The following is a 57,671-nucleotide window of genomic DNA, read 5'->3' on the forward strand; positions in this document are numbered from 1 at the left end:
ACTTTAATTAAATGAACTTTGTTCATTATACATGACTGGGTAAACCAGTAATTATACAAAACCGTTGGTACAATAAAGTATATAGTTGCGAAGATTAATTATGAACTCCTCGTCCATCTATCAATCTCTGGATTGTCTTTTCTATTTCATTCTTCAATTCCTTGTCGTCGGTCTTAATCTGTTTTAATCCCGAAACAATATCATTGCGACGATAATTTTCATTGAACCAGCCTAAAGTTTCAATCGCAGCTAAACGAAGTTTTTTATCCCGAGTTTCGTCAGATGCAAATTTCAATAACGGATCGATGCCAGCAGTATTGGGATGGTTACGATATACTACGATATCCAAGCGTACCCGACTGGGTTTTACAGTTGTATCAAACATTTCCTTTAAATCGGCCTGCATGCGTTTTTCACTCTGTTTAATCTGTTTTCTGAAACGGTCTACATACGAAGAATCATAAAAATATTTATTTGCAGCCTGCTTGTCGAGTTCTTGTAACAAAGCATTCGTGTCGAAAGCTCCTAATCCAGATATCAGTTTAAAGTTTAAACGCGATTCATGCTGACGCTCTAGATATGCCTTGATAACTGCGGGAATAAGGTCTGGATGTCCATTTTTCTCTACATACTCACAGGCAAAACGTCGTACCAGTTCATATCCATCATTGAGTGCAGCTTGTAATACTTTTATGGCTTTTTCCGGATAATTTAACGCCAATAAGCGCATCGCCTCCAAGCGTACAACAAAATAGTCAGAAGTAAAGTAAGACTTTTCCAGAAGTTCTGGAAGTTGGTCATATCCTCCTTTACACAATTCTCTCAATGCCAAAGCACGCATATCGGGCAATGGACTATCGAGTTGTTTTTTCCAATAGTTCAAATTTCCTTCTTCCAAGACCAATGCGCGATTGATATCTACATTAATGCCACTATTATTGGCAAAATGGAATGTAGGGTCACCTATCAGATGATTTTCTAAATAGCAAACCAGACGATTAAATTGTCCAATACGCATGCCTGCTCCCAACAGTCCCAAAAATTCATCAGGCCATTTATCTTGAATCGTATTTACAGTTCCGCCCTGAGCTACCACTGTTTTTCCGTCTGAGAAGACATAAGCTCCAGCAATATTATCTTTCTCATAAAATGAACCGTTAAAACAAGCATCGAACATTATAAAACGAGCCTGTGGTTTAAGAGGATGGATATCGGTTGTATGAATGTCTAGTGATAAATTATAAAGAGAATCTTCTTTTATCTTTTCCGGATCAAAAGCTTCTTCACACCATTCACGTGGAACATTATATCTTTTCATATATTCTGCAATTGCAGCTTCTTTTCCTTTCGTCTCGGCAAAAGCAGGTATCTTGCTACGCAAAAAACGCTTTATATTCTCGATACTGGGATCTATCGTATTTACCTCTTCATAGCCATTCAGATATTGCGTATCGGGCGCACCATGATGATGAAATAGCATAATATCAAGTCCCTTGCTCTGTACTTCGTTTAAATAGGTGTTTTTAATGGGGAAGTTTACATCAAAATCAAAGAATTTTACTGTAGATCCCGGACGAAACAATTGAGGTAGTTGTTCACGAATAGCTAACTGTTCTCCTGACCATGCTGTCGGGTCTTCGGAATTATATCCATGTCCTCGTCCCATGCTCAAATAATCTACTACATTGTTGGCATTTTCACGCTTTTCTGCCACTACCTTTTCTAGATACTTATTCAATAATTGATATTTATCAACCCCTTCCAGCTCCAGCGGTTTTATACGAGCTGAATAAATGTCCGGAGAAAGATATTGCTTAGAGTCTGCACGCAATGAATAATAGAAATACAAAGGTATATCTGCATCCTGCTTCAAGAAATCAAACTTCAGACCAAAATCATCATAATAACGGTCGGAAGGTACACTAGACTCCTTCCAGTCATGTTTTTGATCCATTTTAAACGCTGAAGTCAAATGTTGGGCATCCCGCAGCATCGGAATGGGAATATCACCCACAAATACGCAACCTTCAAGAGGTGATTTACGGTCTGAATGTAGCTGAATCAACAATTTACGAATCTGTTCGGGAGATTTCCATTCATCTACTAAAAGATATGTGCCCAAGCCATCAGCTTCTATACTTTGCTTATAAGCTTCTAAAGCATTTTTCGTTTTTTCGTAACTGGTATTATCTACCACAATAGCAAATGTTGTAGCAGTCTTTACTCCTGGCTTGATAATTTGTTGAGCATAGGAGTAAAGACAAATGCTCAACAAACCCATTAAGGTCAATAATTTTTGTGTCATATTTTTTTTCAAATAAGTTAGGTTAATCTATGTATTGTTTGTTGTATTTCAAGCGAAAGTTCATCGGGCAAGTCAGTCGTTTGCAAAAGCTCCTGACATTTTTCCAAAATATGAATGCGTTCACGGGAATGAACAAACCATCCTAACGCTTCGGCCATTGCTACTCGAACTTTTACAGGGGTTTCCTTGCGTGCCAACAAATCTAAATAATTTGTTACGTAACAATGATAGGGATTGTTGCGTACCATGCGAATGGCAGATATACGGTCTGTTATAGGCAGTCGTTCGTTCATTATTTTATCATTTATCTGCTTGACCATGGCAAATTTTTTATTCAAGACTCTTTCAATCATTTTCTGCTCTTCGTTGGCATTCATACGTTCTGCATGCTTGTAGAACTCGTCTGTGGCAGATTTTACGTCCTCTTGTGGAAAAAGAGGAAGAATGGTGCTGATGATATAGCCAACCCTCTGACGTTCACCTCCGTCAATCCATTCGCGTATCAAAGCCGGAAGCAGAACCGGATCGCCAATCTCACCTGCATAATTTGCGCTCTGACGTGCTATAAGCTCGTAGGAATCTCCGATTCCCATACGTACAGCTTCCGTAAAATTGTCATCGTTATAGCATCCCAACAACTTCAATGCTTCCATTCGAACAGTGTTATAAGGAGTATTTTTAAAAGTGTTCAATATTTCATTCTCATTGGAATGTAAGCTGTCAGCATCTGCTATCATACGTAAAGCCAAACTCTGAATATCAGCATATGGAACAGACATCAGTTCTTCCCAATAATCTGATTGTCCTTGCTTCAACTCTATGTCTGTTGTCAAATTCATATCTGTTTTTATCGGTGCAAAATGAACGGTCGGATCTCCCATCAGATGCCCTTCTAGTGTTGCTATCAAACGGTTATATTGTCCAACTCTTACTCCGTGTGACAGCAATCCTATGAACTCAATAGTCCATCGGTCTTGCAGAACGTTACGGGTATTGCCTTGAGCAACGATTGTATTGCCCCGATTAAAAAGATAATATGCAGCCAGATAATCGTCATCTTGGAAAGAACCATTATAACAAGCATCAAACAAAACTACTTTAGGGTTAGTAGCCACACCAGACAAATCCTCTGGTGTCAGATAAATATCGGCAGATATAATTGAATCATTCCGCCAAAAGGCATCATTATGCAAATCTTTGAAGAAAGCATTCGTCAAATGATATTTTTTTATCATTACCTGCTTTAATGAATCTTCATTCTTTCCCGCAGCTACCTTTTGCAGCAGACTGTGATACAGATCAGTCTTCATTAAACGCAAACGTTCTGTAAAACTATCTCCGGTTCTATCATTATTAATAACTTGTTTTGTTGGCAGTCCATGTTCATGAAACATGAACAAATCAATATCCTGACGTTGTAATTCATCCAGCAAGCTATACTTCATTGCCTTATCCATCCTGAAATTGAGATGTTTAAAATTTTGTCCTTGACGGAAAGCCAATGGAAAATCCTCCCTGTAAGCCTTTTCTTCATCCATCCAAGCTATCAAACAGTTAGAATTATAATCTCCTCCATTGAACGAGACGATGTTATCTAATGGATTATTTGCAGTCTGTCTTTTAGCATAGGCTGCTTTTAGAAGAAAATCTGATAATGCTTCATATTTATCACCTTTCCATCCGTCAGGATACTTAATGCGAGCTGAGTAAAAATTAGGATTCAGCTGTTGTGGACTATCTTCCGATAATTTGTAATAGAAATGATCGGTCTGTACAGAATCTTGTCTGATGAACTCAAATTTCAAATGCAAATCATCATAAAATCTATCGCTTGGAACAGACGATTGTGAAAAAGGAAATGCTTCTTCATTCATTTTGAAGGCTGTAGTCATATGTTGGGCATTACGTATCATGACTATAGGTATGTCTCCGACTAATACGATGCCTTCCAAATGTTCAGCTTGGCGATATACTTTTATAATTTCCTGTTTCACTTCGTCCGGAGTATTCCAATCACCACGTATAATATACGTTGGCAATCCGTCAGCTTCTACTGCATCTCGGTATTTTAGCAAAGCCGTGTGTGTAGCTTCATACGTGGAATTATCAACCACTATTGCAAACGAAGTTGGACCTTGGCTGACTGGCTGCTCTATAATGGTATGTGCCGAAGCAGACACAACACTCCATAATAGTGCAAGATATAATAAAACAAATCTCATATATCAATCATTTTTTAATCTATAATAGGTTCTTTCTGCCTCTTGACGAATAGCAGTCGAAATGTGCTTATCACGTCGCAGCTCATTACATACTCTCAGTATCTCCGGTCGTTTATAAGAGTATTTATACCAAGCTAAAGAACGTAACAAACTTAACTTAAATTCTTCACTTTCTGATTGTTCCTGCAATAAATTCAAATAAGCATCAACGGAACCGTGAATAGGGTAGTTGCGCAAAGAGCTGACGTACAACAAGCGCATTTTTTCTTTCTCCTTTCGCTGTAATATAGCCTTGTCTGAGGAATAACGTGAAGCATAAGCTTTCATTAACTGGCTACGTACTTCATCTTTATTTTGAATGTAACTATCTTTGAGGACGTTATCAATAGCTTCTTTGAGTGGCTGCTCGTCAAATACGTATAGTCCGAGGGTTATATTAAAGGCCACTCGTGATGTATGCCGGTCTTCAATATATGCTCTGACCAGATGGGGTAAATACTCATTTTTCCCCATTGCTATCATCTCACGTACCGCAGAACGGCGGATGAATTCATATGAATCATTTAAAGCAGGTACCAAGATTTCACTAAAATTGGAATCATTTACTTTTTTCAGTAGAGAGAAACAAGTATAACGTACCATAGCTAAAGTAGAGGTTTCAAAAGTATGTCGTAACAATGCCGAAATATCTTTATAACCATTTGCATGCAAACGATGCAATGCTAAATTTTGTACATCAGCATAAGGAGATTGAAGCAAAGACAATATTTCAGCTTCATCGTAGGGCTTTCTACAAAGTACCGATGCATCTATCTTCGGATCGAATGAGGTAAATCGATAAGTGGGATCACCTGTAATATGAGATTCCAGAATATTAGTCAACTGAGCCCATTGCCCGACTCGTGCTCCCAAACCAAGTAGTCCTAGTAACTCGTTTGCCTGTTTGTCTTGTAATACATTGACAGAGTTGGCAAAAGTTGTCACGCATTTGCCGGCTGCAAAGATATACCGTGCGGCAATATAGTCATCTTCGCGGAAATCGCCATTATAACATGCATCAAAAATAACCATCCGAACATTAGGGGAGACCTCAGTTACATCCGACAATGACAATCCCATACGAGCATCTTCCAACGAATCTTGTGATATGATAACAGGATCATCATACCCTTTATACCATGTAGAGTCTAATCCATATATTGTATCAGCTTTTTGATATTCTTTTCCTAAAAGACTTCGATTGCGTACCCAGTTATGGACATATTGTCGCAAGTCTGTTTTTAATTGTTTGATATGTTCTTCCAGACTGCTTGTTTCGGGAATATCTGAAAAATACTGGCGATCGGGTAGACCGTGTTCATGAAAGATAGCCAGATCCAGATCAGAACGCTTAATCATATTAATAATATCATTCTTGGGATATGGTGTAAAGCAATAACGCATGAAACGAGCCCTTCCTTCTTTATCGAATACTCCCGGCATCTGTTCACGCAGGTTGTACGCTTCCGGTACCCATGCAAGCAACGAATTTGAATATGATCCATGTCCCGTATACGAAAAGAACTGATCCAAACGATTGCTTGACTGATGAGCTTCCACCACTTTATGTAGGTACTTGCGAATCTGTTCATATTTATTCACTCCATTTGCTATGGGCTTAACTCGGCCCGAATAAATATTACAACGTATGAGTTGGGGAGAATGTACCCCCAACTCATAATAGAAACACTGGGGATGCAGAGAATCTTGTTTTATAAAATCAAACTTCAAGTGAAAATCATCATAAAACCGGTCGCTTGGTACCGAAGATTCATGCCAATCAGTCTCTTCATCCATTTTAAAGGCTGAAGTTAGATGCTGAGCTTTACGAATCATTGGGATAGGAATATCTCCTACAAATACTACTCCCTCAAGCTTATGTTTCTTGTACAGAGACAAGATAACTTTTTTTACGGCCTCTGGGTTTTTCCATGTATCATAAACAACAAAGGTGGGAAGTGATTCCTTCCCTAACACTTGTTGATAAGCCTCCAACTCGGCAGAGCACTCTTGCCAGGTCTGCTTGTCAGCAATAATGGCAAAGGATGAATGCTCTACTTTCATTTTGGGTTTCAAGATTGTTTGTGCATTTAGTTGTACACACAAACCTAAAACTGTTATTATAAAATATATGAATAATCTTCTCATAATCAGAAATTGCACCCGATACTAACAGATAAATAACTTCTATGGCTGAAATCAAAATCTTCCGCCTTTACATAATCAAAGCCAACTTGAGCAAAAACTTGTGTTTTACTTTCCTGTTTTAATTGTTGGGAATATACTGCAGCAGCTCCCAATTTCCAATAATCTGACATGAGATAATTAGCATCCAGAGTTTCCATCTGAGTGACAGTTAAATAGTCTGCATGTGAACCTCCATACTGATAACAGCCTGAGAGATTTTTGTTATATCCTCCCCGTACTGTCACCAACAAACGCTTCATGAGCTTGTCACTTAATACAAAATTCTTCTTGCCACATAATTCCATATAGATATTTTCATGACTTTTTACGGAATAAGGCAATATATATTTGTCCTTCTGGTTTTCATAATATGCCAAGGCTTCTACACGCCAGTTATACTCATTACCACGATTGCGAATCAAGCTGTAATGAAGCGTAGCAGCTTTAGTTTCATAAGTTGAACGTACGTTACTATACATTTGCATCCATCCAGTTTGCGATTCAGTGTTGTCACGCTGATTAATATACTGGATTCCATCAATCATACGATAAGATGCATCCAGTTTTATGTGATGTACCAGTTTTTCACCTTTAGTGTAAAGCGTCATTGCAACCTTGCCTAACTGATCTTTTACCGAACCTATTTTCCGTGGAGTTGAATATGACACCTCTGCAGTTTCGGCTTTAATAGAATAGGTACCTTCTAGTAATAAATTTAAATTTGTTGCTGCGTAATTATATTGCATTGATCCTCCAAACTGATTTCCGTAATAGTTCGTTGTACGTCCGGAACCAATTCCTTTAACAGCCACTCCAAGTCCGAAGAGTTCATAATAATCCTGATCTGTATAAGAATCTGAATTAGCCATTTGTGAATCTTCTTTTATTGAAGCATAGGAAAAGTTAACACCTAAGCGATGGTGAGAATTAATTGCGTAACATATTCCTGGTATCAACTTTAATATATAGAAACGGGTATCTACACGAGGGTCTCGTTGTTTTGCAGCCAGTGAAGCCTGATATCCTCCTTCCAAACCGAAAGCTAATTTTCCCCAATAGAGTGGAGTGGCTGCTCTAAATTTTAAATCATAATACTGGTTTCTCCAACTACTTTTATAAGCATCGGCAACATAATAAGGCATACCTCGGAAGGGATCAGTTATAGAAGCATTGTATCCGGCATCTGTTTTATTTTCCTGTGAAAATGAAAAAGCGCCCCATACATATGCATCCTTCAGATTCAAGAATCCTTCACTGCTCACTCCCACAGAGCGTTCTCCTTCTCCCTCTTGAGGTCGGGAAAAGTTACCACTGGTATTTTGAAAATTTAATTTCACATCCGAATAATTCTGAAGATCATCCAAAGCAGTTCCAGCAGCATTCTGTGAATGAAACCAGATTCTTTGTTCTTTCATTTGTTCTAAGCCGGCCATAGAAAATCCTTGCTGAGCTGCTACTTGTATTTTGCCGATACTAAGCAAAGTCAATAAGCAAGCAGTTCTCCATATATAATTTTGTTGTTTCATATATTATTCTTCATTAAGTTCCACCTTTTTTAACGCAACGTATGATTCCATGAAGGCATCTTTACATCATAGCGGCGCAACATTGGCACCACTCCTCTTTCGAAATCATCTGTACTGTTGTTTGTGTCTTGAAAGATCAAAGCACCATTTTCTCTACGAATGGGTTCTCCATTCTCATCTAACGACAATTTACGAGCAACTCCTAAGCCACAGTAAGTAGCTCCTACATAAGTTATTCCTGCATCCAATACTGCTGGCATTCGCTTGGCGTTTACCTTCGATTCGTTGTCAATGCATTCTACCGCATCCAGAACATATTTAACAGGAATCTTGGCATAGTATGTATCACTATTAGGTTTGCTCAGGTCTGTAGTTTTCATAGATGCATCATTGACAGGATCCCAGGTCTCACCTTGGGGAACTTGGAACAATACCATTGCAGGACCAAAAACAGAAGTCAAATATTGAGGAACAGTTCCCATTTCTGCTTTTCCGTCATAAAATACATGTACCATATCGTAGGCAGGCTGATCTGGAAAATTCGCATTATTCATATTAAATTCAAATTCAGAGGTACTGCCATCAATAGGTGACAGAGGATTATATTGCGGCAATTGATGATTCGCTGCAAATTGTGAAATTACGCAAGATTCACCGGGTTCCAACGGATAATCTGTACCATTTCCCGGAAACTTCCAGACTCTCTCTGCATAAGCATAATTATCTCCATCTTCTTCTGGCCAAACAGGTAAAGTAAGCGTAGATTTACTTGGTGTCAGATTGGCAATGTAAAGTCCGTCCAGATACAATATAGAAGATGAATTATTATAAATCTCATAAAACTGATCACGAAAATAAACACCACCTGTTTCAGATCTGGAACCTGCATAATAAATTTCTTTAAAGACCAATGGACTTACTTTCAGCCCTTGAGCCATCACATCGACTTCATTTACGTGTCCAAACAATGCTTTATTGACGAGGTTCCCATTCACATAAAATTCATCTCCGTCTGCATTTAATACGGTTCCAGAAACCGTAATGGTATAAATTCCAGGAATCACTCCATCCATTTCTACCTTACCGACTGCACATTTTTGGGACAAATGTAAATCTTCATCATAATTGTCAAATTTAAGAGTTAAGTCTTTAATTTCTGCCAAATTCTCTACATCAAGCTGTATATTTACAGCAACACTCATAGATGCTACATCCTCGACACCTTTTACATCTCGAAAAGAATCACAGGATGAAACTAAAAGCATCCAAGCTAATGATACTATATATATTATTCTCATATGCATAATTTATTTCCGTTAGAGAGTTAAAGAGAGTTCCAAACCAAAGAAAAAGCGGTTGTTCAGTGTTACATAGTTACCCGGACTACGTTTTGACTCTCTGCGTGGATAACTTCTAAACATATTATTGGCAAAGAAAGAAACTCTGAAGTTATCACTTATTTCCTTAGTTACGTTAATGTTAAAATTAAAATAGGGTGAATAAGACTCCTTAATAGCATCATTATGATTTACTGTTTTCAACAAGTAATCATAACCATCGGCCTTCACTTGTTCTGTTGTGGTATATTTGCCTGTTTCAAACATATGAACTGAAGCATCTTCAACAGATATGTATCCTATTGGAATAGAATCGTTCGCATAGGTTGACCAATTAGCTTCCTGCCATACAGCCTGTGCTGTCAAGGTTACCACGAAACCAATGCTTGGTATATTGTGTGTAGCACGTAAGGTTGTAGTAAATTGCTGGTCATTTCTCACTTTATCTTTGGGGGCATAAATAGCAACATTTCTACGTCCGGAAAGTCCACTACTTGAATTATCATAGAAATTATATCCATTGTTATAACTCTCCGTACGCATCCAAGCTCCACTTAAATTGAATGCAGTACGAATAGCATCTATACGTCCAAAATCCAATTCAAACTCAATTCCTTTATTATTGATAAACAAGTTGTTGCCTGGACGGTAATAATCGGCCAATACAGAATGAGTTGCAACAGTCTCCAACTGATTGTTCTCGTTTCGGGCATACTCATTAATAGTTAAAGGCCTGAATGTAGAGAAGTCTTGTCCCAAGGTATATCCATCTTTTAAACGTTCCAGATACCCAGTTACTCCCATGCGCATTTGTCCCAAATGGAAATCCAGACCAGCTTCTGCTTTATAATTTCGAGCAATCTTCAGATCCTTATTCTGTACATCGAAGACATGAGTTGTAGTCATCAAAATTCTCTCATTTTCTGGGATACTCTCATTGGCCAATTCGTTTATATTAGCATATTCAAAATATGCATTTTCTGGATACAGGTAAAGCAATGTTGGCATCTTACTCGTTATTCCATATCCTCCACGAATAGTTAGCATATCGGGTACTAAATCGAATGAAGCATTGAAACGTGGAGAAATTACTCCTCCCACCACAGACATATGGTCATAACGTACACCTGCTTGAAGATGTAAATTACGTTCACCAATCATCCAGTGGAAATTTTCTTCCGCGAACGCTCCAAACTGATTAATAAACGGAATGCTTCTGTAAGAACGAGGCCGGAACGTAGCGTTTTTCTGTGACAAGTTTCTATATGGAGGAGCTGTCGGATCAAAGGTTTTACCGTCACCCACATTTCCATCCGACTTGAAATCGATACCGAATAAAATACGATTATTTACGTGACCAAATTGCTTAAAAAGATTAGCAGTCAACTTTCCATACACATTCACCTCTCGGCTGTCTATTTTATAGATTCCTTTATAACTGTCAGGAAGATATTGTGCATAATGGTTTATATCCTCGGATCCGAAATGAGTCAGTTCATTTCCCAGAGCATCATAAATATGATTGCCAGGTATATTGGATAGTACAGCTCCATCTGTTGTAGTCATGGAATAATATGAATTGGCTACCGAATAGACCTGTTGATAAGAACTCTGCTTATCCATATAAGTAGCCGAAGCTACATAACGAAGGTTTTGCAACCAACCTTTATGGATATTCCAGATTCCATTTGTATTAAATACTATTCCTTGATCACGACCACTGGAAGCAACCTGTGTACGTGTATCATCAGGATTCTGTTTACGAGTATCTTTACCATAAATAAAATCTACTGAGGTATTACTACGTAATTTATTATTGAAAAATGTATTTGAATACATCACGCTACCTGTAGCACGCTGATAAAAAAGATAAGAAGCTTTAGGGTCTTTTGTATTGTAGGCATAGTCACCGCTTACATTCAGGGCTCCTTTATTGCCACCTAATTCAAAACCTGTACCAGCCGAAACCTGATATACATTAGGATTGGCCTTCGCTTTAATACGCAAGGGCTCACGACCAGCTTTAGTATGTACGATAACAGCTCCCGATGTCAAATCTCCATATTCAACAGACGGAATACCACGAATGACCTCTACTGACTCAATGTTTTCAGTAGAAATACTACGTACATCGACTCCTCCACTGGGTGCAGCACCTCCTGCCAATGATTCCGATCCACCTGCCACTGTTGGGTTAAGGGCTTGTAAGTTAGCATTGTTGGAAATCGGAGCACCATCTTTTATAATAGCTGTACCTAAAGCATTCAGCGAATTATTATCCGATGTGGTATTTACTTGACGAATATTAATCTGCTGAGCTGAATTCAGTGTTGGATTAGAAGATAGTCCTCCAGGAAGTAGAGACATGATATCATATAGACTGGTAGCCTGCATGTGATCCATAGCTGTGCGTGAAATACTAGACGAAGTGGCCTTGCCTGCTTCATTCGCTTTGGCTGTCACCGTTACTTCTTTCAATTTAAAATTCTCATCACGCAGACTGAAATCAAGTTTCATATCACGTGTAATGTTTACTAATGTATCAATCGGAAGTTTCCCTAAATATTGTATACGCATATGCGTTTTTCCTATAGGTACATTATCCAATACATAAGTTCCATCTTTAGTGGTTGTAGTACCCATTGCATAACTTGGGAACGATACCGAAGCAAAATCAAGAGGAGTTTTTTGTTTATGGGATATATCATAAACTGTTCCATATACCTTTACTTTTTGAAGAGATTGGGCTTGTACGGCCAAGCCCATTCCTCCCCAGCCACATAGTAGCAATCCAGCTATTAAACCGGCTCGCAAATTGTTTAAGCTCTTTTTTCTCATTCGCATTAATTATAATTAAGTTAAATACCTACATGTAGGGATATTGTTGTTTATCAAAATGTTGCTTAATTAGCAATGTGTTTGTTTTTATTCCCCCTCTTTTGTCAAATGTATTAAAATAATTATGAATAACATACTTCTGTCTGTTTATTTACTTCGAGTGTGGGGAATTTTTTTTCATTTATTAACGTATACGTTGCTGTTTTGCGTTGAATTGAATGTGCTTTTAACGTATTTTATGCATTTGCTGACATGGAAAATATTGTCATAAACGATTTATATAGCATTCTTTTTTATGTTAATTAACAAAAAAACATATTGGCATGTTTGGAAGTAGAATACCTACTTTTGGGGAGGCGCTTCATTATATTAATTATATAGAGAGGCTGTTAAGACAATGCTTGATTAATGGCTGCTTAAATTTATTTTAGCTGCCTCTTGGGATGAAGTTTGAATATCATTTATTGTTTTTTCGATAATTGATTGCTCCAACGGTTATAGGCGGGAAGTTAGTGGGAAACTTGTTGAATGAATCAGGTACGTGTTTGTAGAATAATTTCCTGTTGTTTATGCTATAGATTAAGAGCATATCCGTTTCGATGTATAATAAGATAGTGTAAATATACAGAAAAGGCTGCTTCGTCACGAGGCAGCCTTCCCGAATATCCAATTGAATTTGTTAGGGTTAGTATAAGCATTTGTAAATGCTCAAATGCAAATATACGATTTTATTTGATTGCTTGGTAAAAATTTTCCCAATTCTTGTTGAAATCCGGCATGGAGTGGAACAGATAATTGGCTCCTTCATCCAGCAGAACTTTGTCGGGCAGCGGACCGGTATTGACTGCTACGGTAAAGATACCTGCTGCCACTCCGGCACGAACTCCCAGGGGAGCGTTTTCTACCACGATGGCTTCGTTGGCTTCGACACCGGCTTTCTGGAGTCCCATGAGATAGGGTTCCGGGTTAGGTTTGCCGTATTTCACGTCGAATGCGGTGACCATCAGTTCGGCCTTGAATATTCCGGGAAAGTTTTTGTTTAAGCGTTCCAACAACGATTTTTGTCCCGAACCGGTTACAATGACGGGAATCAGACCTGCTGCCTTTATTTTGTTCAGCAATTCCAGGGCACCCGGCATCCGTTCAGCCTTGGGGAGTGAATTGAAAATGTTACTCTTTGTCTGATAGATTTCTTTTATTTCCTCTTCGGTTGCTTCGTGGTTCCGCTGGCGGCTGCTGACAATATTGATTGTAGCTGCTCCTGTACGTCCTTCGTGCATGTAGGCTTCTTCGGGGCTCAAGTGCATGCCGTATTGCTTCATTGCTTCATGCCAAGCTGTAGCATGGTTTTTCATGGAGTCGAATAGTACGCCGTCCATGTCGAACAATACAGCCTTCAGGTTCAGTTTGTCAAAGTGATGTGTGGTAAGATAATTGTTTATTGCTTGTTGGAACATTTCTTTTCAGTTAAGAATAATATATATAAATAATGAAGAATGAATAACGACCAGCGAGTAAGACCGTATCTGCAAGAGTTACTGCCTTCTCGATTTGTCATTATCCATTCTTCATTCAGTAGTCTTTATTTCAAGCGAGCTTGGATAGCCTTAGACTCTTCTTCGTATCCTGGTTTGTTCAGCAGGGCAAACATATTCTTCTTGTAAGCTTCTACACCCGGCTGGTTGAACGGATTAACTCCGAGCAGGTAACCGCTGATACCGCAAGCCTTTTCGAAGAAGTAAATCAACTGTCCCAGATAGTATTCGTTCAGTTTCGGAACGCTGACGCGCATGTTAGGTACGCCGCCGTCTACGTGTGCTAACTGAGTACCCAGTTCGGCCATTTTGTTTACTTCGTCTACGCGCTTTCCGGCAAGGAAGTTCAGACCGTCCAGGTTTTCTTCGTCAGAAGGTACACGGAGTTCGTGGTTCGGAGTTTCAATAGAAACAACAGTTTCGTAGATAGTACGTTCACCTTCCTGAATCCATTGTCCCATTGAGTGCAGGTCAGTAGAGAAGTCTACAGAGCTTGGGTAGATACCTTTGTGGTCCTTACCTTCTGATTCTCCGTAAAGTTGTTTCCACCATTCCATGAAGTAATGAAGTTTCGGCTGGAAGTTTACCAGAATTTCAATCTTCTTGCCGCTCTGATACAGTTCGTTGCGTGTCGCAGCATACAGAGCAGCCGGGTTTTCCATCATATTCTGGTTAGCACAAACCTCTTCCATCTTGCGTGCACCTTCTACCAACTGGTCGATGTCGATGCCTGCAACTGCGATAGGAAGCAAGCCAACCGGAGTAAGAACAGAGAAACGTCCGCCTACGTTGTCAGGAATAATGAATGATTTGTAACCTTCTTTGTCGGCTGTTACACGGGCTGCACCCTTCTTTGCATCAGTTACTGCAACGATGACCTTACGTGCCATTTCCTTGCCGCGCTGGTCTTCGCATTGTTTTTTCAGCAGGCGGAAAGCCAAAGCTGTTTCGGTTGTAGTACCCGATTTAGAGATATTGATTACACCAAATTTCTTGTCTTTCAGGAAAGAAGTCAGCTCGTACAAGTAATCTTCACCAATGTTGTGTCCGGCAAAGATGATAGTAGGCTGTCCTGCTTTCTTTTCTTGCAACCACAAGAAGCTGTTGGACATAGCTTCGATAACGGCGCGGGCACCCAGATAGCTTCCGCCGATACCAGCAACAACTACAACTTCACAGTTTTCACGCAGAACCTGTGCGGTAGCTTTCAAGTCGTCCAGATGTTCTTTAGTAATGGAAGAAGGCAAATGTAACCAGCCCAGGAAATCGTTTCCCAGTCCTGTACCTTTTTCCAATGTTTCCATACATGCTCTTACCTTAGGTTCGTAAGCAGCTAGTTTGTCTTTGGAAATAAAACCTAAAGACTTGTTGATGTCAAGTTTAATATTTTCCATAAATATTCTTCTTTATTATCTGAATGAATCAGTCAGTAATTTGATTTCAATCATTGGAGAAATCCGTTCATACAAAATGTTGTAAACGGCGTCTACTATCGGCATGTTTACGTGCAGGTGCTTGTTCAGCTCCTTGATACATTTGGTACCGTAATAGCCTTCGGCTATCATTTCCATTTCTATCTGTGCACTTTTCACCGAATATCCTTTTCCTATCATTGTTCCGAATACGCGGTTGCGGCTGAAATTGGAATACGAAGTTACCAGCAAGTCGCCCAAGTAAGCCGAGTCGTTCGTGCACCGGTTCACCGGATGTACCGTATCGAGAAAGCGGTTCATTTCCTGAAGAGCATTCGAAACCAGTACCGCCTGGAAGTTATCTCCATATTTCAGTCCGCTGCATATACCGGCAGCGATAGCATACACATTCTTCAAGACAGACGCATATTCTATGCCTGCCACATCGGTATTGACCGATGTCTTGATATAATGTCCCGAGAGCTGTCGGGCAAACATCTTTGCTTTTTCAATGTCCTTGCATCCTACCGTGAGGTAAGACAAGCGTTCCAGTGCCACTTCTTCTGCATGGCACGGGCCAGCCAGTACAGCAATGTTCTCTTCGGGAACATCGTACATTTGATGAAAGTAGTCGGACACAATCAGGTTCTCGTCGGGGACGATTCCCTTAATAGCCGTTACAATGAACTTATCCTTGAGTTTCGTTTTTAGCTTTTTAAGGTGGATTTTCAGATACGGCGAAGGAGTGACGAATATCAGTGTGTCCGATTCCTTCACTACCTTATTTATATCTGAAGAGAAGTTGATGCACTTCATATCGAAGCGCACACTGGTCAGGTAAGCCGGATTATGGCCCAGACGACGGAATTCTTCGATCCGGTCGTCACGGCGCATATACCAGTTTATTGAGTCTGCCTGGGTCAATATGATTTTTGCTATTGCCGTTGCCCAGCTTCCTCCACCCATGATTGCTATTTTCCCGGGGAGTTTCATTTTAGCCTATTTTCTGTATCCAGCCAGCTACTTCGTCGACGCTAGGATTCTTCAATTCTAATTTATATTTTTTATTCACTCCGCAAATGTCCTGATGCAGTTTCTGCGGATTTACATCTTTCATATCCGATACCAGATTGTATCCTGCTTTCTGGATAACTGGTACCCATTCTTCAGGAACACCCAGTTCCATAAATTTTGCCGGAGCATCTTTCGGGATAACCTTTTCGGGACGCATCTGCGGGAAGAACAATACTTCCTGAATAGTGCTCTGTCCGGTCATCAACATAACCAGACGGTCCATACCGATACCCAAACCCGATGTAGGAGGCATACCGTATTCCAGTGCGCGGATAAAGTCTTTATCGATAATCATGGCTTCGTCGTCACCCTTTTCACTCAGTCGCATCTGCTCCTGGAATCGTTCCAACTGGTCGATTGGGTCGTTCAGCTCAGAATAAGCGTTGCAGAGTTCCTTTCCGTTTACCATCAGCTCAAAACGTTCTGTCAGGTCCGGATTGTTACGGTGACGCTTGGTCAGCGGTGACATTTCGATAGGATAGTCGATGATGAAAGTCGGCTGGATATAGTTGCCTTCGCAGAATTCGCCGAAGATTTCATCAATCAGCTTACCTTTACCCATGGTGTCGTCGATTTCCATGTTCAGCTTCTTGCATACTTCACGTATTTGATCTTCGTTCATGCCGGTTAGGTCATAACCCGTAAATTCTTTGATAGAGTCGAGCATGGTAACTCGTTTAAACGGAGCCTTGAAGTTGATTGTATTGTCGCCAATCTTGATTTCTGTTGTACCGTTTACATCCATACAGATCTTTTCAATCATGTTTTCAGTAAAGGTCATCATCCAGTTGTAATCCTTGTAGGCAACATAGATTTCCATACAGGTAAATTCCGGATTGTGTGTGCGGTCCATACCTTCGTTACGGAAGTTCTTTCCAATTTCGTATACACCTTCGAATCCGCCTACAATCAGACGTTTCAGGTAAAGTTCGCTGGCGATACGCATATACAATGGAATATCCAGTGCGTTATGGTGTGTAATGAACGGGCGTGCAGTTGCTCCACCTGGAATAGACTGCAGGATAGGAGTTTCTACTTCGATATAACCTTTCGAATTGAAGTACTCACGCATCGAGTTATATACTTTGGTGCGTTTCAGGAAAATATCTTTTACGCCGTCGTTGACAACCAGGTCTACATAACGCTGACGATAGCGAAGTTCGGGATCGTCGAACTTATCGTAAGCCACGCCGTCCTTATATTTTACGATAGGCAGCGGGCGGATAGATTTAGATAGCACGGTCAGTTTCTGTGCATGGATGGAAATTTCTCCCATTTGTGTACGGAATACGAAACCTTCGATGCCGATAAAGTCGCCCAAGTCGAGCAAGCGTTTGAATACTACATTATATAAATCTTTATTTTCATCCGGGCATATATCATCGCGGGTAATGTATACTTGAATACGACCTTTGGAGTCTTGTAATTCAATGAAAGAAGCCTTACCCATCACACGACGTGACATGATACGTCCTGCAACCGATACTTTGCGCGGTTCTGCCTCGTCGTCCTTGAATTCGGCTTTTATGTCAGTCGAAAATGCGTTGGTTACATACTCAGCAGCAGGGTATGGATCAATGCCCATCGCTCTCATTTCATTCAGGCTGTTACGTCTGATAATCTCCTGTTCACTTAATTCTAATACGTTCATTTGTTGATACATTAACTCAATTTTGCTACAAAAATAGCAAAGATTTTGTAAACAACATCTAAATCAGCTTACTTTTATTACCTTTGGGCCAATCGAATTTTGGAAAAGGGATGTAAAAATGAATAGACAGACAACATTTTTGAAGGTTACAATCTTGCAGACGAATATCGTCTGGGAGGATGCGGTTGCAAACCGTAAAAGCATAGAAAAGCTGATGGAAGGGCATGAAGATACGGATTTGTTTGTGCTTCCCGAGATGTTTTCTACCGGTTTCAGTATGGCTCCCATGGAAATTGCCGAAGAGGAAGGAGGGGAAACCTTACAATGGATGCGCCGGATGGCGGAAATGCATCAGTGTGCTCTTGCTGGTAGTCTTTCGGTAAAGGAGTCGGGAATGTTTTACAACCGTTTTTATTTTGTCTGTCCCGACGGGACGATACACCGTTACGATAAGCGGCATCTGTTTACTTTCGGCGGGGAAGATAAGCAGTATACTTCCGGTGGAAGGCGGGTGATTGTTTCGTATGGAGGTTTTCGTATTCTTTTGCAGATTTGTTACGACCTGCGTTTTCCCGTGTGGTCGCGTTGCCGGAACGATTATGATGTGGCGATTTATGTAGCCAACTGGCCTGTCAGCCGCCGGGAGGTATGGGATACACTGCTGCGGGCACGGGCACTCGAGAACCAGTGTTATGTGGTTGGTGTAAACCGGACCGGGCATGATCCGCAGTGTTCTTACAACGGCGGTAGCGTAATCATCAATCCTTATGGCAAGCTGATAGCGTCGTGTGAGGATGATAAGGAAGAAACGGCAACGGCTGTACTTGCACGTGAGCCGCTGGACGCGTTCCGAAAACACTTTCCGGTGCTGGGCGACGGGGATGATTTCAATCTGAGCCTTTAGGCTTTTTCAAAATTCGTGGAAACATTGATTTTTAATTGTCTGCATCTTTCGCAGAAAACCTCCCGACGTTTTTTTATTTTTTGTACAAAAAACAAAAAAGTTTGTACAAATTTTCCAGAAAGATAAGGATGTTTTCATTAAGATAAGCTGAAAAACGAATGTGCGTTTGTGAAGAACTGCATAAAAATTGTATCTTTGTACATCCTTCGTTTCAAAACAAGAAAATCAGTTTTTATGTATACAAATAAAGAAATATGGAATGTCACTTATCCGATATTCTTGGGACTTCTTGCGCAAAATGTTATCAATGTGACTGATACGGCTTTTCTGGGACATGTCGGCGAGGTGGCGCTCGGTGCAGCAGCAATGGGAGGATTATTGTATATCTGCATTTATACCGTTGCCTTCGGCTTTAGTGTCGGTTCACAAATCCTGATAGCCCGCCGCAACGGGGAGGGAAACTTTCATGCCGTGGGGCCGATTATGTGGCAGGGCTCTACGTTCAGTTTCGGTATGGGCGTCGCGCTGCTGATACTGATGTCTTTATGTGCCGAGCCACTGATTCGCTTGCTGATTACTTCCGATACCATTTTCCATGCCACGTATGAGTTCTTTACCTGGCGTATCTGGGGATTTCTGTTTGCATTTGTCAACGTTATGTTCCGGGCTTTCTATATTGGGGTGACTCAGACCAAGGTGCTGACTATGAGTGCTATCGTCATGGCACTGGTCAATGTCTTTCTGGATTATGCCATGATATTCGGAGAGTTTGGCTTTCCTGAGATGGGTGTACGGGGAGCAGCGCTGGCATCGGTCATAGCAGAAGCTTCTTCCTTATTGTTTTTTATAGCTTATACCTATTGTAAAATCGACTTGAAAAAATATGGGCTGAACCGTTTCGGCCGTTTCGACTGGGACATGGTGATGCGTATCTTGCGCATTTCCTGTTTTACCATGGTGCAGTATTTTCTGGCGATGGCTATCTGGTTTGTCTTTTTTATGGCATTGGAGCGGCTCGGGCAGCGACAGCTTGCCATTGCCAACATTGTGCGCAGCGTGTATGTCGTACTTCTGATACCGGTGCAGTCGCTTTCCACTACGGCAAATACCCTGGTCAGCAACCTGATTGGTTCGGGAGGTGTTTCGGGTGTCATGACATTGCTCCACAAAATAGCCCGTATGTCGTTTCTCATCATGGTTGTCTGTGTGGTACTCTGCGTATTGTTTCCGCGAGCTATCTTGGCTGTTTATACCAATGAGGAAGCCTTGTTGCTGGAATCCGTACCGGCTTTGTATGTCGTTTGCGGAGCCATGCTGATATCTGCCGTGGCGAATATTTATTTCAACGGTATTTCGGGAACCGGTAATACGCAGGCTGCACTGGTGCTCGAAGTTGGTGTACAGGTATTTTATGCTTTGTATGTCATAGTCGTGGGGATGGTTCTGCGTGCTCCGGTCGATATTTGCTTTACTACCGAAATCATTTATTACACGTTGATGCTGACTTTCAGCGTCGTTTATCTGAAAAAAGCGAAATGGCAGAATAAAAAGATTTGATGCATCCGATTATTTTTGTAATTTTGCGCCCTAATAAAATAAGGAAATAAAAAGAAAAACTGAAAATATATGTTCGATAATTTAAGTGAAAGACTAGAGCGGTCGTTTAAGATATTGAAAGGTGAAGGAAAAATCACCGAAATCAATGTGGCCGAAACACTGAAAGATGTACGTCGTGCGTTGCTGGATGCCGATGTAAACTATAAGGTAGCCAAGAACTTTACCGATACGGTAAAAGAAAAAGCCCTGGGACAGAACGTGCTGACAGCCGTTAAGCCAAGCCAGTTGATGGTAAAAATCGTTCACGACGAGCTGACGAAACTGATGGGTGGCGATACTGCTGAAATCGAATTGAAGAATCGTCCTGCCGTTATTTTGATGTCTGGTTTGCAGGGTTCTGGTAAAACTACTTTCTCGGGCAAGCTGGCTCGTATGCTGAAAACCAAGAAAAACCGTAAACCGTTGCTGGTAGCCTGCGACGTATACCGTCCTGCCGCTATCGAACAGTTGAAGGTGCTGGGACAGCAGATTGAGGTTCCTGTATATAGCGAACCCGACAGCAAGAACCCGGTTCAGATTGCGTTGAATGCCATTCAGGAAGCAAAGGCAAAAGGTTACGATTTGGTTATCGTCGATACTGCCGGACGTCTTGCCGTAGACGAGCAGATGATGAACGAGATTGAAGCTATCAAGAATGCCATCAATCCGGATGAAACACTGTTCGTAGTCGATGCAATGACCGGTCAGGATGCAGTCAATACAGCCCGTGAGTTCAACGAACGTCTGGATTTCAACGGCGTAGTTCTGACTAAACTCGACGGTGATACACGTGGTGGTGCTGCTCTGTCTATCCGTACCGTAGTAAACAAGCCTATCAAGTTTGTGGGAACAGGTGAAAAACTGGATGCTATCGACCAGTTCCACCCGGCTCGTATGGCAGACCGTATCCTCGGAATGGGTGATATCGTTTCGCTGGTTGAACGTGCGCAGGAGCAGTACGATGAAGAAGAGGCTAAACGTCTTCAGAAGAAAATCCAGAAGAACCAGTTCGACTTCAACGACTTCTTGACTCAGATTCATCAGATTAAGAAGATGGGTAACCTGAAAGAACTTGCTTCCATGATTCCGGGTGTGGGAAAAGCCATCAAGGATATCGATATCGACGATAATGCGTTCAAGAGTATAGAAGCAATTATTTACTCAATGACTCCGGAAGAACGTACCCGTCCTGAAATTCTGAATGGAAGCCGCCGTACACGTATCGCGAAAGGTAGTGGTACAAGTATTCAGGAAGTAAACCGATTGCTGAAACAGTTTGACCAGACTCGTAAGATGATGAAGATGGTTACTGGCAGCAAGATGGCGGGCATGATGCAGAAGATGAAAAAGAAATAAACCATATTTGGTTAATTGATACGGGAACTGCTTCGTTGCAGGCAGGTGCCCGAAGGAAGTGGGGAGAGGGAATCGCGAGAGAAAAAGATTCTTTCTCCCCGCTTGTTTTGTATGCTTTCAGGCGAACCCGATACCCATTAGGGTAATTCTGCGACGAAGTAAGCAAGTGATAATGTGAAACATCATTTGGAAGTCTGAAAAAATCCCGCTACCTTAGGGAGGTTTTGGGTGGATACTATTTTTCGACAAGAATAAGTCTTTTAAAACTATATAGCAATGAAACGTAAGATATGGAGTTATGCCCTTGGCGCGACGATGCTCTTGTCGCTTGCCAGTTGCGGCAACAGTGCCAAGAAACAAGCAGATGAAAAAATAAGTGCAGACAGTATGAGTGTAACAAGTAGCCGGACAGGGGTGCAAGGAGATAGTCTTTTGGCAACATGCGTGCTCGATGGAGTGAAAGCAACATGGATTCGGGATAACGGTCCTGCACGGCTGATGCCCCGTACGCTTTTCCCCGATGCAAGTGACGAGCTGATAAAAAGTCTTTCGCTGGAGAACGGCATACCGGCTTCTATCAGTACCTTCTTGGTAGAAAGTGATGGTGCACGTATTCTTTTCGATACGGGAATGGGAGCTCCCGACAGTCGGTTGATGGACGGATTGCGTTCGCTGGGCGTATCTCCGGCCGATATACAGTATATTTACCTGACACATTTTCACGGTGACCACATCGGTGGAATGATGAGAAACGACAGTGTAGTATTTCCGAACGCTGAAGTATATGCTTCGAAAGCAGAATACGACGGCTGGATGAAGATGCCTGCCGACAAAAAGGAACAGGTGGTGAAGACTATGAACGCATACAAAGACCGTTTGCACCTGTTTGCTTTCGGCGATACACTGCCCGGAAAGGTCGTTGCACGCGAAGCGATAGGACATACACCGGGGCATACGGTCTATCAGGCGGGCAAGTTGCTGGTCATCGGCGACCTGATGCATGGTGCGGCCTTGCAGGCAGGACATCCGGAAATCTGTGCAACCTATGATATGGATAAGGAGAATGCGATAAAGTCCCGTAAGACCTATTTGCAGTATGCCCGTGAAAACGGACTGGTTATGGCGGGAATGCACTTGCCGGTTCCTGCTTTTATGAAATAAAACTTTTCGAGTGAAGTTCTCAGAGCTGTAAAAAAGTATATGAGATATATAAAGAACGCCCCTGTCATTTTCCGGAAGGGAATTTGATAGGGGCGTTCTATGTTTGTCTGTTAGTTGCAGATTAAATTTTGTGTTCCAGCCAGGCGTCAATCAGCTTGCGGGCGATGCTGAGTTTTTTCGGTATTTCCGGCAAATTATCCCGGCTGTAAAAGGCTCCTGCACTCAGTTCTTCATCCTGCAGCTTGATGGTTCCACTTTCGTATTCGGCATAATATCCTACCATGATGCCGCTGGGGTAGGGCCATGGCTGGCTGCCGAAATACTTCAGATTCTTTATCGTCAGTCCCGTCTCTTCCATAACTTCCCGGTAAACGCACTCTTCCAGTGTTTCTCCTGGTTCGAGAAAACCTGCTACCAGTCCTTTGAATGTACCCCGGAAGTTGCGGGCATGCACCAGCAAAATACTGTCACCTTTTTTTATAAGTACAATGACCGCAGGTGAAATGCGCGGGTAGAACTCCTGCCGGCACTCCGGACATCGTTTGGCAATGGGAGAAACTTGTATGGTCGGTACGCCACACATGGGACAATAGCGGCTGTTCTTGTCCCAGTTCAATATTTGTGATGCTTTCCCGGCACGCTTGTATTCTTCCAGCGGAAGCACATCGAACGAAGCACGCAAGTCCTTCATCATGCGTGGCGTGCTTTCATCTCCTGCCACCGGAACATGAATGGCGTATGTTTTGGCGGGATAACCGTTTATCTCGCCGATGGTATGAATTGTACTTCCAACGGGAACTTCAACCGGAGGTTCTGTTCCGTAAGGAATATGATACCCGTCTTCTTTTTTTTCTATCAATACCTGTCCGCTATTAAAGACGAACCATCCACATGTTTGTTTTTCTGTTTCCATTAATTAAGTCCTTTCATTGTAAGCTGAATGCGCTTGCGTTCGTGGTCGATGCTGAGCACGCGCACACGTACATGCTGGTGCATGCTGACGACTGTTGTCGGATCGCTGACAAACTTGTCGGCAAGCTGGGAAATATGCACCAGTCCGTTTTCCTTGATTCCTATATCTACGAAGCACCCGAAATTGGTAATGTTATTGATGATGCCGGGCAGTTCCATGCCTTCCCGCAGGTCGTCGATGGTTTGTACGTTCTTGTCGAATTCGAAAACCTGAATCTTCTGGCGCGGGTCACGTCCCGGTTTATCCAGTTCCTGCATGATATCGGTCAGTGTAGGCAGTCCCACGGTATCGGTCACATAGTTCTTGATATCTATCTGGCTGCGCAAGTCCTTGTTTTTGATCAGGTCGTCAACGGAACATTTCAAGTCCTTTGCCATCTTTTCTACTATGGTATAACTCTCCGGATGCACAGCCGAATTGTCGAGCGGGTTATCAGCGTGTGGAATTCGTAAGAATCCGGCACACTGTTCAAAAGCTTTAGCGCCCATGCGCGGCACCTTCAGCAATTCCTTGCGCGAGTGGAACGCTCCGTTTTCCGTACGGTAATCTACAATGTTTTGAGCCAGTGTAGGTCCCAGTCCCGAAACATACGTCAGCAGATGCTTGCTGGCCGTATTGACGTTCACGCCGACCAGGTTCACGCAACTCTCTACTGTCTGGTCGAGCGATGCTTTCAGCTTGGTCTGATCCACATCGTGCTGGTATTGTCCCACCCCGATAGATTTGGCATCTATCTTGACCAGTTCGGCAAGCGGGTCCATCAGTCGGCGACCGATTGATACGGCTCCACGTACCGTCACATCGTATTCGGGAAACTCGTCGCGCGCAATCTTGGAAGCCGAATAGATGGAAGCACCGTCTTCGCTGACTACAAATACCTGCACTTCGCGGTCGTATCGCTGGGACGTAACGAAACGTTCGGTTTCACGACTTGCCGTACCATTTCCAATGGCGATGGCTTCTATCTTATATTGTTCGACCAGTTTAACAAGCTTGCGCCCGGCCAGTGCCGTTTCCGATTTTGGGGGATGCGGATAAATTGCTTCATTGTGCAGCAGATTGCCCTGAGCATCCAGACAGACCACCTTGCATCCGGTACGATATCCCGGGTCGATACCCATGGTGCGCTTTTGCCCCAAAGGAGGAGCCAGCAGTAACTGCCGGAGATTTTCGGCAAAGACACGGATAGCTTCTTCGTCTGCCTTTTCTTTGCTGAGTGCGGAAAATTCTGTTTCTATTGCTGGTTTCAGCAGACGCTTATATGCATCGTTTACAGCTTCTGCCACTTGTGCGGAACATTCCCCGTTTCCGTGTACATATTGCCTTTCCAGCCGTTCGGTACAGGCTGTTTCATCATCGGGAGTGATGGATACTTTCAGGATACCTTCGGCTTCTCCACGACGGATGGCGAGCAGGCGGTGAGAGGTGCATTTCTTCAGCGGTTCACTGAAGTCGAAGTAATCGCGGTATTTCTGGGCAGCTTCTTCTTTCTCTTTGCCTTTGATTACTTTCGAGATAATCATGGCCTGACGGCTGAACTGGTTTCGTATCAGGTTGCGGGCACGTTCATCTTCGTTCACTTGCTCGGCGATGATGTCGCGTGCTCCTTTTAGTGCGTCTTCTTCGTCCTTGACTTCTCCCTTGATGAACTGACGTACCCGGGCAGACAAATTGTTTTCCCGCTGCATCAACAGCAGCATGGCGAGCGGTTCCAGTCCCTTCTGGCGTGCAGCTTCGGCACGGGTTTTCCGTTTGGGCTTGAAAGGCAGGTAAATATCCTCCAGTTCCGTCGCATCCCAACAGTTGGCGATGCGTTCACGCAAGGCATCGGTTAGTTTTCCCTGCTCTTCGATGGTAGAAAGTACCGTTTCCTTTCGCTTGGCAAGTTCGCAGAGTTTTTCGTAACGCGTATGGATGTCTCCTATCTGTACCTCGTCGAGTCCTCCGGTTGCTTCTTTTCGGTAACGGCTTATAAAGGGTATTGTAGCACCTCCCTGAAGCAGTTTCAATGTATTTTCCACCCGATGGACAGGTAGCTTCAGGGCTGTGGCAATCATTTGGCTGAATTGTTCCATGTATACTTCTTCTAATAATGTGGCACAAATGTAATTAAAAAAAGAATTCGGGGTAAGGGGAGAATCTATTTTGAAGGTGATTTGCCGGCCCGTTTAAGCTTTATTCGGATTTGAGAGAAGTTCTTTGATTGAGAATGTTGAGGAAGAGGACAGGGAAATAGTGACTAACGCTACGTATAGGCAGGCAGTCGAACTTGGAAATTTGGTCAGTTTTAGAGATGAAATATCAAGCAGAATGATGAAGGATAAGAGGAAGGCGGTCGGACTGGAGGGAAAAGGAATTGCAAAGATTTTTGTTGGTTCAATTGGGTTCCGAAACGTAGTAATGGCACATGATACGAAGAAACGGCAAGGATATCTGCTGGTCAAACTTGTTCCCGAGACGTAGTAATGCTACGTGATAAAGAGGAACAGCAAGGATGTCTGTTGGTTAAAGTTTTGAAAATGGAGGTCGATACAATGAACTTTTAGAGGAAATCGTTTGTTGTTTTTTGCATATGAAATAATCTTTCGGTGATATATTATGTAACAACTTAAACTAATGTTATGACTTATGAATATAAAACGAAGTGTTTGTTGCCTCATTCTTTTTTCTTTTTTAGGCATATCAATAGCAATGGCGCAGGAACCGGAAAAAGAGAGGCACTGGGTATGGGAACTTTATGGGGGCGCGAACAATTATATGACATGGGAAGTGGAAACAGGTGTCGTATATAAGCTCTGGCGTTTTATTGGCGTTGGAGCAGGATTGCTTTTTACTCCACAGATAGATGATGACAATGTTTATTCGGGAGATGCAAGAGATAAAAAATTACACTGGCGGATAGAGGAGAATGACTTGGCATATCTCATGGCTTTCCGGTCGGGGATTTATTTGTATTCACCTTCTGTTTATCTGGATCATGACCGTGATGTAGCATTGTCTTTCCGCGTATCTCCCGGTATTACTGTTCCTTTGCCTCCCAATTCAAGTGCTGTTGTAAATTATGTTCCGGTGGATGCAGTTATTGATGTGCCGGTAACTTCAGGAAGAGTCAGTAACTCGCAGGCAAGGGCATGTTATTATCATGTACGGTTTGCTGTGGCTCTGGAAATGGAACGTCTATCGGTATTGCTGGGATATACGACATCCGATTATGATTTGTACGGAGGAAGCCGTAACATGGTGGTGGAAGGACAGAAAATAGGATTGCCTCACAAGAAGCAGACCGGAACGTTCTTTATCGGTCTGACCTGCGACTTTTGAGCATATAAAAAGAAAACCCTGCCACGGGCCTGATGGTACGTGACAAGGTTTTCGTAATTATGGGAATTATCTGCGGTAGAAACGCAGCTCATTTTCCAACGTTTTTACTCTGTTTTGCAAGTTTTCTATTCTTTCCAGCAAGTGACGGATGGCATCGATTCCTTCTATATTGATGGACAAGTCGTAATACAGGTGAGTATATTTTTCCAGTTCATTCAACTGAGAAGCCGGAAAATAACTGGTATCATCTATCACTTCGATATCTATTAGACCGCCTTCGCCCAGCATGAGGACGAAGTCGGGTTCGATGTTGCAATGTGTGCAATAGTCGTTTATGATGATTAAATCGTTCTGCATAGTCGTACGGTTTTAGATTATCCTTGCTGTAACTGTCGGAACAAATCTTTTTGTTTTTCCGTCAGCGTGGTAGGAATGGTTACGTGATAAGTTACAATCAGATCGCCTGTTACGCCTTCCTGCTTGTAAACAGGGAAGCCTTTTCCTTTCAGGCGCACCATCGCATCGTTTTGAGTTCCCGGACGAACTTTCAGTTTTACTTGTCCGTCCAATGTATTGACTGTAACTTCACCTCCCAGTACGGCCGTGTACAAGTCGATTGTTACATCTGTATACAAGTCATTGTCTTTCCGTTTGAAGACAGGGTCATCAGGAATAACGAAAGTAATATACAAATCTCCGTCGGGGCCGCCGTTTGCTCCCTTGCCTCCATGACCTTTCAATTTAATAACTTGCCCGTTTGCTACTCCGGCCGGCACGGTAATACGCAATGTTTCACCGTTGATGCTGAACGTCTGTTTGTGCGTAGTAGCTGCTTCACGCAAAGATAGTTGCAAAGAAGCCTCGATATCTTGTCCGCGGAATCCGCCTCTTGCACTACGTCCTCTGCCAGCTCCATGTCCGAACAACTCTTCGAAGAAGTCGGAGAATCCGCTGGCGTTTCCACCAAATCCGTGCATACCTTCTCCTCCAAAGCCACTTGTAAAATGTTGTCCGTCGGTAGAATACCAATATTCTCCGCCGTTACCTCCTCCGCCTTGAGCCTGATAAGCCTGTTGTTGTGCCTCAAACTCGTCGGCGTGTTTCCAGTTTTCCCCGTAAGCATCATATTTCTTACGCTTTTCGGGGTCGCTTAATACCTCGTTGGCTTCATTTATCTCCTGAAATTTCTCCTTAGCCGTAGGGTCGTTCGGATTCAAATCAGGATGATATTTGCGAGCCAACTTACGGAACGCTTTTTTGATTTCGTCCTGAGTTGCCGTTTTGTCAACTCCAAGAACCTTGTAATAGTCTATATAAGCCATACAGTCTGTTTTTTTATTTGTAAATAAAGCAAAGAATGTGCCACATTGTCCTTTTGTTAACAGATTTTTAACCATATTGAAAGCTATTTATTCTTTTAAGGGTTTTGCAGGTAGTCAACTTCCATTATCTTTGTGGTATTGAATTAATCATGGTATACAGTACCTGACAAATTGTCGCCTGTATGCAGTCTTATCTATTAATTTGTTATGAAATTACTGATTTGTCTGATGACGCTTTTAGGGCTTGGAAGCCTGAGCGCAGTTCATGCTTCACAAGACGGTGAGGTAACTTTGAAATTAATCGAGACCAGCGATGTGCATGGTTGTTATTTCTCTTATGATTTTATACGTAATAAGCAGACGAAGGGGAGCTTGGCCCGTGTGTCTTCGTATGTGAAAGAGCAACGGGAAAAGTATGATAACGTTATACTGATGGACAACGGCGATATCCTTCAAGGGCAGCCGGTAGCCTATTATTATAATTATATGGATACTACATCGGAGCATGTATGTGCTGCCATGCTGAACTATATGAAATACGATGTAGGTACCATGGGAAATCATGATATAGAAACCGGACATGCCGTGTACGACCGTTGGGTACGTCAGTGCAGTTTTCCGGTACTTGGAGCTAACATTGTCGATAACAAGACCGGAAAGCCGTATTTGCCACCTTATTATATTATAGAAAAAGAAGGAGTAAAGATTGCTATATTGGGTATGATAACTCCTGCCATTCCTTCCTGGCTTCCCGAACAGTTGTGGAGCGGTCTGCATTTTGAAGATATGGAAGACTGTGCACGCAAATGGGTAAAGATTATTCGTGAAAAAGAAAATCCGGATATTTTGGTAGGCTTGTTTCATGCCGGTCCTGAGGGCAATAAGCTCGACGATGTGGTAGAAAACGGTTCCGGCAATGTGGCAAAGAATGTTCCGGGCTTCGATGTGGTATTTATGGGACACGATCATGCACGGAGGAATGAGAAAGTGACCAATGTAGAAGGAGATTCCGTTTTGATGGTAGACCCAGCCAATATGTCAAAAGTGGTTTCGGAAGTTACTTTTACAGTAACGAAACAGGATGGAAAAGTGGTTTCCAAACAAGTGGAAGGTAAGCTGGTAAATATGGACGGATATGCGCCGGATTCGGATTTCATGAATGTATTTCAGGGAGCGTATGAGGCCACTATGGATTTCGTTTCACGAAAAATCGGACGTATCGAAGAAACCATTACAACAAAAGATGCTTATTTCGGTCCTTCGGCATTTATCGATTTGCTTCATCAGTTGCAGCTCGACATTACAGGAGCTGATGTTTCTTTTTGTGCTCCCTTGTCGTTTTCGGCCGAAATCAAGAAGGGAGATATTTATATGAGCGACATGTTCAACCTTTATAAATATGAGAACCTGCTGTATACCATGGAGCTGACAGGTAAGGAAATCAAGGGATTTCTGGAAATGTCGTATACTCTTTGGACAAATCAGATGCATTCTCCCGACGACCATCTGATGCTTTTCAATGAGGAAGACAAAGGTTTTGGGCGTTTCAAAAATCCAAGTTTTAATTTCGATTCGGCAGCAGGTATTATTTATACCGTGGACGTGACAAAGCCTCAGGGTGAAAAAATCCGGATAGAGCGCATGGCAAGCGGAGAACCTTTCGATATGAATAAGGTATATCGGGTGGCAGTCAATTCGTATCGCGGGAATGGTGGAGGCGACTTGCTGACGAAAGGTGCAGGCATTCCCAAGACGGAACTGGCAAAGCGTATTGTTTACTCTACCGACAAGGATTTACGTTTTTATCTGATGAAGCGCATTGAGGAAGTAAAGGTGCTCGATCCGAAACCTTTGAACCAGTGGAAATTTATTCCGGAAGAATGGACTATACTTGCCTCGAAAAGGGATTATGACATCCTGTTCGGCGAGAAAAAATAGAAACAGGACGTGTCCTGAAAATTGTGGGCGGAAATTAAAGAAAACGTGCCGACGTTTTACCATAAACGTCGGCACGTTTTCTTTTTATATTCGTTACCTCTTCTGTTATTGATGACATAAGACCGAGCAAAAGAAAAAATAATTCTTTTTAGTGAAAAAATCTTCATTTTCATTTTGCAAGTTGAAAGAAAACCGTAAATTTGCATCGCTTTTGACAAATAAGTCATTGCCGAAATAACTCAGTTGGTAGAGTAACTCATTCGTAATGAGTAAGTCGCGGGTTCGAGTCCCGCTTTCGGCTCATTCCCAAAGAGGTATGTTGCTATCAAGAAACATACCTCTTTTTCTTTCATATTGTTCTTTCTTGTAACTTATTAATGTAATAAATGAAAATAAAATAGCTCTTTTAACTTGCTATTTTAGCTCAACTATCCTACATTTGTGTCAAAGTATTATAAATTATCACATCTTATACAACATGAAATATCCTTTTATATCAGCAGATGAAGCTGCTGCAATCATTCACAATGGAAACACGATAGGAGTGGGAGGCTTTTCGTCTGTAGGAACACCCAAGGCGGTCCCTGCGGCATTGGCACGCTACGCCGAAAAACTACATGCAGAAGGAAAGGAGTTTAAGGTAGGTCTTATTACCGGAGGGGCTACGGGAAGTCAGGTCGATTCGGCACTGGCATTGGCACATGCTGTAGCGTTTCGTACTCCTTTTCAGTCGAACAAGGACATGCGTAATGCCATCAATAGTGGAGAAGTGCAATATTACGATGTACATCTTTCGCAGATAGGTCAGGACGTACGCTATGGTTTCCTTGGAGATGTGGATGTAGCTATTGTCGAAGCTTCCGACATAACGGAAAAAGGAGAGATTGTTCTCAGTACTTCGGTAGGTATTTCGCCTACATTGGTGAAGGTAGCCCACAAAGTCATTATAGAACTGAATGAAGCACATGCCGGCAAGCTGACCGGAATGCACGATATTTATATTCCCGATACTCCGCCATACCGCAGAGAGATTCCGATTTATCGGGTAAACGACCGGGCAGGAAGCATTACGGTACGGGTCGATCCTGAAAAAGTTGTGGGGGTAGTCTGTACCAATGAACGCGACCGGATAGCAGCTTTCACTCCACTGAACGATACTACCAGCCGCATCGGGCAGAATGTAGCCGACTTCCTTTTGAGCGAATATCAGCGAGGAGCCATACCTCGTGACTTCCTTCCTTTACAGTCGGGTGTGGGAAATATAGCCAATGCCGTACTGGGAGCACTGGGAGCCGACAGCAAGTTACCGGCCTTTTCCATGTATACCGAGGTGATTCAGAATTCGGTTATCGACTTGATGATGCAGGGACGTATCCGTTTTGTTGCCGGAAGTTCATTGACATTGTCCGATGACCGGCTGGATATGCTTTATAGTCATATCGACGAATTGCGGGAACGTATATTGTTGCGTCCGCAGGAGATTACAAACCATCCGGAAATGATTCGTCGTCTGGGTATTATTGCTGTAAATACAGCCTTGGAAGCCGATATTTTTGGCAACGTAAATAGTACGCATGTACTGGGAAGCAAGATGATGAACGGTATTGGCGGTTCGGCCGACTTTGCACGAAATGCCTACCTTTCTATATTTACTACTCCTTCCACGGCTAAGGACGGACTGATTTCGTCTATTGTTCCTCATGTGTCGCACGTCGACAGTACGGAGCACGATGTGCGGATTCTGGTAACCGAACAGGGAGTAGCCGACCTGCGTGGCAAGTCGCCTTCACAGCGGGCACGTTGCATTATTGAAAACTGTGCACATCCCGATTACAAGGAACTGCTCTGGGACTATCTGAAACTTTCGGAAGGCAAGAGCTGTCATACGCCTATGTCATTGCGGAATGCCCTGAAGATGCACATAGCCTTTGCCGAAACGGGGGATATGCGTAATACAAAATTTGAACTGTAAGCGTACGCTTGGATAAAAGAAAAACGGCATTTGTTCCTCTGGGGGAGCAAATGCCGTTTGTTTCATATTAGAATTCGAATTTTTCCATCTTCATTTCAGCCAGTTCTTCAATCTGTGGAACCAGAGTCATAAAGTGAGGAGTGTGTTCATGAGCCGACAATGCTTCAGCATCTTTCCATGTTTCGCAAATCATCAGCACATCGTGGCGAGTTGCGCTTTCGAATACATCGTAAGCAATACAGCCCTTATCTTTTTGTGATGCAGCTACAAGTTCCTTGGCAGCAACGAGTACTGCTTCACGTTTTTCTTCTTTTACTCTAATAAAAACATTCAGTCTAATCATACGTCTTATTTTTTAGTTTGGTTAATGATACATTGAAATTACTATTTCCTTTGCGTAGAACAAACAATAAAGGGCGAAAGATTAAGTTTTTTATATATCTTAACTTTTCGCCCTTTCTGTCTTTTTCTTATGATTTTCTGATTACCATTCTACAAATTTGCCTCTGGCCTTGCGTTCTTTCAGAATAGCCGCAAGACGTTTGTTCTTCGACGAGGCAATGTATTTACGTCCGAAGATGTTTGGAATAGCAACACCCAGTGCGATACACATGATGACCAGACCGGAGTTTACACCGCTTTCGATAGCTTTCATTAGTGGAGTAATCTGATCGATAGACTGGACGTTCATGTTAATCAAGCCGAACAACATGCGGTACATCAGTACTCCCGGAATCATCGGAATAACCGAAGGAATGGTAAGTACGTGATTGGGAACATGGAACCAGTGCACGGCTTTGATAGCGATGAGGCTTACCAGTACCGAACCGGCAAACGAACCGATAACAAGACCCATATCCAGACCTATATTGTTGGTGCTCGGCCCCAGATTTACGAAGTTACGTGTACATACAGCCAATATACCTCCGATGGCTACTACCCACAGCAGGTGACGCTGGATGTTGAAAATCATGGAGAATCCCATAGCCGAAATAGCGGCTGCGATGGCATATTCCCAATAGGCATGATGAGGAACCATGCTGATAGTCGGGAAGAAATCGGCGATGCTGCACAGTTTTACGGCAAATGCAATACCGAATGCCATGGCAGCTACCATCAGCAGGGTATTGACGGCACGTACGATACCTACCTGAATATAATTGTCGAGCATATCATCGACGAAGTTGATCAATGGAACACCCGGTACGATAAACAAGGCACATGCCAGCAACGGATGCCACGGTGTGCTGGTCCATTCGGCGGGGAGGAACGTAGAAGCCCATGCAAGCATGGTAGCTATGAAAGCAGAAATGGCGATACCCATATAATGGTTCAAGCCCGATTCGTTACATTTCTGACGGATGCGCATGCCGATGATGGCAGCAATGGAAGCATAAAGGAACGCCATCCAGTCGCAACCGAACTGAATACAGAATCCGCCACAGGCGAAACCTGCTCCGATGGCTACCTGAGTAGGAGTATAATTACGTTTCTTTGTACGAATCTTTTCCAGTTCTTCTTCGTACTGGTCGAGTGTGTAGTCTTGCTCTATTGCTTTCCATGAGAGTTTGCTGACTTCGGAAATGGCAGTCATGTTTACGCCGTGTCCTTCAATGCGCTGAAATTTCGTAAACGAATAATCGCCGTCACTTACATTTACCATCAGCATGGTAAAACTAACATTAATGTGCAACTTTTCTTCGGGGATACCTAAGTAAGCTGCTGTACGCTTCATGTTTCTCACAATTCGATTGGTATCGGCCAGACTTTCTACCAATAGTTTTCCTGTACGAAGCAATAGATCAACGCGTCGGTGCAACTGCTGATCGTGAATCTTTACAGTAGTTTCTAATTGTTCCTCTAATATCATTTTGTTTAAAGATTATTTTCGGCTGCAAAGTTAGCAAATATTTTATTCAGACATGAGGTTTCTGCTTCCGAAAGTGCTAAAAAAGATGGAAGAAAGCCCGTGGAATCTTAGAGAGTTTTTGTACAAAAAAAATCTGAATTTGTACAAATTTCATAAAAGTTTGTACAAAAATCAGGTGTTTCTTCAAGAGGTCTTGGAGAAAACGTGCCCGATTTCTCCGGAAAAGTCAAGGCGATTTATGAAGTTCATCGTCGGGAGTGGGGATGAAAGTGTCGGGAAGTGGGGAATGAAAAAGCCGTCCGGTTGGGGATAATTTCCACAAAATGTCAGAAAAATCCTCAACATCTGTTTAACAAATGGGGGCTTCAGCCTCTGATTTTCAATAAATAAAAATATTTTCGTATCTTTGGCACAACTATTGCCCTCGTCTTTATGGCATCTAATAACAAAAACCCAAAAAAAAGTATGAAACGTTTTTTGACAAGGAAAGAATTAAAGTTAAAGAAGAAGCAGACCATTTATGCTGCAATCGGCATCATCGTTATCATTGCTCTCTATTTGTTTCTCACGCGGGAAAAGCATGTGGAACCCGAAGCCCCGATAGTTAGCGTGGCTCCCGTTCAACAACAGGACGTAGAACTGTATGGTGAATATGTAGGACGTATTCGTGCACAGCAGTTCGTGGAGGTGCGTGCGCGTGTAGAAGGTTTCCTTGAACAAATGTTGTTTGCCGAGGGTACTTATGTGAAAAGAAATCAGGTATTGTTTGTTATCAATCAGGATCAGTATCGTGCCAAGGCTGACAAGGTGCGGGCTCAGTTGAAAAAGGATGAGGCGCAGGCACGTAAGGCAGAACGCGATCTGGAACGTATTCGCCCGCTGTACCAGCAGAATGCAGCCAGCCAGCTCGACCTTGACAATGCTGTTGCTGCTTACGAAACAGCTGTGGCAAGTGTGGGGATGAGTAAGGCGGATCTTGATCAGGCAGAACAGGAACTTGGATATACGGTTGTGCGTTCTCCTATCTCAGGACAGATTAGTGAACGTCATGTCGACCTGGGTACATTGGTAGGAGGAAGCGGAAAGTCGCTTCTGGCTACTATCGTAAAGAGTGACACGGTGCTGGTAGACTTCAGCATGACGGCACTCGATTATCTGAAAAGTAAGGAACGTAACGTAACGCTGGGACAGAAGGATTCTACCCGTTCATGGCAGCCTACGGTAACTATTACCCTGCCCGACAACAGTGTATACGAGCAGAAAGGTCTGGTAGACTTTGCCGAACCTCAGGTAAATCCGAAAACCGGAACTTTTTCCGTTCGTGCGGAAATGGCAAATCCTGAGCATGTCCTTCTTCCGGGACAGTTTACGAAGGTGAAACTGTTGCTGGATGTACGTGAAAATGCTACAGTCGTTCCGCAGAAGTCGCTGATTATAGAAAAAGGTGGAGCTTATGTTTTCGTGATGCGCCGTGATTCGACGGTAGAAAAACGCTTCATCGAACTGGGACCGGAATTCCAGAATAACATGGTAGTAGAGCGCGGACTTGCTCCGGGTGAGATGATTGTAACCGAGGGTTATCATAAACTTGCTCCGGGTATGAAGGTACGAGTAGGTGAGGCTCCGAAGCCTCAGGCAGAAGAGAAAAAAGAGGATTAACCAAGCAACCCATTAAACTTTACGATTCATGAAAGTGAGTTTCTTTATCGACAGGCCGGTGTTTTCGGCTGTCATCTCCATATTAATTGTCATAGTCGGTATCATCGGACTCCAAATGTTGCCGATTGACCAATATCCCCAAATCACTCCTCCGGTAGTGAAAATCAGTGCTTCCTACCCGGGTGCAAGTGCCGTTACGGTGTCGCAGGCAGTTGCTACGCCGATTGAGCAGGAACTTAACGGTACGCCGGGTATGCTTTACATGGAGTCGAACAGTTCCAATTCGGGAGGCTTTTCGGCTACTGTTACATTCGATATCTCGGCCGATCCGGATTTGGCTGCCGTAGAAATACAGAACCGTATCAAGCTGGCGGAATCGAGCCTTCCTGCCGAAGTTATCCAGAACGGTATTTCGGTGGAAAAACAGGCTGCCAGTCAGTTGATGACTATCTGTTTGCGTTCGGACGACCCGAAGTTTGACGAAATCTATTTGAGTAACTTTGCAACAATCAATGTGCTCGACCTGCTTCGCCGTGTACCGGGTGTAGGACGTGTGTCGAACATTGGTAGCCGTTATTATGCCATGCAGATATGGGTGGACCCGGCTAAGCTGGCAAATTTCGGCTTGACGGTACAGGATGTTCAGAATGCGCTGAAGGATCAGAACCGTGAATCGGCAGCGGGTGTGCTGGGACAGCAGCCTGTAAGCGGACTGGATATAACTATTCCTATTACGGCTCAGGGACGTCTTTCTACCGTGGGACAGTTTGAAGAAATCGTGCTTCGTGCCAATGCCGACGGTTCGCTTATCCGTATGCGTGATGTGGCACGTGTATCGCTCGAAGCTTCTTCGTATAATACGGAGAGTGGTATCAACGGAGGCAATGCGGCTGTACTGGGTATCTATATGCTTCCCGGTGCCAATGCCATGGACGTGGCCGAAAAGGTTAAGGAAACCATGGAGGAAATCAGCAAGAATTTTCCCGAAGGATTACAGTATGAAATTCCGTTCGATATTACAACCTATATATCAGAATCTATTCATGAGGTATACAAAACCCTGTTCGAGGCACTGGTGCTGGTGATTATTGTGGTTTTCCTTTCGCTGCAGAGCTGGCGTGCTACACTTATTCCTATTGTGGCCGTACCGATTTCGCTGATCGGAACCTTCGGGTTCATGCTTATATTTGGCTTTTCGCTGAACATGCTTACCTTGCTGGGATTGATTCTTGCTATCGGTATTGTGGTGGACGATGCCATTGTTGTGGTGGAGAACGTGGAGCGTATTATGGAAGAGGAGAAACTTAGTCCGTATGAAGCTACCAAGAAGGCAATGGACGGATTGGCTGGAGCTTTGATTGCCACTTCGCTGGTGCTTGCCGCTGTATTTGTTCCGGTAAGCTTCTTGTCGGGCATTACGGGACAGTTGTACCGTCAGTTTAGTGTGACGATTGCCGTTTCCGTTATCCTTTCTACAGTTGTAGCATTGACGTTGAGCCCGGTTATGTGTTCACTCATTCTGAAGCCAACCGATCCGGACAAGCCCAAGAACCGTGTCTTTACGTTCATCAATAAATGGCTCGCTATCGGAAACAATAAATATGTAGCCGGCATCAAGCGGGTGATAAAGCATCCGCGCCGTGTGATTGTCGGATTCGGTATTGTGATTATTTGTATATTTGTTTTCCACCGACTGGTTCCTACCAGCTTCCTCCCGACTGAGGATCAGGGATTCTTTACCGTGGAGCTTGAGTTGCCGGAAGGTACTACGCTGGAGAGAACTCGCGCGGTAACCGACAGAGCGATTGCTTTCCTGATGAAAGACCCGTCGGTAGAATATGTGCAAAACGTTACAGGTAACAGTCCACGTGTGGGAACCAGTCAGGCACGAAGCCAGTTGACGGTGATTCTGAAGGAGTGGAAAGAACGTGATGATACGACTATCGGACAAATCATGCAGGATGTGCAGGATGAGCTGAAGGAATATCCGGAATGTAAGGTCTACCTTTCTACGCCGCCTGTCATACCGGGACTTGGAACTTCGGGTGGTTTCGAAATGCAGTTGGAGGCTCGTGGTGATGCAACCTACGACGATCTGGTTCGTGCTACCGATACTTTAATGTATTACGCATCGCAGCGAAAGGAGTTTAGTGGACTTTCTTCTTCTTTGCAGGCAGAGATTCCGCAGTTGTATTTCGATGTCGACCGTGATAAGGTAAAGTTGTCTGGAGTACCTATGGCTGATGTGTTCTCTACGATGAAGGCTTATACGGGTTCGGTATACGTGAACGACTTCAATATGTTCAATCGTATTTACCGTGTATATATACAGGCAGAGGCGCCTTACCGTGAGCATCGTGACAATATCGGTCTGTACTTTGTCCGTGGAAGCGACGGTGATATGATTCCGCTGACTTCACTGGGTACGACTGATTATACGACAGGACCGGGTAGTATCAAGCGTTTCAACATGTTTAATACGTCAATTATTCGTGGTACAGCCGCGAACGGAGCCAGCTCCGGTCAGGTAATGGAAATTCTGGAACAGATAGCCCGTGAGAAACTTCCAAGTAATATTGGAGTAGAATGGAGCGGTCTTTCTTATCAGGAAAAGCAGGCAGGCGGTCAGACGGGAGCCATCATCGCATTGGTATTCTTGTTTGTATTCCTCTTTCTTGCTGCGCTCTATGAAAGCTGGACTATACCTATCGCCGTTTTGATCTCACTTCCGGTTGCAGTGCTCGGGGCGTATGCCGGAGTTGCCTTGTGCGGACTGGAGAATGATACTTATTTCCAGATTGGTTTGGTTATGCTGATTGGTCTGGCTGCCAAGAATGCCATTCTGATTGTTGAGTTTGCCAAAGAAGAAGTCGACAAAGGAAAGGATCTGATCGAGTCGGCATTGCACGCAGCACATCTGCGTTTCCGTCCTATTTTGATGACTTCACTGGCGTTCATCTTGGGTATGGTTCCTATGGTTATTGCTACCGGACCGGGTTCGGCAAGCCGTCAGGCTATCGGAACAGGTGTATTCTTTGGTATGATAGTAGCCGTTACGGTAGGAATTTTGCTTGTACCTTTCTTCTTCGTTATGATTTATAAGGCGAAAAACAAGCTGAAAACAAAAAGAGCTCATAAATAAAACCTGAAACGTATGAAACGAACTAAATATACTTATCGCTTTTTATTGATGCTGGCGGCTGTGCTTCTGTTGGGAAGCTGCCAGCTGGGCAAACATTATACCCGTCCGAAACTGGACCTGCCCGATACGCTCGACAGTATGAGCGTGGACACAGTTTCTCTCGGCGACTACCCGTGGGAACAGCTTTATACTGATACAACTCTGCAGGGGCTGATACGGAAAACTTTGGCTTATAATAAGGATATGCTGATAGCTGCGGCACGTGTCAAGGAGTTGGCCGCAATGAAGCGCATTGATTATGCAAACATGTTTCCATCGGTCAACCTGAAAGTTTATGCCGAACGCGAAAGAGAAAATTATGGAGGAAACAACCTTAAACAAGATGATGAGTTCGATATAAAAGGAGGAATCTCTTGGGAACTCGACCTTTGGGGAAATCTTCGGTGGGCACGCGATAAGAGTCTTGCTGAATTTATGGGGTCTATCGAAAACCAGCGGGCGCTTCGCATGAGTCTTGTTGCGCAGGTTGCACAGGCTTATTTTGAACTTGTGGCACTGGACAACGAGTTGGCTATCGTACAAAAGACAGTCGATGCGCGTCGGGAAAGCCTGCATCTTGCACGAGTTCGTTACGAAGGTGGATTAACTTCGGAAACGGCTTTTCGTCAGGCACAGGTAGAGTTGGCCCGAACAGCTACATTGGTTCCCGATTTGGAACGTAAGATTGCCTTGAAAGAAAATGACATTGCTTTTCTGAGCGGGGAATATCCGCATCATATCAAACGTTCGGTACTGCCGGAAGATGTAATGTTTTCTGCGGGCTTACCTGTAGGATTACCCTCTGCCTTGCTGGAACGTCGTCCGGATATTCGTCAGGCAGAGCAGGCACTTATTGCAGCTAATGCAGCGGTAGGGGTGGCGTATACCAATCTGTTTCCCCGCCTTACTTTGACTGCCAGCTATGGAGCGGAAAGTGACCTCTTAAGCGAACTGCTTAAATCTCCCCATCAGCTTTTTGCAGCTAATCTGTTGCAGCCTATTTTTGCTATGGGAAAGAACCGGGCTATGCTGAAAGCTAAGAAAGCAGCGTGCGAGCAGGCAGCCTATGCTTACGAAAAAGCAGTACTGAATGCCTTTAAGGATGCATATAATGCCATTGCTGAATTTAATAAGGTAAAGGAAATCTATGAAACCCGTCTGCGACTGGAACAGGCTTCCAAGAGCACGCTCGACTTGGCACAGTTGCAATACTTGAATGGAGTTATAGGTTATATGGATTTGCTGGATGCGCAACGTGGTTATCTGGATGCTCAGATCGGTTTGAGCAATGCGGTGCGCGACAAGCAGATCAGTATGGTAAATCTTTATAAAGCGCTGGGAGGAGGCTGGAAAGAATAGGTTTTTGTCCGGCTTCTTAAAAAGTTAGAGATTATTTTATTGAAACATGTTCGAAATATGCTAATAAATCTTTATCTTTGCATCCCGAATTGTAATGTGCTCTAATGTGTGATTTGGTAAAACAGATAAAGAAAAAAGGGTATGCTCCGGATTCGAGATGGCAGAGTTTGCCTCATGGAGAGTTGGAAAACAGAGGTCTTTTCGGGATTTTGTTTTCCTCGAAGTTTTTCTTTTTTCTGGATGCTGTGTTTTTGGGCACTGCTCATTCTTGTTGTTTCTTTTATAAGAATTTAGTCGAATGTAAGAATAATAAAAATACCTGGAATTACTTTTTTCAGTAGGTCCAGGTATTTTTGTATATATGGAGTAGCCAACTAAACGATACGAAATAATATGGAACCGCTAAAGCATGAATGTGGAGTAGCGATGATTCGCTTGCTGAAACCACTTGAATATTATCAGGAAAAGTATGGTACGTGGATGTACGGGCTTAACAAGCTGTATTTGCTGATGGAAAAACAGCATAACCGTGGTCAGGAAGCCGCGGGTCTGGCGTGTGTCAAGCTTCAGGCAGATCCCGGAGAAGAATATATGTTTCGAGAGAGAGGACTGGGAGCCGGAGCTATAACCGAGATATTCGGCACAGTACACAGCTATTTTAAAGACCTTACTCCCGAGCAGCTTCATGATGCTGAATATGCGAAAAAATGCTTGCCTTTTGCCGGAGAACTGTATATGGGACATTTGCGTTATTCTACAACGGGCAAGAGTGGTATTTCGTATGTACACCCTTTCTTGCGCCGCAATAACTGGCGTGCTAAAAATCTGGCTTTGTGCGGAAACTTTAACTTGACGAATGTAGACGAAATCTTTGCTGATATTACGGCATTCGGACAGCATCCGCGTAAATATGCTGATACGTATATCATGCTGGAACAGGTAGGACATCGCCTGGACCGTGAAGTGGAACGCCTTTACAATGAATGTAAGGCTGAAGGATTGGAGGGCATGGATATTACACATGCTATCGAAGACCGCATTGATTTGACTAACGTGTTGAAAACATCCAGCCCGAAATGGGACGGAGGTTATGTTATCTGCGGACTGACTGGTAGTGGCGAAAGTTTTGCCGTACGCGATCCTTGGGGTATCCGTCCGGGATTCTGGTATATGGATGACGAAATTATGGTATTGGCATCCGAGCGCCCGGTTATACAAACAGCACTGAATGTTCCTGCCGATAGTATCAATGAGTTGCTTCCGGGACAAGCTATTCTGGTTAACAAAAAAGGCGAAATGCGTCTGGCTCAAATCAATGAACCGAAAGAAAAGAAAGCTTGTTCATTCGAACGTATTTACTTCAGTCGCGGTAGTGATATGGATATTTACCGTGAACGTAAGCTGCTGGGTAAAAAGTTGGTTAATCCTATTTTGAAAGCAATCGATAATGATGTGGTACATACTGTATTCTCATTTATACCAAATACGGCAGAAGTCGCTTTTTACGGTATGTTGGAAGGATTCGACAACTACCTGAACGAGCTGAAAGTTCAGCGTATCGAAGCTTTAGGACATAAGCCCAGTCATACAGAGCTGGAGCAAATCTTGTCGCAGCGTATTCGTAGTGAGAAAGTAGCCATCAAGGATATTAAGTTGCGTACCTTCATTGCAGAAGGTAACACACGTAACGACCTTGCTGCCCATGTATATGATATAACTTATGGAAGCCTGATACCTTACGAAGATAATCTGGTTATTATAGATGATAGTATTGTACGAGGCACTACGTTGAAGCAGAGTATCATCAGCATACTCGACCGTCTGCATCCAAAGAAGATTGTCATTGTATCTTCTTCGCCGCAGGTGCGTTATCCTGATTATTATGGTATCGATATGGCAAGTATGGAACAGTTCATTGCCTTTAAGGCAGCTATTGCCTTGCTTGAGGAAAGAGGTATGCAAAATGTAATAGAAGAAGCATATCGCAAGTCGAAAGCTCAGGTCGGACTGCCCAAAGAAGAAATGGTAAACTACGTGAAAGAAATCTATGCTCCTTTTACTGACGAAGAAATTTCTGCCAAGATGGTAGAGTTGCTTACTCCGACTGGTACTCAGGCAAAGGTGGAAATTGTATATCAGACGCTGGAAGGATTGCATGAAGCTTGTCCGGCACATCAGGGAGACTGGTACTTTAGTGGCAACTATCCTACGCCGGGTGGTGTAAAACTGGTGAATCAGGCATTCATCAATTACGTAGAAGAAATATATCAGTTTTGATGTGTGAGGAACACGTCTGCCTTCTGAAGAATTTTGGAACGAAAGAAAAACAATATTAAAGAAAACGATACAGATAGAAAATGAGAAATGTTACATTAATCCTCGACGACGGGAGCCGCTTTCATGGCAAGTCGTTCGGTTATGAGAAGCCGGTAGCCGGTGAAGTTGTGTTCAACACCGCAATGACCGGTTATCCAGAAAGCTTGACCGATCCTTCGTATGCTGGCCAGTTGATGACGCTGACATATCCGCTGGTGGGCAACTATGGTGTACCTCCTTTTACAATCGAAGCCAACGGGCTGCCTACTTTTATGGAAAGTGAGAAGATTCATGCCGAAGCGATTATTGTGAGCGACTACAGCGAAAAATATTCTCACTGGAATGCTGTGGAGAGCTTGGGCGACTGGCTGAAGCGTGAACACATACCGGGCATTACAGGCATCGATACACGTGAGCTGACCAAAGTACTGCGTGAGCACGGTGTAATGATGGGAAAGATCGTTTTCGATGACGAACCTGACAACATTCCCGAAGCAACTTATGCTGGTGTGAACTATGTAGACAAGGTTTCATGTAAGGAAGTTATCCGTTACAACGAAGGTGCAGGCAAGAAAAAGGTAGTACTTGTGGACTGTGGTGTGAAATCGAATATCATCCGTTGTCTGTTGAAACGTGACGTAGAAATTATCCGTGTACCTTGGAACTATGACTTCAATTCGCTGGAATTCGATGGATTATTCATTTCGAATGGTCCGGGCGACCCTGATACTTGCGATGCTGCTGTGCAGAATATTCGCAAGGCTATGCAGAACGAAAAGTTGCCTATCTTCGGAATCTGTATGGGTAACCAGTTGCTTTCGAAGGCAGGAGGAGCAAAAATTTACAAACTGAAATACGGTCACCGCAGTCATAACCAGCCGGTTCGTATGGTAGGAACAGACAAATGTTTCATTACTTCGCAGAATCATGGTTATGCCGTAGACAATAATACATTGGGAGCCGACTGGGAACCTTTGTTCATCAACATGAATGACGGTTCGAACGAAGGAATCCGCCACAAGAAGAATCCTTGGTTCTCGGCACAGTTCCACCCGGAAGCTGCCAGCGGTCCTACCGATACAGAATTCCTGTTCGACGAGTTTGTAAAGTTGCTGTAATCCATTAAAACAAAGAAAACAATGAAAGAAAATATAAAGAAAGTATTATTGTTAGGTTCCGGAGCTTTGAAAATCGGTGAAGCCGGTGAGTTCGACTACTCAGGTTCGCAGGCACTCAAGGCATTGAAGGAAGAAGGTATTGAAACAATTCTGATTAACCCGAACATTGCTACCGTACAGACTTCGGAAGGCGTGGCAGACAAAATTTATTTCTTGCCTGTAACTCCTTACTTCGTAGAAAAGGTGATAGCTAAGGAACGTCCCGATGGCGTATTACTGTCGTTCGGTGGTCAGACTGCATTGAACTGCGGTGTAGCTCTTTACAAGGCAGGAATATTCGAAAAATACGATGCACGTGTACTCGGTACTCCGGTACAGGCTATCATGGATACCGAAGACCGTGAGCTGTTCGTTCAGAAACTGGATGAGATTAATGTAAAGACGATCAAGAGTGAAGCGGTAGAAAACATCGAAGATGCCCGCCGTGCTGCCAAGGAACTGGGTTATCCGGTCATTATCCGTGCAGCATACGCACTGGGAGGTCTGGGCTCTGGTTTCTGCGACAACGAAGAAGAACTGAACGTTCTGGCTGAAAAAGCATTCTCTTTCTCTCCGCAGGTTTTGGTAGAAAAGAGCTTGAAAGGCTGGAAGGAAGTGGAATACGAGGTTGTGCGCGACCGCTTCGATAACTGTATCACGGTATGTAACATGGAAAACTTCGACCCGCTGGGTATCCATACCGGTGAGTCTATCGTAATAGCTCCTTCGCAGACACTGACAAACAGCGAGTATCACAAGTTGCGTGAACTGGCTATCCGCATCATACGTCATATCGGTATCGTTGGAGAATGTAACGTACAGTATGCATTCGACCCCGAATCGGAAGACTATCGTGTCATCGAAGTAAACGCTCGTTTGAGCCGTTCTTCTGCCTTGGCATCCAAAGCTACCGGTTATCCGCTGGCTTTCGTAGCAGCTAAATTAGGTCTGGGTTACGGTTTGTTCGATTTGAAGAACTCGGTTACCAAAACAACTTCTGCGTTCTTCGAGCCGGCACTGGACTATGTAGTATGTAAGATTCCTCGCTGGGACTTGGGTAAATTCCACGGAGTTGACCGTGAACTGGGTTCAAGCATGAAGTCTGTAGGTGAAGTGATGGCTATCGGCCGTACATTCGAAGAAGCTATTCAGAAAGGTCTTCGTATGATCGGTCAGGGAATGCACGGATTTGTAGAAAACAAAGAACTGCAGATTGCCGACATCGACAAGGCTTTGCGTGAGCCGACCGACAAGCGTATCTTCGTCATCTCGAAGGCAATGCGTGCCGGATATACTGTTGATCAGATTCACGAACTGACAAAGATAGACAAATGGTTCCTCGACAAGCTGATGAACATCATGCAGACTTCGAAGGAACTTCACGAATGGGGCAACAACCACAAACTGTTGGCACAGCTTCCGAACGAATTGCTGTACAAGGCAAAACGTCAGGGATTCTCCGATTTTCAGGTAGCACGTGCCATCGGTTATGAGGGAGAAATGGAAGATGCCATCATCGACATACGTAACCACCGTAAGAGTGTAGGTATCGTGCCGGTCGTTAAGCAGATTGATACGCTGGCTGCCGAATATCCTGCACAGACAAACTATCTGTATCTGACTTACAGTGGTGTGGCAAACGACGTACATTATCTGGGCGACCACAAGAGTATCGTAGTATTGGGTTCGGGTGCTTACCGTATCGGATCGTCAGTAGAATTTGACTGGTGCGGCGTTCAGGCACTGAATACCATCCGCAAGGAAGGATACCGTTCGGTTATGATTAACTATAACCCGGAAACAGTTTCTACCGACTACGATATGTGCGATCGTCTGTACTTCGACGAATTGACTTTCGAACGTGTGATGGATATTCTCGACTTGGAAAATCCGCACGGAGTCATCGTATCAACTGGTGGACAGATTCCAAACAACCTGGCACTCCGTCTGGATGCACAGCATATCAATATCTTGGGAACCTCTGCAAAGAGCATCGACAACGCAGAAGACCGCGACAAGTTCTCGGCTATGCTCGACCGCATCGGCGTAGACCAGCCTGAATGGAGCGCACTGACTTCGATGGAAGATATCAACGCCTTCATCAAGAAAGTAGGATTCCCGGTACTGGTTCGTCCGTCGTACGTACTTTCGGGAGCCGCTATGAACGTATGTTCTAACCAGGAAGAGCTGGAACGCTTCCTGCAACTGGCAGCCAATGTATCGAAGAAACACCCGGTTGTAGTAAGCCAGTTCATCGAACATGCCAAGGAAGTAGAAATGGATGCCGTAGCACAGAACGGTGAAATCGTGGTATACGCCATCAGCGAACACATCGAGTTTGCCGGAGTACACTCAGGAGATGCTACCATTCAGTTCCCGCCGCAGAAGCTGTATGTAGAAACTGTTCGCCGCATCAAGCGCATTTCTCGTCAGATTGCCAAAGAACTGAATATTTCCGGTCCGTTCAACATCCAGTTCCTTGCCCGTGAAAACGACATCAAGGTAATCGAATGTAACCTGCGTGCCAGCCGTTCATTCCCGTTCGTAAGCAAGGTGCTGAAGATAAACTTCATCGAACTTGCAACAAAGGTTATGCTCGGTCTGCCAGTAGAAAAACCGAACAAGAACCTGTTCGAACTCGATTACGTAGGAATCAAGGCAAGTCAGTTCTCGTTCAACCGTTTGCAGAAAGCCGACCCTGTATTGGGAGTCGACATGGCTTCTACCGGAGAGGTAGGATGTATCGGCGAAGATACTTCGTGTGCCGTATTGAAGTCAATGCTTTCGGTAGGTTACCGCATTCCGGAAAAGAATATCCTGATGTCGACCGGAACTCCGAAACAGAAGGTAGAAATGCTGAAAGCTGCTCAGGAACTGAAAGCAAAAGGCTACAACATCTTTGCAACCGGCGGAACATCGAAGTTCCTGACCGAGAACGGCATTGAGAATACCCGTGTATACTGGCCGAGCGAAGAAGGACATCCACAGGCATTGGAAATGCTCCACAAGAAAGAAATCGACATGGTAGTAAACATCCCGCGTGACCTTTCTGCCGGAGAACTGGACAATGGTTACAAGATTCGTCGTGCAGCTATCGACCTGAACATTCCGTTGATTACCAATGCTCGTCTGGCAAGTGCCTTTATCCATGCATTCTGCACTATGACCATCGACGATATAGCTATCAAGAGCTGGGACGAATATAAATAATCCCCTCTCTCGGTAGAATAGATATTACTTAAACGCCGCTTCGGAAAAAGCATATTTCCGGAGTGGCGTTTTTGATTTCAGAAGGCTGTTTCCCCTTGTCCGGAAGCAGCCTTCTGTTGTTTCTTTACTTATTTTTGTGACAGACATGTAAGTATCTTCCCGAAAATGCGACTAACGAGGGTAAAGAAACATGTAGAACAATATGCTGTATGAATAAAACACTGCAACAAGAAAAAGACTTTCTCCTGCTGATAGAATCGCACAAGCGAGTCATTTACAAAGTCTGTTACATGTATGCAACCGACAAGGAGCAATTGGACGATTTGTATCAGGAGATAGTAATGAACCTCTGGCGCGCTTATCCTTCGTTTCGCGGCGAGAGCTCTGCCGCAACATGGGTATACCGCATCAGCCTGAATACGTGTATTTCGTATCATCGGAAGTCGAAACACCAGATTCAGGCAGTCACCCTTCCGGTCGATTTTGAAGCATTCGATGACGATGACGGCGTCAAGACATCACAACTGCGTGAACTGTACCGGCTGATACACGCACTCAGTCCGCTGGAAAGGGCACTCATCCTGCTCTGGCTGGAGGAAAGAAGCTATGATGAGATTGCCCGGATAATGGGTATTTCAAAGAATAATGTCGGTGTCCGTCTGAACCGCATCCGGGAAAAACTGAAAGACATGTCGAACCAATAAATCTTAGCTTATGGAACTTGAAGAACTGAAAAATCAATGGAACCTGCTCGGCGAGCAGTTGAAGAAGAACGAAATAATCAATCATGAAGTCATAAAACGAATGATAGAGAAGCGTACCCTGAGTGCCCGCGACCGTCTGATAGGAGCAAACGTGATAGCCGTTTTCCTTCTTGCAGGCATGCTAATCCTGTTTCCGCTTGCTGCGGCACGGGTAACCATCCGGCAGGAACTTCTCTGGATATTTTACATTGTGTTTCCACTTCTTATTTTATATTCGTTTTGGAACATACACATTTTGTATAAATTCAATCTTGCCACCCGGACACTTCTTGAACTTCATCGCTGGATTCTCGCTTATAAACGCAGGCTCCGGATAGAAATCTGGTGTACTCCTTTCCTTGTAATAGGGCTTTTTAGTTCTGTCTTTCTGATTCATCACCATTACCGCAGTACACTCATGGTGGTGTTCGATATCCTGATGCTCGTCGTGAGTGTCATGGCGGGTTATATATGCTATCGTTACATAGACAAACGTTCGGTAGACGAGATAGAGCAGGGAATGAAAGACTTGCAAGACTTGGAATAGTTTGGCGGGTAGTAAGGCGGAAGCATGGAATGTTGGGTAGAAATATACCGGCATCAGTCCGATGCTTCTGCTGTTTTTTGTGGAAAACAAGGTGAAATCTTGCTGTAAGTTTGTACAAACTTTTTGGAAATTTGTACAAAAAACAAAATGATTTGTACAAAATCTGTTTGATGGGTGCAGAAGAATTTGGAAGGAGATAAAGAGGAATTGATAGAGATTCCTTCGGGTTAGTGAGAAAGATTGTAGATACCATAAAAAAGAAAGCGACCTTCGTAAAAAGACCGCTTTAAATGTTTCCACAACGGAATAATCCTTATTGTGACTTGCTTCAATTTAGTTGTTCCAAATGTAGAGAATATTTTTGATATAAAAAAGATTTTTTAATTCATTTTCTCTATCTTTGAAAAAAAAGAAAAAGAAAATCTATCATGAAAAAGATATTAGGCTTAGATTTGGGAACGAACAGTGTAGGCTGGGCTGTAATAAATTCGGTTGTAAATGACGAAGGCAAGGAACAACTTGTAAACATATCATCTTGCGGCAGCAGAATCATTCCAATGGATGCTGCTACATTAGGAGATTTTGATAAAGGTAATTCTAAATCTCCAGTAGCGGAGCGAACCCGGTTGCGGGGAGTACGTCGTCTGCTGGAGCGTAGTTTACTGCGCCGAGAGCGTTTGCATCGAGTTTTATCTGTTATGGGATTTTTGCCGGAGCATTATGCTGCTCAATTAGACCGATACGGTAAGTTTTTACCAGAAACAGAACCCAAACTGGCTTGGTATAAAGATGAAACGGGTAAATATAGATTTCTGTTTCAGGACTCTTTCAATGAGATGTTGGAAGACTTTCACGAGCATCATCCCGAACTGGTAGCAGAAGGGAAAAAGATACCTTACGACTGGACGATCTATTATCTTCGGAAAAAAGCTCTTTCTCAGAAAATAACCAAAGAAGAACTTGCCTGGATATTGCTCAATTTCAATCAGAAGCGAGGATATTATCAGTTAAGAGGAGAGGAAGAACAGGAAGATAATAAAAAATCAGTAGAATATTATGCACTGAAAGTTGTTGCGGTAGAAGATTCCGGAGATCGGAAAGGGAAAGATATCTGGTATAATGTCAAGTTGGAAAATGGCTGGGTATACCGGAGAGCCAGCAGTGTTCCCTTAGACTGGGTAGGTAAGGTAAAAGAATTTATCGTTACAACAGATTTGGACGAAAAGGGAAATCCTAAAAAAGATAAAGACGGCAATGTAAAGCGTTCTTTCCGGGCACCTAAGGAAGATGACTGGGGATTGTTGAAAACAAGGACGCAGGCACAGATTGACGAAAGTGGTCAGACAGTGGGTACATATATTTACGAGTCACTACTTCGCATGCCTGATCAGAAAATAAGGGGGAAGCTGGTTCGAACGATAGAACGTAAATATTATAAAGATGAACTTCGTAAAATCTTGATCAAGCAATCGGAGTTTCATGCAGCTTTGCAAGATCACAATTTGCTGCTTGCTTGCATCGAGGAACTATATCCTAACAACGAAGCTCACCGCCGGTTACTGTCTACCTCCGATTTTACTTATTTCTTGGTGGAAGATATATTGTTTTACCAGCGTCCGCTTAAAAGTCAGAAGGGACAGATTGACGATTGTCCGTACGAATCGCATGTCTATCGGGATAAAAAAGATGGCAGTTTACAGCATGTTCCGTTGAAGTGCGTATCCAAATCGCATCCGTTGTTTCAGGAATTCCGCTTATGGCACTTCCTTTCTTTCCTGCGTATTTATCAACGTGAAAGAATGATAGACGGTTCTCTTAAACTGGATGTAGATGTGACGAATGAATTTTTGCAGAACGAAGATGACTATGTAAAACTATTCGACTGGCTGAATGAACGGAAAGAGATAGATCAAAAAACAATTTTAGCTTACAAACCTTTTGGCTTGAAGAAAAACGAGCAGTCCAAATATCGCTGGAATTATGTAGAAGACAAGAGTTATCCGTGTAACTCGACCAGAGCTGATATGATATTCAGGTTAAGTAAAGCCGGAGTTCCGGAGGAATTCTTAACCCGGGAAAAAGAAGAAGCCTTGTGGCATATATTGTATTCTATATCCGATAAAAAGGAATTGACGAAAGCTTTGGGAACTTTTGCTGAAAAGAATGGTTTGAATGAAACTTTTGTAGAAATATTTTCCAAGATGCCGCCTTTTGAAAGTGACTATGCCGCCTATTCTTTGAAAGCAATCCGGAAACTGCTTGCGCTGATGCGTATGGGAAAATACTGGGACAAGCAGGCTATCGATGAGCATACCCGTAGCCGGATTGAAAAGATACTGACCGGAGAATACGATGAAACAATCCGTACTCGGGTACGTGAAAAGGCGATGCATCTGACCGATATATCTTCTTTCCGAGGACTTCCTTTATGGTTGGCATGTTATGTTGTTTACAATCGTCATTCTGAAGCAAAAGAACTTGTCAAATGGGAAACCCCCGATGATATCGATCACTTCTTGCGTAAGTTTAAGCAGCATTCGTTGCGTAATCCTATTGTAGAACAGATTATTATGGAAACGCTGCGTACGGTACGCGATATTTGGAAACAAGAAGGAAAAATAGATGAGATTCATGTGGAATTAGGTCGTGAAATGAAAAATCCGGCCAAGGAACGTGCCCGTATAACGGCACAGGTGCTGGAAAACGAAAATACCAACTTACGCATAAAGGCGTTGCTTGCTGAATTTATGAATCCTGAATTTGAGATAGAGAACGTACGTCCTTATTCGCCTGCCCAGCAAGAAATCTTACGAATCTATGAAGAAGGTGTGTTATCAGGTGTTGCAGAAAAGGATTTGCCTGACGATATTGCTTCAATATTGAAGAAGTTCAGAGAAAATGATGTGAAGAAACGTCCTACTACCTCAGAAGTCTTACGGTATAAATTGTGGCTGGAGCAACGCTATCGTTCGCCTTATACTGGCAGAATTATTCCGCTTGGTAAACTGTTTACTCCTGCTTATGAAATAGAGCATGTGATACCTCAATCGCGTTACTTTGACGATTCTTTTACCAATAAAGTAATCTGCGAATCGGCTGTAAACAAGTTGAAAGATAATTGCTTAGGATATGAGTTTATCAAGAAACATTCCGGCGAAAAGGTGGAATTGGGAAATGGTGAGACTGCTACTATTTTTTCAGTCGAAGAATATGAGCGTTTCGTAAAGGACTCTTACTTTAATAATAGTAAGAAGATAAAAAAACTGCTGCTTGAAGATATACCGGATAACTTTATTGAACGTCAGTTGAACGATAGCCGATATATCAGTAAAGTGGTAAAATCTTTGCTTTCGAATATTGTCTGTGAAGAAGGCGAACAGGAAGGCATGTCGAAAAATGTGATAGTTTGTACAGGAGGAGTAACGGATCGGTTGAAGAAAGACTGGGGAGTGCAGGATGTATGGAACCGGATTATTCTTCCACGTTTCCTGCGCTTGAATAAAATGACGGATCGTACAGACTTTATTGCTGTAAGTACGAATGGTCATTTGTTGCCTGCCGTGCCTTTACATTTACAGAAAGGCTTTAACAAGAAAAGAATAGACCATCGTCATCATGCGATGGATGCCATTGTGATAGCGTGTGCCGGTAGGAATATTGTTAATTACCTGAATAATGCTTCTGCACGGAAAGGCTCCGAAATCTCTCGTTATGACCTGCAACATTTATTGTGCGATAAGGTAAAAACAGACGCAAACGGTAATTACAAATGGATTCTTCGTAAACCTTGGGAAACGTTTACACAGGATGTATATGCAGCATTGACGAATATTGTTGTCAGCTTTAAGCAGAACCTTCGGGTAATAAACCGTACCACGAACCATTATCAGCATTATAATGAAGATGGGGAAAAGAAAATGATTCCGCAGACTAAAGGTGATCGTTTGGCTATTCGTAAGCCGATGCATAAAGATACAGTATATGGTGAGGTTAATTTGCGTAAGGAGAAAACACTTCCTTTGAAAGATGTGCTCAATAATCCATCGATTGTTGTGGATAAATCATTGAAAAACAAATTGTATGAGTTGATAAAATCTCAGTATGACTTGAAGGCAATAACGAAGTATTTCGAAACACATCAAGATGTTTGGGCCGATGTTAATTTGAAGAAAATCAAGGTCTATTATTTTACGAAAGAAACGAATGAACGCTTTTTTGCAACACGTAAATCTTTGGATTCAAGTTTTAGTCAGAAGAAGATTGAAGAAGAAGTTACGGATACAGGTATACAAAAGATTTTGCTGCGTTATTTGCAGCAAAATGGCAACAATCCGGACATCGCTTTTTCTCCCGATGGAGTAGAACGTATGAATCAGAATATGACTATTCTGAATGATGGTAAATGGCATCAACCTATTTATAAGGTAAGAACTTATGAAAAGGCAGATAAGTTTGCAGTTGGTGAGAAAGGTAATAAAGTTAAAAAGTTTGTGGAGGCTGCCAAGGGAACCAATCTGTTTTTTGCAGTATATGAATCTATACAAGAGGATGAGGCTACGGGAAAGCAAGTTCGTAAACGGACTTTTGCAACTATTCCTCTAAATGAAGTTATTAAGCGTAAAAAACAAGGATTGCCTGCTGCTCATGAAGACTCAAAGGGTAATTTGCCAATATTTGTTTTATCTCCTAATGATTTGGTTTATTTGCCGACAGAAGAAGAACGTAATAGTGGTAAGATAATTCAGCCTTTGGATAGGGAGAGAATTTATAAAATGGTTAGTTGTACAGGGAATAGGTTATTTTTAGTTCCTTATATGGTCGCTTCATCTATATATGATAAAAATGAATATACGTCATTGAATAAAGTAGAATTGTCAGATGATAAAATTTCAATAAAAGAATGGTGTATTCCGATTGAGGTGGATAGATTGGGAAATATATCTATGAAAAATTATTGACTACTAATTTAATACTATGATAAAGAAAACACTATACTTTGGTAATCCTGCTTATTTGTCATTGCAAAATAATCAATTGGTTATTAAGCTACCGGAGGTGGAGCGTAACGCTTCGCTTCCAGAGGGCTTTAAATCTCAATCGGTTATAACCAGACCCATAGAAGATATAGGCTTGGTGATATTGGATCATAAGCAGATAACAATTACTTCGGGAGTGCTTGAAGCGCTTTTGGAAAATAATTGTAGTGTCATAACTTGTGATAATAAAAGTATGCCTGTTGGATTATTATTGCCACTTTATGGGAATACTGTTCAGAATGAAAGGTTCAGGGAACAACTGATGGCGACTCTTCCATTGAAGAAACAATTGTGGCAGCAAACTATAAAAGTTAAAATACAGAATCAGGCACATGTCTTGCAATATTGTTTAGGAGAGGACAATAAATGCATGAGAGTTTGGGCGGACGAAGTAAAAAGCGGTGATCCCGATAATTTGGAAGCAAGGGCTGCTGCTTATTATTGGAAAACACTTTATGCTCATATTCCAGGATTTACGCGAGATCGTGACGGAATACCTCCTAATAATTTATTAAATTACGGATATGCTATTTTGCGTGCGGTTATCGCTCGTGCTTTAGTTTCCAGTGGTTTGTTACCTACTTTAGGGATACATCATCATAATCGTTATAATGCTTATTGTTTGGCAGATGATATAATGGAGCCTTATCGTCCTTATGTAGATAAACTTGTATTTCAGCTTGTTAAGACTTATGGCGAGAATGTAGAACTGACAAAGGAAATAAAATCTGTTCTTTTAACTATTCCTACACTCGATGTTGTTATCGGTAGAAAGCGAAGTCCATTAATGGTAGCTGCTACCCAAACAACAGCTTCTTTATATAAATGCTTTAGTGGTGAATTACGTAAAATTGCTTATCCTGAAATGTGATGGATAGATATAGTGAATATCGTATTATGTGGATACTTGTATTTTTTGATTTGCCTACTGAAACTCAAAAAGACAAGAAAGCTTATGCCTTGTTTCGTAAGAATTTGCAAAAGGATGGTTTCACTATGTTTCAATTTTCGATTTATATTCGTCATTGTGCCAGTTATGAGAATGCGGAAGTTCATATAAAAAGAGTAAAGTCATTTTTACCAGAATTTGGTCAGGTGGGTATAATGTGTATAACAGATAAGCAATTCGAGCAAATTGAACTATTTTATGGTAAGAAGCCTCATGGTAAAAATGTAGCAGGGCAACAATTGGAGTTATTTTAGAAATAAGAAATCCCGCTTTTTATGGCGGGATTTCTTGTAGGAAACAATTCTTTTTTTATTTCTATTCTTCGATGTAATATATTGCTATATAGGTTGTTGTGCGGGTCGCGCTGTTTCCTATAGAGCAAAGTTACTAAATTGAAAGCAAATCACAACCGCACCACTGCCGGAGAGCGGTTGCAGGCTGCTGTTTCCTATAGAGCAAAGTTACTAAATTGAAAGCAAATCACAACCCTTCTGATAGGTCGAGAAATCCCGTTCTTGCTGTTTCCTATAGAGCAAAGTTACTAAATTGAAAGCAAATCACAACGTCTACAAGGTGACAAATTCGGTGACATCAGCTGTTTTCTATAGAGCAAAGTTACTAAATAGAAGGCAAATCATAATGAATTTATGGCAGGTCTCTTTTCGAAAAGTAGCTGTATCCTATATTTTTCTATTGCGTCATTGGCATACGGAATACCCTTTCTTTTTGCACTTTTTAGACGTATTCGTGAAAATATTTGTGCCGTTTTTCGGTACAAATGAAAAATTTCGTATATTTGTCTTACTCTTAGAAGAAAAAGAAAGTATTAGAAGCGTTTTAGGCATTATCCAAAGTTCAGGAAATCCCCAATTTCACAACGATAACAAAGGATAATACAAAAACGCTCCACGGACTATTGTATCTGTGTATCTGCTGTTTGAGCAATATGTATGCATATAGGCGTGGGGCTTTATGTATTGCTCGGTTATCAAGTATGGGGATACTTCTGAACAGGTAATACTAAAGTTCCCCACGCTTAACTTTTATAAAAACAGCTTCAAGGGGAAGCAAGCTGACATATTGTATATGTATGAAAGCACTTAAACTAAACAACTATGAAAGCGGTATTGAAACCTTTGTTTCGTTTGCCGCAGGTTACCGTTTCTTTTATTGGATTCTTTTTTTTAGCGTTTTTCTTGTTTTTATGTTGCAGCATATAATTTACAAATTATGTGCCATTCATCTTTTTGTATGTATCCGATAGTGGACTATGGACTATGATGAAACTCGCCATACCGATAGCGAGATATGGAGTTTAATCTATCGTACATTGAAAGATATACGTGAAGTAAGAGAGTTATTATGTACCGATGAGCTGGGAAAAGTTTTTTGTAAAATAAAGCTCATTGAAAAGGAAATTGATATTTTGTCTGTTTTAATATTTTACTTGTGACATATTGTCATTATGTACAGCTTTTGGCGAATTAGGCGTCACATGGGGAGTCTTAAAGTGGATTAAAAAGAAAGATGATGGATAAAAGGATAGAAGAGGTAGTCAATGAACAACTGAACACGGAGTTATGGTCGTCCAATTTGTATACTGCATTTCAGATATATTTTGAAGAACAGGAATTACCCGTGTTGGCTTTGTGGCTGAAAACACAAGGACAGAAGAAAGCGGACAGGATGCAAAAGTTAACGGCATTTTTATTGAGAGAAAGAGGAACTGTTTCTATACGTGAACTGGCATATAAAGCCGAAAAATGGCAAAGTCCTGTGGTTGCCTTGAATGATTTGTTTGAGCATGAGCAATATTTTCATAAGCAGGTTTGTGATTTTATGGCTTTTGTGCGTAGTACGGACGATTCAGCCTTGCACTCTCTGGTTTTGAGTTTATATGTTGATGAGGTGCATGTGAGTGATTTTCTTGTAGAGCTGCTGCGTATGCTTGTCAAAGAATGGAAAAGACAGTTACCATTGGAGTGAAATTAAAATGATGTGTTAAGCTGACAGGCTGTTTAATGAACGTTGAAAATGGAAACTGTTGACTTTGAGAGGGAGCTGATAGCATTGCGTGAAAAGCTTCTGAAATATGCGCTTTTGATGTTTCCGAAGAGAGAAGATGCGGAAGACTTGATTCAGGAAACATTGTTGAAGGCACTTGAAAACAGAGATAAATATAATGAGAATGTTAATTTTAAAGGATGGCTCTATACGATAATGCATAATACATTTGTAAATATCTGTAAGTCGAAAAGTTATTGTATGTATCAGAATATTTCGGATAATAATGTTTGTGCTGAAATAGATAGAAGCGTGGAAGAGTTTATCGACGATAGTTGTGGCATGGAGGAAATTTATAAAATGATAAACAAGCTTCCTGATGATTATCGTGTAGTGATACTGATGAGGCTGGCCGGATTTAAATATCAGGAGATAGCCGATAAGTTAGGAATATCGATAAGCTTGGTAAAGAGCCGGATTTTTTATGGAAAAAAGAGATTAAAATATATGTTGTGTGATTTTAAGTAGATTCAATAAAGGACTCTTGCATTACAGAGAGGTACTTGGTGAATTGTTTTTATAGGTTGGTTTGGCCATGAGTCGATTCATGGAGAGAAGCAGCTTCGTTGGTATAATGAGGCTGCTTCTTCAGTAAATAAATAGTATGTAATCTCGACCGCCTTTGCCGGAAGCCGGATAAACGTTTGCTTTATAATTTCCTTAATTCTTGATATAATCGTTGGACAGGCAGTCCCATAACATTAAAATAGGAGCCTTTCAATCCGGTTACTCCGATGAAACCAATCCATTCCTGCACACCGTATGAACCAGCCTTGTCCATGGGACGGTAATGTTCTACATAGAAGTGAATGTCTTCTTCACTCAGAGTATCGAAAGTGACTTCTGTTATGGAGGCGAAAGTTTTTTGAAATTCGGTCGTTGTAAGACATACTCCTGTGATGACTTGATGC

The 57,671-nt window shown here is 42.6% G+C and carries 38 protein-coding genes and 1 tRNA gene (1 of these 39 running past the window's edge); 22 read left to right on the forward strand and 17 right to left on the reverse strand.

Features of this window, described 5'->3' with window-relative positions:
* Positions 1 to 94: 94 nt before the first annotated feature.
* From WKT12_RS08925 to lysS, 10 genes are all read right to left on the reverse strand, one after another.
* Positions 95 to 2,305 (reverse strand): HEAT repeat domain-containing protein, encoded by a 2,211-nt coding sequence (locus WKT12_RS08925; RefSeq protein WP_340319464.1) that lies wholly within the window; start codon positions 2,303 to 2,305, stop codon positions 95 to 97.
* Positions 2,306 to 2,322: 17 nt separating this feature from the next.
* Entirely contained in the window at positions 2,323 to 4,527 is a 2,205-nt protein-coding gene (locus WKT12_RS08930; RefSeq protein ID WP_340319465.1) for a HEAT repeat domain-containing protein, read from the reverse strand.
* 3 nt (positions 4,528 to 4,530) lie between these two features.
* A complete protein-coding gene (locus WKT12_RS08935) occupies positions 4,531 to 6,714 on the reverse strand; it encodes a HEAT repeat domain-containing protein (RefSeq protein ID WP_340319466.1) in 2,184 nt (727 codons plus the stop codon).
* A gap of 2 nt (positions 6,715 to 6,716) precedes the next feature.
* Entirely contained in the window at positions 6,717 to 8,279 is a 1,563-nt protein-coding gene (locus tag WKT12_RS08940; RefSeq protein WP_340319467.1) for a DUF6850 family outer membrane beta-barrel protein, read from the reverse strand.
* Between the two features lie 29 nt (positions 8,280 to 8,308).
* Entirely contained in the window at positions 8,309 to 9,583 is a 1,275-nt protein-coding gene (locus WKT12_RS08945; protein ID WP_340319468.1) for a DUF4876 domain-containing protein, read from the reverse strand.
* A 12-nt stretch (positions 9,584 to 9,595) separates the two neighbouring features.
* On the reverse strand, positions 9,596 to 12,382 hold the full coding sequence (locus WKT12_RS08950) for a TonB-dependent receptor (RefSeq protein WP_445323129.1): 2,787 nt from the start codon (positions 12,380 to 12,382) through the stop codon (positions 9,596 to 9,598).
* 800 nt (positions 12,383 to 13,182) lie between these two features.
* Entirely contained in the window at positions 13,183 to 13,911 is a 729-nt protein-coding gene (locus WKT12_RS08955; protein ID WP_021971058.1) for an HAD-IA family hydrolase, read from the reverse strand.
* A gap of 125 nt (positions 13,912 to 14,036) precedes the next feature.
* Positions 14,037 to 15,383 (reverse strand): glucose-6-phosphate isomerase, encoded by a 1,347-nt coding sequence (locus tag WKT12_RS08960; RefSeq protein WP_340319470.1) that lies wholly within the window; start codon positions 15,381 to 15,383, stop codon positions 14,037 to 14,039.
* Positions 15,384 to 15,398: 15 nt separating this feature from the next.
* Positions 15,399 to 16,394 carry an NAD(P)H-dependent glycerol-3-phosphate dehydrogenase gene (locus WKT12_RS08965; protein ID WP_021971106.1) on the reverse strand — a complete coding sequence of 332 codons (996 nt, stop codon included), beginning with the start codon at positions 16,392 to 16,394 and terminating at the stop codon, positions 15,399 to 15,401.
* A 1-nt stretch (position 16,395) separates the two neighbouring features.
* Positions 16,396 to 18,126 carry a lysine--tRNA ligase gene (gene lysS, locus WKT12_RS08970; RefSeq protein WP_340319471.1) on the reverse strand — a complete coding sequence of 577 codons (1,731 nt, stop codon included), beginning with the start codon at positions 18,124 to 18,126 and terminating at the stop codon, positions 16,396 to 16,398.
* A 139-nt stretch (positions 18,127 to 18,265) separates the two neighbouring features.
* Here lysS and WKT12_RS08975 point away from each other — a divergent pair, with 139 nt between their 5' ends.
* The 4 genes from WKT12_RS08975 to WKT12_RS08990 all read left to right on the forward strand — a co-directional run bounded on the left by WKT12_RS08975 (position 18,266) and on the right by WKT12_RS08990 (position 23,143).
* Positions 18,266 to 19,030 carry an amidohydrolase gene (locus WKT12_RS08975; RefSeq protein ID WP_340319503.1) on the forward strand — a complete coding sequence of 255 codons (765 nt, stop codon included), beginning with the start codon at positions 18,266 to 18,268 and terminating at the stop codon, positions 19,028 to 19,030.
* 234 nt (positions 19,031 to 19,264) lie between these two features.
* Entirely contained in the window at positions 19,265 to 20,587 is a 1,323-nt protein-coding gene (locus tag WKT12_RS08980) for an MATE family efflux transporter (protein WP_021971103.1), read from the forward strand.
* Between the two features lie 69 nt (positions 20,588 to 20,656).
* Complete coding sequence (gene ffh, locus WKT12_RS08985) at positions 20,657 to 21,982, forward strand: signal recognition particle protein (RefSeq protein ID WP_021971102.1); 1,326 nt, start codon at positions 20,657 to 20,659, stop codon at positions 21,980 to 21,982.
* 276 nt (positions 21,983 to 22,258) lie between these two features.
* Positions 22,259 to 23,143 carry an MBL fold metallo-hydrolase gene (locus WKT12_RS08990; RefSeq protein ID WP_021971101.1) on the forward strand — a complete coding sequence of 295 codons (885 nt, stop codon included), beginning with the start codon at positions 22,259 to 22,261 and terminating at the stop codon, positions 23,141 to 23,143.
* Between the two features lie 121 nt (positions 23,144 to 23,264).
* Here WKT12_RS08990 and nudC read toward each other — a convergent pair whose 3' ends face one another.
* Both nudC and WKT12_RS09000 read right to left on the reverse strand, forming a co-directional pair.
* Entirely contained in the window at positions 23,265 to 24,056 is a 792-nt protein-coding gene (gene nudC, locus WKT12_RS08995; RefSeq protein WP_340319472.1) for an NAD(+) diphosphatase, read from the reverse strand.
* Positions 24,056 to 26,191, reverse strand: coding sequence for a Tex family protein (locus WKT12_RS09000; protein ID WP_340319473.1), 2,136 nt, complete (start codon positions 26,189 to 26,191; stop codon positions 24,056 to 24,058). The genes nudC and WKT12_RS09000 overlap by 1 nt, the downstream gene beginning before the upstream one ends.
* Positions 26,192 to 26,426: 235 nt before the next feature.
* Between WKT12_RS09000 and WKT12_RS09005 the strand changes: the two genes are divergently transcribed.
* A complete protein-coding gene (locus WKT12_RS09005; RefSeq protein ID WP_340319474.1) occupies positions 26,427 to 26,579 on the forward strand; it encodes a hypothetical protein in 153 nt (50 codons plus the stop codon).
* A gap of 165 nt (positions 26,580 to 26,744) precedes the next feature.
* The gene (locus WKT12_RS09010; RefSeq protein ID WP_340319475.1) at positions 26,745 to 27,437 is read left to right on the forward strand and encodes a hypothetical protein; all 693 of its coding nucleotides are present in this window, start codon (positions 26,745 to 26,747) and stop codon (positions 27,435 to 27,437) included.
* 66 nt (positions 27,438 to 27,503) lie between these two features.
* On the opposite strand, the gene WKT12_RS09015 is transcribed toward WKT12_RS09010, so the two are convergent.
* Together WKT12_RS09015 and WKT12_RS09020 are read right to left on the reverse strand one after the other, a co-directional pair.
* Positions 27,504 to 27,794 (reverse strand): chaperone modulator CbpM, encoded by a 291-nt coding sequence (locus WKT12_RS09015; protein WP_021971097.1) that lies wholly within the window; start codon positions 27,792 to 27,794, stop codon positions 27,504 to 27,506.
* Positions 27,795 to 27,811: 17 nt separating this feature from the next.
* Positions 27,812 to 28,759 carry a J domain-containing protein gene (locus WKT12_RS09020; protein ID WP_340319476.1) on the reverse strand — a complete coding sequence of 316 codons (948 nt, stop codon included), beginning with the start codon at positions 28,757 to 28,759 and terminating at the stop codon, positions 27,812 to 27,814.
* Between the two features lie 207 nt (positions 28,760 to 28,966).
* Between WKT12_RS09020 and WKT12_RS09025 the strand changes: the two genes are divergently transcribed.
* The 3 genes from WKT12_RS09025 to WKT12_RS09035 all read left to right on the forward strand — a co-directional run bounded on the left by WKT12_RS09025 (position 28,967) and on the right by WKT12_RS09035 (position 32,669).
* A complete protein-coding gene (locus tag WKT12_RS09025) occupies positions 28,967 to 30,697 on the forward strand; it encodes a bifunctional metallophosphatase/5'-nucleotidase (protein WP_340319477.1) in 1,731 nt (576 codons plus the stop codon).
* Between the two features lie 228 nt (positions 30,698 to 30,925).
* Positions 30,926 to 30,998: transfer RNA gene (locus WKT12_RS09030), tRNA-Thr, on the forward strand.
* A gap of 177 nt (positions 30,999 to 31,175) precedes the next feature.
* Positions 31,176 to 32,669 carry a succinate CoA transferase gene (locus WKT12_RS09035; protein WP_021971094.1) on the forward strand — a complete coding sequence of 498 codons (1,494 nt, stop codon included), beginning with the start codon at positions 31,176 to 31,178 and terminating at the stop codon, positions 32,667 to 32,669.
* A 67-nt stretch (positions 32,670 to 32,736) separates the two neighbouring features.
* On the opposite strand, the gene WKT12_RS09040 is transcribed toward WKT12_RS09035, so the two are convergent.
* The gene (locus tag WKT12_RS09040; protein ID WP_021971093.1) at positions 32,737 to 33,012 is read right to left on the reverse strand and encodes a putative quinol monooxygenase; all 276 of its coding nucleotides are present in this window, start codon (positions 33,010 to 33,012) and stop codon (positions 32,737 to 32,739) included.
* Between the two features lie 141 nt (positions 33,013 to 33,153).
* Complete coding sequence (locus tag WKT12_RS09045; RefSeq protein WP_340319478.1) at positions 33,154 to 34,539, reverse strand: threonine/serine exporter family protein; 1,386 nt, start codon at positions 34,537 to 34,539, stop codon at positions 33,154 to 33,156.
* Positions 34,540 to 35,004: 465 nt separating this feature from the next.
* Here WKT12_RS09045 and WKT12_RS09050 point away from each other — a divergent pair, with 465 nt between their 5' ends.
* From WKT12_RS09050 to WKT12_RS09110, 13 genes are all read left to right on the forward strand, one after another.
* A complete protein-coding gene (locus tag WKT12_RS09050) occupies positions 35,005 to 36,198 on the forward strand; it encodes an efflux RND transporter periplasmic adaptor subunit (RefSeq protein WP_021971090.1) in 1,194 nt (397 codons plus the stop codon).
* Positions 36,199 to 36,226: 28 nt separating this feature from the next.
* Positions 36,227 to 39,340 carry an efflux RND transporter permease subunit gene (locus WKT12_RS09055; RefSeq protein ID WP_340319479.1) on the forward strand — a complete coding sequence of 1,038 codons (3,114 nt, stop codon included), beginning with the start codon at positions 36,227 to 36,229 and terminating at the stop codon, positions 39,338 to 39,340.
* A 12-nt stretch (positions 39,341 to 39,352) separates the two neighbouring features.
* Complete coding sequence (locus WKT12_RS09060) at positions 39,353 to 40,738, forward strand: efflux transporter outer membrane subunit (RefSeq protein ID WP_021971088.1); 1,386 nt, start codon at positions 39,353 to 39,355, stop codon at positions 40,736 to 40,738.
* 393 nt (positions 40,739 to 41,131) lie between these two features.
* Positions 41,132 to 43,015, forward strand: coding sequence for a glutamine amidotransferase (locus WKT12_RS09065; protein ID WP_021971086.1), 1,884 nt, complete (start codon positions 41,132 to 41,134; stop codon positions 43,013 to 43,015).
* Positions 43,016 to 43,095: 80 nt separating this feature from the next.
* Positions 43,096 to 44,172: a glutamine-hydrolyzing carbamoyl-phosphate synthase small subunit gene (gene carA / locus WKT12_RS09070; RefSeq protein WP_021971085.1), complete on the forward strand. Its 1,077-nt coding sequence runs from the start codon at positions 43,096 to 43,098 to the stop codon at positions 44,170 to 44,172.
* A gap of 21 nt (positions 44,173 to 44,193) precedes the next feature.
* Positions 44,194 to 47,421 carry a carbamoyl-phosphate synthase (glutamine-hydrolyzing) large subunit gene (carB, locus tag WKT12_RS09075; protein WP_021971084.1) on the forward strand — a complete coding sequence of 1,076 codons (3,228 nt, stop codon included), beginning with the start codon at positions 44,194 to 44,196 and terminating at the stop codon, positions 47,419 to 47,421.
* A gap of 209 nt (positions 47,422 to 47,630) precedes the next feature.
* On the forward strand, positions 47,631 to 48,125 hold the full coding sequence (locus WKT12_RS09080; protein WP_340319480.1) for an RNA polymerase sigma factor: 495 nt from the start codon (positions 47,631 to 47,633) through the stop codon (positions 48,123 to 48,125).
* Between the two features lie 10 nt (positions 48,126 to 48,135).
* Positions 48,136 to 48,711, forward strand: coding sequence for a hypothetical protein (locus WKT12_RS09085; RefSeq protein WP_340319481.1), 576 nt, complete (start codon positions 48,136 to 48,138; stop codon positions 48,709 to 48,711).
* A gap of 428 nt (positions 48,712 to 49,139) precedes the next feature.
* A complete protein-coding gene (gene cas9, locus WKT12_RS09090) occupies positions 49,140 to 53,669 on the forward strand; it encodes a type II CRISPR RNA-guided endonuclease Cas9 (RefSeq protein WP_340319482.1) in 4,530 nt (1,509 codons plus the stop codon).
* A gap of 16 nt (positions 53,670 to 53,685) precedes the next feature.
* On the forward strand, positions 53,686 to 54,618 hold the full coding sequence (gene cas1 / locus WKT12_RS09095) for a type II CRISPR-associated endonuclease Cas1 (protein WP_021971079.1): 933 nt from the start codon (positions 53,686 to 53,688) through the stop codon (positions 54,616 to 54,618).
* Entirely contained in the window at positions 54,618 to 54,950 is a 333-nt protein-coding gene (gene cas2 / locus WKT12_RS09100) for a CRISPR-associated endonuclease Cas2 (protein WP_021971078.1), read from the forward strand. The genes cas1 and cas2 overlap by 1 nt, the downstream gene beginning before the upstream one ends.
* Before the next feature lie 1,276 nt (positions 54,951 to 56,226).
* On the forward strand, positions 56,227 to 56,682 hold the full coding sequence (locus WKT12_RS09105; RefSeq protein WP_340319483.1) for a ferritin-like domain-containing protein: 456 nt from the start codon (positions 56,227 to 56,229) through the stop codon (positions 56,680 to 56,682).
* 48 nt (positions 56,683 to 56,730) lie between these two features.
* Positions 56,731 to 57,228: an RNA polymerase sigma factor gene (locus WKT12_RS09110; protein ID WP_021971261.1), complete on the forward strand. Its 498-nt coding sequence runs from the start codon at positions 56,731 to 56,733 to the stop codon at positions 57,226 to 57,228.
* Positions 57,229 to 57,409: 181 nt separating this feature from the next.
* Here the strand turns inward: WKT12_RS09110 and WKT12_RS09115 are convergent, their stop codons facing one another.
* Positions 57,410 to 57,671: the end of a Maf-like protein gene (locus WKT12_RS09115; RefSeq protein WP_340319485.1), read on the reverse strand. It continues 320 nt past the right edge of the window; 262 of the gene's 582 nt are visible here — the last part of the coding sequence; the start codon falls outside the window, past its right edge; the stop codon is at positions 57,410 to 57,412.

Origin of the sequence: Phocaeicola sp. HCN-6420, from assembly GCF_037890145.1 — a bacterium.
GTDB lineage: Bacteria > Bacteroidota > Bacteroidia > Bacteroidales > Bacteroidaceae > Phocaeicola.

Bases quoted from the DNA above. Each gene is read 5' to 3' on its own strand.
- WKT12_RS08925 (WP_340319464.1), bottom strand. From the start codon at position 2,305: ATGACACAAAAATTATTGACCTTAATGGGTTTGTTGAGCATTTGTCTT.
- WKT12_RS08930 (WP_340319465.1), bottom strand. From the start codon at position 4,527: ATGAGATTTGTTTTATTATATCTTGCACTATTATGGAGTGTTGTGTCT.
- WKT12_RS08935 (WP_340319466.1), bottom strand. From the start codon at position 6,714: ATGAGAAGATTATTCATATATTTTATAATAACAGTTTTAGGTTTGTGT.
- WKT12_RS08940 (WP_340319467.1), bottom strand. From the start codon at position 8,279: ATGAAACAACAAAATTATATATGGAGAACTGCTTGCTTATTGACTTTG.
- WKT12_RS08945 (WP_340319468.1), bottom strand. From the start codon at position 9,583: ATGCATATGAGAATAATATATATAGTATCATTAGCTTGGATGCTTTTA.
- WKT12_RS08950 (WP_445323129.1), bottom strand. From the start codon at position 12,382: ATGGGCTTGGCCGTACAAGCCCAATCTCTTCAAAAAGTAAAGGTATAT.
- WKT12_RS08955 (WP_021971058.1), bottom strand. From the start codon at position 13,911: ATGTTCCAACAAGCAATAAACAATTATCTTACCACACATCACTTTGAC.
- WKT12_RS08960 (WP_340319470.1), bottom strand. From the start codon at position 15,383: ATGGAAAATATTAAACTTGACATCAACAAGTCTTTAGGTTTTATTTCC.
- WKT12_RS08965 (WP_021971106.1), bottom strand. From the start codon at position 16,394: ATGAAACTCCCCGGGAAAATAGCAATCATGGGTGGAGGAAGCTGGGCA.
- lysS (WP_340319471.1), bottom strand. From the start codon at position 18,126: ATGAACGTATTAGAATTAAGTGAACAGGAGATTATCAGACGTAACAGC.
- WKT12_RS08980 (WP_021971103.1), top strand. From the start codon at position 19,265: ATGTATACAAATAAAGAAATATGGAATGTCACTTATCCGATATTCTTG.
- ffh (WP_021971102.1), top strand. From the start codon at position 20,657: ATGTTCGATAATTTAAGTGAAAGACTAGAGCGGTCGTTTAAGATATTG.
- WKT12_RS08990 (WP_021971101.1), top strand. From the start codon at position 22,259: ATGAAACGTAAGATATGGAGTTATGCCCTTGGCGCGACGATGCTCTTG.
- nudC (WP_340319472.1), bottom strand. From the start codon at position 24,056: ATGGAAACAGAAAAACAAACATGTGGATGGTTCGTCTTTAATAGCGGA.
- WKT12_RS09000 (WP_340319473.1), bottom strand. From the start codon at position 26,191: ATGGAACAATTCAGCCAAATGATTGCCACAGCCCTGAAGCTACCTGTC.
- WKT12_RS09005 (WP_340319474.1), top strand. From the start codon at position 26,427: ATGATGAAGGATAAGAGGAAGGCGGTCGGACTGGAGGGAAAAGGAATT.
- WKT12_RS09010 (WP_340319475.1), top strand. From the start codon at position 26,745: ATGAATATAAAACGAAGTGTTTGTTGCCTCATTCTTTTTTCTTTTTTA.
- WKT12_RS09015 (WP_021971097.1), bottom strand. From the start codon at position 27,794: ATGCAGAACGATTTAATCATCATAAACGACTATTGCACACATTGCAAC.
- WKT12_RS09020 (WP_340319476.1), bottom strand. From the start codon at position 28,759: ATGGCTTATATAGACTATTACAAGGTTCTTGGAGTTGACAAAACGGCA.
- WKT12_RS09025 (WP_340319477.1), top strand. From the start codon at position 28,967: ATGAAATTACTGATTTGTCTGATGACGCTTTTAGGGCTTGGAAGCCTG.
- WKT12_RS09035 (WP_021971094.1), top strand. From the start codon at position 31,176: ATGAAATATCCTTTTATATCAGCAGATGAAGCTGCTGCAATCATTCAC.
- WKT12_RS09040 (WP_021971093.1), bottom strand. From the start codon at position 33,012: ATGATTAGACTGAATGTTTTTATTAGAGTAAAAGAAGAAAAACGTGAA.
- WKT12_RS09045 (WP_340319478.1), bottom strand. From the start codon at position 34,539: ATGATATTAGAGGAACAATTAGAAACTACTGTAAAGATTCACGATCAG.
- WKT12_RS09050 (WP_021971090.1), top strand. From the start codon at position 35,005: ATGAAACGTTTTTTGACAAGGAAAGAATTAAAGTTAAAGAAGAAGCAG.
- WKT12_RS09055 (WP_340319479.1), top strand. From the start codon at position 36,227: ATGAAAGTGAGTTTCTTTATCGACAGGCCGGTGTTTTCGGCTGTCATC.
- WKT12_RS09060 (WP_021971088.1), top strand. From the start codon at position 39,353: ATGAAACGAACTAAATATACTTATCGCTTTTTATTGATGCTGGCGGCT.
- WKT12_RS09065 (WP_021971086.1), top strand. From the start codon at position 41,132: ATGGAACCGCTAAAGCATGAATGTGGAGTAGCGATGATTCGCTTGCTG.
- carA (WP_021971085.1), top strand. From the start codon at position 43,096: ATGAGAAATGTTACATTAATCCTCGACGACGGGAGCCGCTTTCATGGC.
- carB (WP_021971084.1), top strand. From the start codon at position 44,194: ATGAAAGAAAATATAAAGAAAGTATTATTGTTAGGTTCCGGAGCTTTG.
- WKT12_RS09080 (WP_340319480.1), top strand. From the start codon at position 47,631: ATGAATAAAACACTGCAACAAGAAAAAGACTTTCTCCTGCTGATAGAA.
- WKT12_RS09085 (WP_340319481.1), top strand. From the start codon at position 48,136: ATGGAACTTGAAGAACTGAAAAATCAATGGAACCTGCTCGGCGAGCAG.
- cas9 (WP_340319482.1), top strand. From the start codon at position 49,140: ATGAAAAAGATATTAGGCTTAGATTTGGGAACGAACAGTGTAGGCTGG.
- cas1 (WP_021971079.1), top strand. From the start codon at position 53,686: ATGATAAAGAAAACACTATACTTTGGTAATCCTGCTTATTTGTCATTG.
- cas2 (WP_021971078.1), top strand. From the start codon at position 54,618: ATGGATAGATATAGTGAATATCGTATTATGTGGATACTTGTATTTTTT.
- WKT12_RS09105 (WP_340319483.1), top strand. From the start codon at position 56,227: ATGGATAAAAGGATAGAAGAGGTAGTCAATGAACAACTGAACACGGAG.
- WKT12_RS09110 (WP_021971261.1), top strand. From the start codon at position 56,731: ATGGAAACTGTTGACTTTGAGAGGGAGCTGATAGCATTGCGTGAAAAG.